The organism is Ruegeria marisrubri (genome assembly GCF_001507595.1).
Classification (GTDB): Bacteria; Pseudomonadota; Alphaproteobacteria; order Rhodobacterales; family Rhodobacteraceae; genus Ruegeria; species Ruegeria marisrubri.
The window spans coordinates 618,307-671,493 of record NZ_LQBQ01000012.1; the positions used below are offsets into that span (position 1 = coordinate 618,307).

A 53,187-nucleotide genomic window follows, 5' to 3' on the forward strand; every position below is an offset into this window, starting at 1 on the left:
CCCGGCAGAGGCAAAGCAACCCGCCACCCGAAAAGGGTGGCCGGGCAATGACTTCGCGGCGACAGTTCGCCTAACGTTTGGAACGTGCCATGAAGGCCAGCCGCTCGAACAGGTGCACGTCCTGCTCGTTTTTTAGCAGCGCGCCGTGCAGCTTGGGCAGGGCGTTGATGCCGTCGCGCTTGAGGTCCTCGGCGTCCAGATCCTCGGCCAGCAGCAGCTTGAGCCAGTCCAGCACCTCGGATGTCGAGGGCCTTTTCTTCAGCCCTTGCGTGTCGCGGATCTCGTAGAACTGGGTCAGGGCAGTGGTCAGCAGCGCCTCTTTGATGCCGGGGTGATGCACCTCGACGATGCGGCGCATGGTGGCCTCGTCCGGGAAGCGGATATAGTGGAAGAAGCACCGGCGCAGGAACGCGTCGGGCAGTTCCTTTTCGTTGTTCGAGGTGATGATTACGATAGGGCGGTGCCTGGCCCGGATCGTCTCGCCGGTTTCGTAAACGTGGAACTCCATCTTGTCGAGTTCCTGCAGCAGGTCGTTGGGGAACTCGATATCGGCCTTGTCGATCTCGTCGATCAGCAGCACGACCTTTTCGTCCGCCTCGAAGGCCTGCCACAGCTTGCCTTTCTTGATGTAGTTGCGCACGTCATGCACGCGCTCGTCGCCCAGCTGGCTGTCGCGCAGGCGGCTGACGGCATCATATTCATAAAGGCCCTGCTGCGCGCGGGTGGTGGACTTGATGTTCCACTCGATCATCTTCAGGCCCAACGCGGCGGCGACCTGTTTTGCCAGCTCGGTCTTGCCGGTTCCGGGCTCGCCCTTGACCAGAAGCGGCCGTTCCAGCGTCACGGCGGCATTCACCGCGATGGTCAGATCGTCGGTCGCCACATATTCGGCGGTCCCTTGGAAACGTGCGGTCATGGTGCCCTCATCTGGTTCGCGCGTGATCAGGTCGTTGTCTGCGACGTTCGGGTTACAGAGAGGCGGCGATTTTGGCAAGGGAGGCCGCAGCGTCGCAACGGCCTGACATCACGGGATTTTGCGGGTCTTGTCCCCCGTGATTCGCGTTTCAACCCGGCGGGAGCCGGTGGAAATGCCTCAAAAATGCCTGCCAAATTGCACAGAAAAACAAGGTTTTGGTGGCACAAGTATCATAATTTAACCAGCTTTTTCCGATCCACCATTGTGACCCGGGGGCACGGCGTTTGTGTAGTGACATTCCCCGTCTCGTCGGATAAATGCAGCGCAGAAGGGAGAGCCGAATGTCAGGTGAAAATACTGCGACCGACGTTATTGGCCGTGCTGAGGGAGCAAAAATGAAACAGGAAGTTTTTCTGCCGGAGGATTACCGTCCGGCCGAAGATGAACCTTTCATGAATGACAGGCAACTCGAGTATTTCCGTCGCAAACTGATCAAGTGGAAGCAGGAACTGCTGGCGGGAAGCCGGGATACCATTGAAGGGTTGCAGGACAGCACCCGCAACATCCCCGATGTCGCGGACCGCGCCAGCGAGGAAACGGACCGGGCGCTGGAACTGCGCACTCGTGACCGCCAACGCAAGCTTGTCGCCAAGATCGACGCGGCGCTGCGTCGAATCGACGAGGGTGAGTATGGCTATTGCGAGGTGACCGGGGATCCGATCTCGTTGAAGCGCCTGGATGCACGCCCGATCGCGACCATGACCCTGGAAGCGCAGGAACGCCACGAGCGTCGCGAGAAGGTGCACCGCGACGATTGATCGCGAAGCACGAGCAAGAGAAAAAACGCCGGGGCCCTTCCGCCCCGGCGTTTTTTCGTTATGCCGGTGGCATGGATATCAGCGGTCGGAAATTCTGTGTCGTCGGGGCCGGTATCGGGGGGCTCTCTGCCGCCCTCGCGCTGCGCCAGCGCGGGGCCGAGGTTCAGGTGCTGGAACAGGCCCCGGAAATCGCCGAGGTGGGCGCCGGGCTCCAGATCAGCCAGAATGGTATCACCGTGCTGCGGGCACTCGGTGTCGTGGGCGAAGTGCCCGAGGCCGGGTTGCAATCCTTTGGCACGGTCCTGCGCGATTACCGCTCGGGTCGTGTGGTCAGTGTGCTTCCGGGACCGCAGGCCGGGCCGACCTATTACTACCACCGCGCGGATCTCATAGAACTGCTCCGGTCTGCCGCCCTGCGAGCAGGCGTTGAAGTCACTCTCAACCAAAAGGTCTCGGCCGTGCGGCGCTCGGCGGAGGGAGCGGTTGTCGAATTGGCGGACGGGGAAGATTTGTTCGCCGATTGCGTCATCGCCGCCGACGGCGGGCGCAGCGGATTGCGCCCCGCGCTGAACGGCGACGAGGCGCCAAAGTTCACCCATCAGGTTGCCTGGCGTGCGACGATTCCCTGGGGGCGCCGCGAGGACCAGTCGCGCGCAGCTTTGACCATGGGGCCGGGTCGGCATGTCGTCACATACCCGCTGCGCGACCACGCTCTGATGAATATCGTGGCGGTCGAAGAGCGATCGGACTGGCGCGAAGAGGGCTGGCGTTTGAAAGGCGACCCGGACGATTTGCGCGCCCGGTTTGCGGATTTCGGCGGTCCCGTGGCCGAGATTCTGTCGGACGTGCGGGAAACCCATCTTTGGGCGCTGTTCTTGCGGCCCGTGGCGCAGAACTGGCAGAACGGGCGGGTTGCCCTGCTGGGTGACGCCGCGCATCCGACGCTTCCCTTCATGGCGCAAGGGGCGTGCCTCGCCTTGGAGGACGCGTGGTTGCTCGGGCGATCGTTCGAAGGCAAAGACAGCATCGCCCAGGCGTTGGCGGCCTATGAAAACGCCCGGCGCAACAGGGCCCGGCGCGTGGTCGCGGCAGCGGCGAGCAACGCGCGAAACTTTCATCTACATGGGCCGATGCGGCTGGCGGCGCAAATGGCCCTGTCAGTCATTGGGCCCCGGCTGGGCCGCCGCTACGAATGGATCTACAGCTACGACGCGACAGCCTGACAAGGATCAGAGATCAAGCTCGACCCAGACCGGCACGTGGTCCGAGGGCTTTTCCTGCCCACGGACCTCAGCGTCGATCTGGCAGTCCAATAGCAGGTCAGCGGCCTGCGGCGTCAGCAGGAAATGGTCGATGCGGATGCCATCGTTCTTGTTCCACGCACCGCCTTGGTAATCCCAGAAGGAATAGTGACCCGGGCCCTGCACGCAGGCACGAAAGGCCTCGGTAAAGCCCAGATTGACAATCTTGCGGAACGCCGCCCGGCTTTCTGGACGGAACAAGGCATCTTCGCGCCACGCCTCCGGGCGCTTGGCGTCCTCAGCCTGCGGGATCACGTTGTAGTCGCCTGCCATCAGGGCCACTTCTTCAGAAGCCAGCAGGTCCTTGGCGCGCCTGTGCAGACGTTCCATCCAGGCCAGCTTGTAGTCGAATTTCGGTCCCGGCACCGGGTTTCCGTTGGGCAGATACAGACCGCACAGCCGCAGCGCCTTCTTGCCGACCACGGTTGCTTCGATCCAGCGGGCCTGTTCATCACTCTCATCACCGGGAAGGCCGCGCGCCACATCCTCAAGTGGGAGTTTCGACAGGATCGCCACGCCATTGAAGCTTTTCTGCCCGTGCGTCTCGACGTTGTAGCCGCGCTCTTCGAACAGCTCGCGCGGAAACGTCTCATCCACCGATTTGATTTCCTGCAGCAACACCACGTCGGGCTGGGCATCGTCCAGCCAGCGGAGCAGAGCTTCGGTCCGCGCCTTGATGCCGTTGATATTGAAAGTGGCGATTTTCATGCGCGCTCCTCCGGTGGCCTGTGGCAACCTATCGCCCAGAACAGGTCCGACGGCAAGGTGGCAGCGGGGTCTGCGAGGCTCCGCCTCGCGCTCCGGGATATTTGTGGCCAGATGAAGAAACGGATCTTTAACGAATTCGGTTGAAAAGAGTTTTGCGGTACAGGCGGGGACGCCGATGACCGCGCCAGGTGAAGCCCTCCGGCCACGGTGCCGGAGGGCCGACCGGGCCTTCAGCTGGCCCGAAATATCCTGGGGGTGTGGGGGCAAAGCCCCCACTGTCGATCACATGGAAAACGAGGTGCCGCAGCCGCAAGAGGCAGTCGCGTTCGGATTGTCGATGACAAAGCGCGCGCCGATCAGTTCCTCGGTGAAATCGATCGTGGCGTTCTCCAGAAATGGCAGAGAGAGCGAATCTACCACTACCTTTTGGCCTTGGCCTTCCAGAATCAGATCGTCTTCCTTGGGTTCGTCCAGTGCGATTTCGTATTGGAAACCGGAACATCCCCCGCCTTCCACGGCAACACGAAGGGCTCGGCCCTGATCGGCGGCCCCGATTTCGGCCAGACGGGCAAAGGCGCGTTCGGTGACTTTGGGGGGCAGGTTCATGTGGACTCCGATGGTTTCATTCCTGAGCGTCCTACAATATAGAAAGGGCAGGGACAGGCGACAAGGACAAGACCTTTGAACAGAGCGGGTTTTGCCTCGGATCCGGGCCGCGCGAGGGGGCGGCTCGTGCCGGAGGAGGAAAGCAGCTTCCGGTCATGCTTTCAGCGTGATCGGGATCGGATCATTCACGCAAGCGCCTTTCGGCGTCTCAAGCACAAGACACAGGTGTTCGTCGAACACGAAGGTGACAATTACCGCACACGCCTGACCCATTCCATAGAGGTCGCCCAAGTGGCCCGCACGATCGCGGGGGCGCTGGGTCTGAACCCGGAATTGACCGAAGCCGTCGCCCTTGCGCATGACTTGGGGCACACGCCCTTCGGGCATACCGGTGAGGATGCGCTGCATGCGATGATGGAGCCCTACGGCGGCTTTGACCACAACGCGCAAGCCATCAGGATCGTGACCAGGCTCGAGCGCCACTATGCCGAGTTCGATGGCCTGAACCTCACTTGGGAAACACTTGAAGCAATTGCAAAACACAATGGTCCGGTCGTGGGCGACCTGCCCTGGGCGCTGGCCGAATGCAATGCCGCTTTTGATCTTGAACTGCACACCCACGCCAGCGCCGAAGCGCAGGTGGCGGCGCTGTCCGACGATATCGCCTACAACAACCACGATCTGCATGACGGGCTGCGGGCCGGGCTGTTCAGCGACGATGACATCGCGCAACTCCCGGTCGTTTCGGGCTGTTATGCCGAGGTGGACCGGGCCTATCCCGGACTCGACCCATATCGCCGCCGGCACGAGGCATTGCGGCGGTTCTTCGGTGTGCTGGTTTCCGATGTGATCGACACCTCGCGCGATCTGCTGGTGCGTTCGGGTGCCGAGACGGTCGAGGACATCCGGGCGCTGGGCTTTCCGGTCATACGGTTCTCGGATGATCTGTGGGCCAAGCTGAAGGAAATCCGCGCCTTTCTCTTTGCCCGGATGTATCGCGCGCCATCGGTGATGCGCGTGCGGGCCGAGGTGTCCAGGGTGGTCGAGGAGCTCTTCCCGATCTATCTGGATGACCCCAGGCAGATGCCGGCGCGGTGGCATGCCGATATCGAGGCGGCAGAGGATGAAACGGCTTTGGCGCGGCTCGTCTCGGATTACATCGCCGGCATGACCGACCGATTTGCCTTGCAGGACCATGCACGCCTGACCGGGAAAGACCTCAAGCGGATTTGATGCGCCACCGTCGGGTACTACGAACCCCAGGGCCGCGCATCGCTTGCACGGCCGCATTGACCTTGCCGCTTCGCGTGATAAACCGCCGGGCAAGCAAAAGGACACCGAGATGAACCTGTTTTCCGAGATCCGCGCCCTCGTTCTGGGTGCGCTGCAACAGATGCAATCCGAAGGTGCTCTGCCCGAGGGGCTGAGCTTTGACAACGTGGCCGTGGAACCGCCACGCGATCCGGCGCATGGCGACATGGCGACCAATGCGGCGATGGTGCTTGCCAAGCCTGCAAAGATGAAGCCCCGCGACATTGCCGACACTCTGGCGGCAAAGCTGGCGGCCGACGACCGGATCGCAAGCGCCGAAGTTGCGGGGCCGGGTTTTCTCAACATGCGGCTGGAACCTTCGGTCTGGCAGGGTGTTCTTTCCTCGGTGCTGAGCGAGGGCACCGATTATGGTCGCTCGACCATGGGGCAGGGGCAGCGGATCAACGTCGAATTTGTCTCGGCCAACCCGACCGGGCCGCTGCATGTCGGCCATACCCGCGGCGCGGTCTTTGGCGATGCGCTGGCCAGCCTGCTGGCCTATGCCGGCTATGACGTAACCCGCGAATACTACATCAACGATGGCGGCGCGCAGGTGGATGTGCTGGCGCGGTCCGCCTATGAACGCTATCGCGAGGCCAACGGCCTGAGCCCCGAGATCGCCGAGGGCCTTTATCCGGGCGACTACCTGATCCCGATCGGCGAGGCACTCAAGGAGAAATACGGCGACAGCCTGCTCGACAAGCCCGAGAGCGAATGGCTGGAGGACGTGCGCAACTTTGCCACCGACCGGATGATGGACCTGATCCGCGAGGATCTGGCGCAGTTGAACGTCCGGATGGATGTGTTCTTTTCGGAAAAGTCGCTTTACGGCACGGGCAAGATCGAGGCGGCGCTCGAGGCGCTCAATGAAAAGGGCCTGATCTACGAAGGCGTGCTCGAGCCGCCCAAGGGCAAGACCCCCGAGGATTGGGAGCCGCGCGAGCAGACCCTGTTCCGTTCGACCGCGCATGGCGACGACGTGGATCGTCCGGTCAAGAAATCCGACGGCAGCTGGACCTATTTCGCCCCCGACATCGCCTATCACTATGACAAGGTGACCCGCGGGTTCGACGCGTTGATCGACGTGTTCGGCGCCGACCACGGCGGCTATGTCAAGCGGATGAAGGCGGCCGTGTCGGCCCTGTCCGACGGCAAGGTGCCGCTCGACATCAAGCTGACCCAGTTGGTCAAGCTGTGGAAGAATGGCGAGCCGTTCAAGATGTCCAAGCGGGCGGGCAACTTCGTCACCCTGCGCGACGTGGTCGACCAGGTGGGCCCGGACGTGACCCGCTTCGTGATGCTGACCCGCAAGAACGACGCGACGCTGGACTTTGACTTTGACAAGGTTCTGGAGCAGAGCCGCGAGAACCCGGTGTTCTACGTGCAATACGCCCATGCCCGCGTGATGAGCGTTCTGCGCCGCGCCGCCGAGGCCGGTATCGCGGCCGACGAGGCGACGCTGGCCGCCGCGGATCTGGGCAAGATCAACCACGAGGCAGAGCTGGCAGTCGCCAGGAAACTGGCCGAGTGGCCGCGTCTGGTCGAGATCGCCGCACGCACCCACGAGCCGCATCGTGTCGCCTTCTATCTCTATGAACTGGCTGGAGATTTCCACGCTCTGTGGAACAAGGGCAACGACGACCCCTCGCTGCGGTTCCTGCAGGATGGCGATCCGGCCACAAGCCAGGCGAAAATGGCCTTGGCCCGAGCCGTCGCGGTTGTGATTTCGGCCGGCTTGGGTATTCTTGGCGTCACTCCGGCGCAGGAGATGCGGTAACCAAAGCCGCCCGAACCGCCGGACCGAGGCAGAGAAAAAGGCAAGCCTGGCGTTGTATTTCGACGCAAAGGGCAGTGAGGCGGATATGGCGAGTTTCGATTACTCGGGGCAAATGGGCCCCGAGCATGTGGCTTACACGAATCAATTTCAGCAAACCGGCGGCGTCACGGCCGAAGACGATCTGCCATATGAAGCGGCAGATCACGCTCACTGGACGGACAGGTTTGGCCGGCTGGTCAACGTCGCCGGGGCCTTGGGCTCTCTGGCGCTGGTGGTCGGCATCGGCGTCTGGGGCTACAAGCTGGTGATGCGCGATGTCAGCGGCGTTCCGGTGGTGCGGGCCGTCGAAGGGCCGATGCGGGTGCAGCCTGAAAATCCGGGGGGTACTCCGGCCGATAATCAGGGCCTTGCGGTGAACAGGGTCGCCGCTGAAGGAACTGCCGCGCCCCCGCCTGACCGGCTGATCCTGGCGCCACGCCCGGTTTCCCTGACCGAAGAAGACGCACCGATGGGCAAGCTGAAACCTGCGCCTGCGGTTCTGGTCGTCGAAGAGGAAATCTCGGACAAGGAAGCGGCCGAAATCCGGCAGAGCGCGGTGGATGCGCTGGTCGCGGAACTGGCCGCCGAAGACAAGGATGTGGAACCCGCCGAACTGGGCGAACAGCTGGCGTCGCTGGCAACGCCCGAGGAAGAGCCGGGCATAGATCCGGTTGACTGGGAGGAACAGCAGAAAGAGGCCGGTCTGGACACGCCCGGCGTTACCCGGTCGCTGCGCCCGGTTCGCCGGCCCGCGCGTGTGACCCCCGCCCGAACAGAGGCCGGAGCCAGCGCACAGGCCGCGATCGACGCGGCGGTGATGGCGGCGGTTGGCCTGGACGTCGATCCCGACAGCCTGCCGGTCGGAACCCGGCTGGCACAGCTTGGGGCCTTTGAAAGCCCCGAGGTGGCGCAGGCGGAGTGGGATCGCCTGTATGGACGTTTCGGCGAGTTTCTTGATGGCAAGAAACGCGTCATCCAGAAAACCCAAAGCGGTGGGCGCACGTTCTACCGGCTGCGGGCGCTAGGCTTTGCCGACCTCAGCGACTCGCGCCGGTTCTGCGCGGCCCTCGTGGCGCAGGGCGCGGACTGCATTCCGGTGACCGTGCGGTGAGGTTCGGCGCTGCGATCACCGACGCAGAAGGCCTGCGCCTGAGCGTCGAGGAAAAGGCGCTGTTCCGCGAGATGAACCCGTTCGGGTTCATCCTGTTCGCCCGCAACATCGAAAGTGGCGATCAGGTCCGTGCGCTGTGCGACGACTTTCGCGAGGCCGTCGGGCGCGACTGTCCGATCACCATCGACCAGGAGGGCGGCCGCGTGCAGCGCCTGAGGGCGCCGCTGGCGCGTGAATGGCTGCCGCCGCTGGACCATGCCGAGCAGGCAGGCGAGGGTGCCGAGCGGGCGATGTATCTTCGCTACCGGCTGATCGCGCACGAGTTGAAGCAGTTGGGCATCGACAGCAACTGCGCACCGATGGTGGATGTCGCGCAGCAGGAAACGCACCCGTTCCTTCTCAACCGCTGCTATGGCCGCGATGCGGATACCGTGGCGCGGATCGGCCGCGCCGTCGCGCAGGCGCATCTGGATGGGGGCGTTCTGCCCGTGCTCAAGCACATCCCCGGCCACGGGCGCGCCATGCAGGACAGTCACTATGACCTGCCGCATGTGGACGCCGACCCCGACGATCTGGACCGGGTCGATTTCGCCCCTTTCCGCGCCCTGAACGATCTGCCGATGGGCATGACCGCCCACCTCGTCTATGACCGGATCGACCCCGAACCCGCCACGGTTTCGAGACGCATGATGACGCTGATCCGCGAAAGCATCGGTTTCGACGGGCTGATCATGACCGACGATATCTCGATGAAGGCGCTCAGCGGGTCGCTGGGCGATCTCTCGCGTCAGGCGCTTGCGGCGGGCTGCGACGTGATCCTGCACTGCAACGGGTCATTCGCCGAACGCACCGAGGTCATGCAGGCCGCCGGAGAGATGAGCGAGGTTGCGCAGGAACGTGCCGAACGGGCGCTGGCCATGCGTCACGAGCCGCAGGAACTTGACATCGACGCTGCCGAGGCGGAACTATCTCGCCTCATGAGCGGGCGGGTGTATGACGGATAACCTATTTTCCGAAGAACCGATCTCGATCGCCGACCGCCTGGCGGCGGAGGCGCTGATCGTCGATGTTGACGGGTTCGAGGGCCCGCTCGACGTGTTGCTGACCCTGTCGCGCACGCAAAAGGTCGATCTGCGCAAGATTTCCATTCTGGCGCTGGCGCAGCAATACCTGGCCTTCGTCGAACGCGCCCGCGCCCTTCGCATCGAGCTGGCGGCCGACTACCTCGTCATGGCGGCCTGGCTGGCTTTCCTCAAGTCGCGCCTGCTGCTGCCCCCCGACCCCGAGGAAGAAGGACCAACGGGCGAGGAACTGGCCGCGCACCTGGCGTTCCAGCTCGAACGCCTTCAGGCGATGCGCGATGCCGCCGCGCGACTGATGGCGCGGGATCAGCTGGGGCGCGATTTCTTCAAGCGAGGGCAGGGCGAGGACATCACTCGCATCCGCACCGTGACCTACACGGCGACCCTACTGGACCTGATGCAGGGCTATGCCCGCATCCGCACCCGCGACGAATTCCGCCCCTTCGTGATGGACCGCGACGCCGTGTTCACGATGGAGCAGGCGCTGGAGCGTATGCGCCCGCTGATCGGCTTTGCCGGCACCTGGACCGACATGGAAAGCTATCTGCCCGAGGGCTGGGATGCCGACCCGGTGCGCCGGCGCTCGGCCACGGCGGCCACCTTCGCGGCCTCGCTGGAACTGGTGAAAGAAGGCCACATGGAGATCAAGCAGAGCGAAACCTTTGCCCCGATCCAACTGCGCAGAAGGACTGACAAACGTGACTGAGGCCAGCGAAGACGAAGATACCGGCACCCTGTTCGAAGCGCCGCCCATGGCCGAGCAGGAGCGCATGGTCGAGGCTGTCCTGTTCGCCAGCCCCGAGCCGGTGACCATCGCCGATCTCGAGGCACGGATGCCACATGGCAGTGACGCCGCGCAGGCGTTGGAACTGCTGCGCAAGCGTTACGAGGGGCGCGGCGTGCGCGTGGTGCGGGTAGGGGACGCCTGGGCGATCCGAACAGCCCCCGACCTTGGGTTCCTGATGCAGAAGGAAACCGTGGAAACCCGCAAGCTCAGCCGCGCGGCGATCGAAACACTGGCCATCGTCGCCTATCACCAGCCCTGCACACGGGCAGAGATCGAGGAGATCCGCGGCGTCTCCGTTTCGCGCGGCACCATCGACCAACTGCTCGAGATGGAATGGATTCGCCTTGGCCGCCGCCGCATGACTCCGGGCCGGCCGGTGACCTTCGTGGTGACGCCGCAATTCCTGGACCATTTCGGGCTGGAAAGCGCCCGCGACCTGCCCGGACTCAAGGAATTGCGCGCCGCGGGCCTGCTGGAAAACCGTCCACCGCCGGGTGCCATGCCGCTGGGCGAAGGCCGCGACGAGGACGAAGGTGATGAGGGCGAAGACGGGCAGCCCGAGCTGTTCGAAGAATAGCGACACGGCGCGGGCAAAGGGGATTAGAGCGAAATGAATGCCAACAGGATGATCGACATGATCGTGCGGATCGTGTTCCGCAAGCTGATCAACCGGGGAATCGACAAGGGGATCGACCTTGCCGCAGGCATGACGTCGAAAACCGATCGCGGCGGGGCGACTCCCGACCCGGAGGCTGCCAAGAGGCAAAAACAGACCATCCGGCAGGCACAACGGACGGCTCGTCAGTTACGGCGTTTCACGAAATTGTAAACCTTTTTAAAGCGTTATGATGGGCTTTTGAAGTGTTTTGACAGCTTCAGGCCCTGACCCTGATAGTTCGAGGCGATGCCGGCCCCGTAAAGCTGGGTCGGCATTTCCGACATCTTCTCATAGACCAGCCGCCCGACCACCTGGCCGTGTTCCAGAACGAACGGAGCCTCGTGGCAGCGCACCTCCAGCACCCCGCGCGAGCCCTCTCCCCCCGCGGCGGCATGGCCAAAGCCCGGATCGAAGAAACCGGCGTAATGCACGCGGAATTCGCCGACCATCGCCAGGTAGGGGGCCATCTCGGCGGCGTACATGGGCGGGATATGAACGGCCTCGCGGCTGACGAGGATATAGAACGCACCAGGGTCCAGGATGATGCGCCCGTCGCGGGTGCGCACCTCTTCCCAGTATTCCAGCGGGTCATAGGCGCCGATCCGGTCCAGGTCGATCACGCCCGTATGCGGCTTGGCGCGATAGCCGACCAGATCGGTGTTGGGCAGGCGCAGATCGACCGAGAATCCCAGACCGTCCTGAATCACCGCCGGGCCGTCCACCAGCGGCGTCTCGGCGTGCAGCGCCGCCAGATCGGCATCGGACAGCACGGCCTGACCCTGCCGGAACCGGATCTGGTTCAGCCGCATTCCGGGGCGCACCAGCACCGAGAACGAACGCGGACAGATCTCGGCATAGAGTGGCCCGGAGTATCCGGCAAGCACGCGGTCGAATTCGGTGCCGCCATCGGTGATCGTGCGGGTCAGCAGGTCCAGCCGTCCGGTCGAGCTTTTGGCGTTGGCGACCGCGCTCATGCCCTCGGGCAGCGAAAGCGATTCCATCAGCGGCACCAGATAGACACAGCCCTTTTCCAGCACCGCGCCATCGGTGATGTCGATTCGGTGCATCTCGAACTCGCCCAAGCGGTCGGACACCGAGTTTCCCTCGCCAGCCAGGAACGAGGCGCGCACCCTGTAAGCCACTGTTCCAAGACGTAAATCCAGGCTCGCCGGTTGCACCTGTGCCGGCAATACCGGAACGGCGGCCGAGATTTCGCCGCGCTTGATCATCGCTTCGATCTGCTGGTTTGGACACACGCCTGTCATGCCGATCCCCCTTCTTGCCAGAGGTTCTGGCATCTTGTCCTGGAACGTCGGTGTGATTTGGTCGGGCTAGCAGGACTTGAACCTGCGACCTTCCGTCCCCCAGACGGACGCGCTACCAGGCTGCGCCATAGCCCGACGATGGGTGTTACATAACGGTTTTCCCGGCAGGGGCAAGAGGAAATCATTGCCTTTTTTCTTATCCCGCCGATCGAGTTTCAACACTGTCCAGCCAGTTGCGCAGGTCGCGCGCAATCGGGGCCATTTGCCGCAAAAGGTCGGCGCTTATTTGCTCTGCCGCCCACAGCCGCGCCAGCAGGTCTGGCGATGTTTCGCCGCCGGGTGCCGCAGCGGGGGCGGGCGCAGCCGGCTTGGCGGCAGTCACGGGCGCTTTGGTCCGCTCGGGGGCCGCATTTTCCCTTTCAGCTACAGCCCCTTCAAGCTCCATGTCGATCTGGGCGGGCGCGGCTTCGGGCTGTCGCTTGTCCTGGAATCTGACGACGGTGCTTCCAGTTTCCAGATCCGGTGCGGCCGACACCTCAAGATCCTGCGAGAGAGATGCCACATGCGCAACGCCCTGTTCGCGCAGGATGCGCTGGACGCCCTTGATGGTCAGGCCATCGTCATGCAGCAGTTTCTTGATGCCGCCCAGCAGGCGCATGTCATTGGGGCGGTAGTAACGGCGCCCTCCGGCGCGTTTGACGGGTTTCACCTGCGCAAAGCGGCTTTCCCAGAACCGAAGGACATGCGCCTGAACCCCCAGCCATTCGGCAACCTCGGTGATCGTGCGAAAAGCCTCGGGAGACTTGGCCATACCCTCTCAACCCCGGATTACTTGCGGTTTCCGGCGGCGACGCGATCCTTCATCAGGTGCGACGGGCGGAACGTCAGAACACGGCGGGGCTGAATCGGCACCTCTTCGCCGGTCTTGGGGTTGCGGCCGACGCGTGCGGATTTGTTCCGGACGCTGAAGGTGCCAAAGGACGAGATCTTGACCTGTTCGCCCCGGACCAGCGCATCCGACATATGGTTCAGAACGCTTTCGACGAGCTGTGCGCTTTCGTTGCGTGATAGACCGACTTCGCGAAATACCGCTTCGCTCAGATCCATGCGAGTAAGTGTTTTGTCGCCCATTCTTTTCCCCCTATTGCTCACAAAGCATATGGGTAGGGGAAATTCCCTGTCAATATCAATGAATTGCAGGCGGCGGCGTAAGCCGGAACATGCCAGTTACCAGCGCAGGACGACTGCGCCCCAGGCCAATCCACCTCCGATTGCTTCGGTGACGATCAGGTCGCCTTGCTTGATCTGGCCGCGGGCCTTGCCGACGGAAAGGGCCAGGGGAATCGAGGCGGCAGAGGTGTTGCCGTGATCCTGGACGGTGACCACGACGTGATCCATGGACAGGCCCATTTTCTTGGCCGTGCCCTGAATGATGCGGATATTGGCCTGATGCGGCACGATCCAGTCGATATCTGCACTGGTCAGGCCGGCCTTTTCCAGCGCGGTCTCGGCCGTCTTGGCCAGCTTGTCGACCGCGTGGCGGAACACCTGGTTGCCCTGCATCCGCAGATAGCCGGTGTTCTGGGTCGAGACGCCGCCATCGACATAAAGCAGATCCTTGTAGCGCCCGTCCGAGTTCAGGTCGGTGGACAGGATGCCTCGATCCTGCGGCGTGCCTTTGCCTTCGCGGGCTTCCAGAATGACCGCCCCGGCGCCATCGCCGAACAGGACACAGGTGGAACGGTCGCTCCAGTCCATGATTCGCGAGAAGGTTTCGGCGCCGATGACCAGAACCCGCCTGGCCTGACCCGACAGGATCAGGGCATTGGCGTTGGCCAAGGCGTAGACGAAACCGGCACAGACGGCCTGCACGTCAAAAGCAAACCCGCCGGTCATTCCAAGGCGGGCCTGAACCATCGTTGCTGCGGAAGGAAATGTCAGATCGGCGGTCGAGGTCGCCAGGATGATGGCGTCGATGTCGTCGGCGGTCAGCCCGGCGTCCTTCAGTGCGGCCTCGGCGGCATAGGTGGCAAGATCCGACGTGGTTTCGCCCTCGGCCGCGAAATGCCGGCGCTCGATTCCCGAACGCGTGCGAATCCATTCGTCGGACGTATCCAACGTGGCTTCGAACTCGGAGTTCGGGACGACACGTTCAGGCAGATAATGCCCTACACCAACTACTACTGCGCGGCCTGCCATTTGGGTACTGCCTTCTTGTTATCGTTCAGCTTGCGAAGCAGCCTGAGCGTCATCTTGGTCAAGCTCCGCTGTGGATGCAACCCGCGCCGCCAGTTTTTCGGCAAAGCCGGATTTCGCCAGCGTGAAGGCCAGCCTTACGGCGGCGGACACGCCGGTGGCGTCCGCGCTGCCGTGGGATTTGACCACGGTTCCATTCAGCCCCAGGAAAACACCGCCGTTCACATGCCGCGGATCGACCCTGTTTTTCAAGCGCCGCAGCGAGGTTATCGCGAGAATCGAGGCAAGGCGCGAAAGCGGCGAATATTGGAAGGCTTCGCGCAGAAGGTCGCTGAACATGTTGGCGGTGCCTTCGCCGGTCTTGATGGCGACGTTCCCGGTGAAGCCATCGGTCACGATCACGTCAACCGAGGTTCCGGGAATGTCGCTGCCTTCGACGAAGCCCACGAATTCGAAATTGGCCTGATCCGCGAAGGCGGCGATCATGCCGTGGGCCTCTTTCAGCTCGGCCCGGCCCTTGTGTTCCTCGGTGCCCACGTTCAGCAGGCCGATGCGCGGGCGGGCCAGCCCCAGACCGTTGCGGGCGTAAGAGGCGCCCATCAGGGCGTATTGCAGCAGATCCTTGGCGTCGGCGCGCACGTCGGCGCCCACGTCCAGCATCACGTTGAAGCCCTGGGGGTTCAGCGACGGCCACAGGATCGCGATGGCCGGACGGTTCACGCCCGGCAGCTTGCGCAGGCGCATCATCGACAGGGCCATCAAGGCCCCGGTATTGCCGCAGGAAACTGCCCCGTGCGCTTCTCCCTGGCGCACGGACTCCAGCGCCGACCACATCGACGTGTTCTTGCCGTTGCGTACGACCTGGCTGGGCTTGTCCTCCATCGTGACGACATCGGGACAATCACGAAAAGCGACGCGTCCATCAAGGACGCGCCGCTTTGCGACCAGTTTTCGCAACTGTTCCTCGGGCCCGTGCAGGATGAACCCGATTTCCGGGTTCTTCTTGGCCGATTCGGCAATGCCCGCGACAACGACAGAAGGACCCTCGTCCCCGCCCATGGCGTCAACCGAGATGATGATCTGTCCGGGGCGTGCGCCGGTTTGATCGGGTTGAGCCGTCATGTCGTGGCCTGCTCTCGAAAGGGCTTAGGCCGCGTCTTCGTCCAGGTCGATTTCGTCGGCCTGCGCTACGACTTCGCGGTCGTCATAGTGGCCGCAGGAGGCGCACACGTGGTGCGGGCGCTTCAGTTCACCGCAGTTCGGGCACTCGTTCGGGTTTGCAGCAACCAGAGCGTCGTGCGCGCGGCGGTTGTTGCGGCGCGACTTGGAAACTTTGTTCTGTTGGACAGCCATTGTCTCAACCTTTGTCTGACTGGGGCCAGCGGACCAGACCGCCGACCGGGTTACATTCTTCGTTTTCTAGAGGCGTGACGCGCGTTTAGGGCACGGCCCTCGCATTGTCCAACCCAAAATCCGATGAGCGCGCGAAAATACTGCGATTCTCGTCATGATCAAGCGGTTTTTATGGGCGCCTGCTATGACAGGTCTTGTGCCTGCTGTCACTCATCTTTTTTCAGCTTGTCGCGCAATCCGGCCAGACCGGCAAAGGGTTTTGCGTCGTCATCGGTCATGGCCTGTTTGCCGGGTTCGGTATAAACGGCCTGACCCAGACCGGCCCCTTCCTTGCGCGGATATTGGGGCAGGGCCAGCGACAGGGCCTCGACCATCACCGCGCCCGGGTCGATCTCGGCGCCCAATGCTTCGGCTTCGTCATCGGTGACTTCGACCTCTTCGCTTTCGGGCTCGCGCCAGTCGGCCAGGAAAACGCGGCGCACATCGGTGTCGATCCGGGTGGTGACCGGTTCAAGCGTGATGACGCAGGGCTGCACCACGGTCGCCCCCAGTTTGCCGGTCAGCACCCAGTCGCTTTTGCCCTGCGCCCGAATCTCGCCACTGAAACTGACCTTGCGCAGCCCCAGAAGGCCGAGTTCCTGTTTCAGCGCCGCCAGCGCCTCGGAATCCGGGCGCAGCGCGAAGGGGGTTGGAGAGTTCTGCGGCAGGTCGGCAACCCGCAAGGCGGTTTGGTCTGTCATCGGGGGCTTTCGTGTGTTGAACCAGAGCGGCGGTTTCTGTAATCGGATAGAAGCCACACGGCGCCATGGCAAGAGGGTTGGAATGGTGATGTTTGATAAGCTGCTGAAACCGGTTGCCCGGGCTATGGCGTTCAGCATCTGTTTAGCAGCAGTTGCCGGTTGTTCGCCGATCTACCGAAATCACGGATATGTCCCGACGCCCGAGGAACTGGCGCAGCTGAAGGTCGGGGTCGATAACCGCGACAGCGTGATCGAAGCGGTTGGTGCGCCCAGTTCGACGGGCGTGCTCAAGGATTCGGGCTATTATTACGTGGCATCGCGCATACGGCACTACGGCGCCAAAGAGCCTCAGGTCGTGTCGCGCGAACTGGTCGCCATCAGCTTTGATCAGCGCGGCGTGGTGCGCAACATCGAGCGTTACGGGCTCGAGGATGGCATAGTCGTCCCGCTGGAGCGTCGCGTGACCAGCTCGAGCGTCGAGGACAAGACATTCATTCGCCAGTTGCTCGGCAATATCGGCACGTTCAACCCGTCCACGGTCGTCAACTGATTGGGCCCATGCGCCTGCGCGTCGATACCCGGTCGCCACATCTGCTATGCTAGGCCGGCACCGAGCGGGGAGCGGAACCGAATGGCAGAGTGCCGGGGCATGGCAGAGGCAATTTTTCTGGACAGGGGGCGCTACCGGGTCCGAACGGGTCGGACGGGCCGCGACCTGGAGGCGGCCCGGGAACTGCGCACGCTGGCCTTCGCCCTGAATGAGCCCGATCAGGACGAATTCGACGACATCTGCGCGCATGTTCTGGTCGAAGACAAGCGCGCGGGCGGTCGGCTGGTCTGCTGTTTTCGGATGCTTTTGCTGGAGAGTGGGTCTGAGGTCGGTCGCAGCTATTCGGCCCGGTGTTACGATCTTTCGGCGCTCAGGGCGTTTCCCGGGCCGATGGTCGAAATGGGCCGGTTTTGCACACGTCCCGATTGCACCGACCCGGATATCCTGCGCGCGGCCTGGGGCGCGATGGCAGCCTATGTGGATCGCAACGATGTCGAGATGCTGTTTGGGTGCTCGTCCTTTCCTGGCACCGAGGTCGGGCGCTATCAGGACGCCTTTGCCCTGCTCAAGCAGCGCCACCTGGCGCCGCAGCGCTGGCGGCCGCGGGTCAAGGCCCCCGAGATCTTCTGCTTTGACGGTCGCCTGCGTCAGTTCCCGGATGAAAAACGGGCGATGCTGCAGATGCCGCCGCTGCTGAAAACCTACCTGCTGATGGGGGGCTGGATCAGCGATCACGCCGTGGTGGACCGAGAAATGAACACATTGCATGTGTTCACCGGTCTCGAGGTCCGGGCGATTCCCGCGTCACGGAAACGTCTGCTGCGGGCGGTGGCCGGGTGAATTGAGTATTTTTGAAAAGGTGAAGCATTGGCGTTGACGCGCTGAGCGTCGCGTCTTAGCTGGCTGGCATGGCGAGAATTCCTCTTTTGCAGATGTCCGGCATTTCGTTGACCTTTGGCGGCGAGCCGGTGTTTTCCGATTTGGATCTGGTGGTGCAGCCCAGCGACCGTGTTGCGCTGGTGGGGCGCAATGGCTCGGGCAAATCCACCCTGATGAAGGTCATGGCCGGGCTGGTCGAGCCGGATGCGGGCGAGGTCGTGATCCCCCCCGGGAAATCGGTGGGATACATGGAGCAGGACCCGGTCATGACCGGCTTTGCGACGCTGGGCGACTATGCCGCCAGCGGGCTCGAACCGGGCGAGCTTTACAAGGTCGAACGCGCGGGTGAGGGGCTGAAATTCGACCCCGCGCGCCCGGTCGAGACCGCCTCGGGCGGCGAACGGCGGCGCGCGGCGCTGGCCAAGCTGATGGCCGAGGCCCCCGACCTGATGCTGTTGGATGAGCCGACCAACCATCTGGACATCGAGGCCATCGGCTGGCTTGAACGTGAACTGGGCGCGACGCGGGCGGCCTTTGTCCTGATTTCGCACGACCGGGCTTTCCTGCGGGCGCTGACCCGCGCAACACTGTGGATCGACCGCGGTGTGGTGCGCCGACAGGAGAAGGGGTTCGAGGCCTTCGAGGCCTGGCGCGACAAGATCTGGGAGGAGGAAGACCAGCAACGCCACAAGCTGGACCGGCTGATCAAGTCTGAAGCCCGCTGGGCGGTCGAGGGGATCAGCGCGCGGCGCAAGCGCAACCAGGGCCGGGTGCGGGCGCTGCAGGCCTTGCGGGCCGAACGTGCGGCGCAGATCAAGCGGCAGGGCTCGGCGGCCATGTCCTTGGAATCCGGGCCGAAATCCGGCCGCAAGGTGATCGAGGCGGTGGGGCTGTCCAAGAGTTTCGACGGCAAGCAGATCGTCCGGAACTTTGACCTGCTGGTGCAGCGCGGTGATCGCGTGGCCTTTGTCGGGCCGAACGGTGTTGGCAAGACGACGCTGTTGAAAATGCTGCTGGGCGAGGTCGCGCCGGATGCGGGCGAGGTGCGGCTGGGCACCAACCTCGAGGTCGCGGTCTTTGACCAGACGCGGGCGCAGTTGGACCCCGAGATGACCCTCTGGGACAGCCTGACCGGCGACCCCGAGATGCGTGTTTCGGGCAAGGCCGATCAGGTGATGGTGCGCGGCCAGCCCAAGCATGTGGTGGGCTATCTCAAGGAGTTTCTGTTCGACGAGCGGCAGGCAAGAGCGGCCGTCAAGTCCTTGTCAGGTGGGGAAAAAGCCAGGTTGCTGCTGGCGAAGCTGATGGCGAAACCGTCGAACCTGCTGGTGCTGGACGAGCCGACGAATGACCTGGATATCGAGACGCTGGACCTGCTGCAGGAGTTGCTGGACGAGTATGACGGCACGGTGCTGCTGGTCAGCCACGACCGCGACTTCCTTGACCGGGTGGCGACGACGACTATCGCGATGGAGGGCAATGGCCGCGCCACCGTCTATGCCGGGGGGTGGTCTGACTATATCGCGCAGCGTGGCGAGGTTTCGCAGGAAAAGATAGGCAAATCAAAGCCTTCCAAGCCGAAGGTAAAGCAGGAAGGCAAGCCGAAACAGGGGCTGTCCTTTTCGGAAAAGCACCGTTTGGAGAAGCTGCCGGCCGAGATCGAACGTCTGGAAGCCGAGATCGCCAAGCTGGAGGAACTGATGTCGGATCCCGAGCTGTTCACGCGCGAGCCGGTCAAGTTCCAGAAGGCGACCGAGGCGCTGGTCGAGCGGCAGCAGAAGCTGGCCGCCGCCGAGGAAGAATGGCTGATGCTGGAAGAGAAGGCCGAGGCGGGCTGAGCCCGGATCGTCCGATTTGTACCGGCCCCGATGTCGGGATGTTCCGTTTTGTACAAAACCCAAAAGCCCGGCCCGGACGCAGATCGACCGGGCCGGAAACCGTCAGTGAGGGTCAGCGCATCCGCAGGGCGCCGTCGATGCGGATGACCTCGCCGTTCAGATAGCCCATCTCGACGATGAACCCGGCCAGCCGGCCGTATTCGCGCGGGTCGCCCAGGCGGGCGGGGTTCGGAACGTCGGCGGCCAACTGCTGCTGCACCTCTTCGGGCAGGCCGGCCAGCATCGGCGTCATGAAGATACCGGGCGCAATGGTCATGACCCGGATACCGGTCGAGGCCAGGTCGCGCGCCATCGGCAGGGTCATGCCCACGACACCGCTCTTGGACGCCGAATAGGCCGCCTGACCCTTTTGGCCGTCGAAGGCCGCGATCGAGGCGGTGTTGATGATCACCCCGCGCGCGCCATCCGGCTCGGGCTCGTTCTTGGCCATCTCGACGGCGGCCAGACGCGACACGTTGAAGGTGCCCACGAGGTTGATGTCGATGGTGCGCTGGAAGGCGTCCAGCGGGTGGGGGCCGTCCTTGCCGACAGTCTTGATGCCATAGGCGATGCCGGCGCAGTTCACGCAGGCGGTGATCTTGCCCATCTTCTCCATCGCCAGCGCCATGGCCGCGGCGACCGAGTCCTCGTCGGTCACGTCGGTCTGGGCGAAGTGGCCACCGATCTCGGCGGCGACCCGCGCGCCGCGCTCGGCGTCGCGGTCGAGAATGGTGACCTGCGCGCCGTTCTCGGCGAAGTAACGGGCGGTGGCCTCTCCGAGGCCCGACGCGCCACCGGTGATGACCGCGGCTGTGGTGCTGAGTTGCATGTGAGGCTCCTCTCCCCATGATATGAACATGCGTTCAAATAATGGAAGGATGGGGCGCCTGTCCAGTGCGCCTTGCCGTTACGTCGTGTCGCCATCGGGAAAGAATCCGTCCAACTTGCACCTGCCGGGTGCCCGGAGAAGCGGTAATCGGTTTCGAAGAGGGGAAAGCCGGAGACCACGATGACGACGCGCGGACATTGCCTGTGCAAAAAGACGAGCTGGGAATACGAGGGCGAGGTCAACTGGGCCTGCTACTGCCATTGCGATGACTGCCGCCGAAACTGTGCGGCACCGGTGGTCGCGTGGCTGGGCGTGCCGAAGAAGAACTTCAGGTGGACGGGGCAGGCGCCAAAGACTCTGGAAAGCTCAAAGGGCGTGTTCCGGCATTTCTGCGAAAATTGCGGCTCGCCCATGGGGTTCGAGGCCGATCACTATCCCGGCGGGATGCACCTGTATGCCGGTTCCCTGGAAAATCCCGAAGAGTTCGAGCCGACGTTCCATGTGAACTATCAAAGCAAGCTGCCTTGGCTTCAGATGAATGACGATCTTCCGAAATACGAAGGCACGCTGCTTTTTGCGCCGGATGATCTGAGGGATTATGATGCGTAGGTAAGGGCCTTATGGGCCAGTGTGGCGCGGATTGTGTGCCCCCGTCGCGTTTCTGGATGGCGTGGCCGTGGCACAAAGTGTTTCGAAACTGTATTTCGAAATGCGGAGTGAGTATGATTTCGCCATGCCACAGCCCATGGTCCGCAAACTCGCTGCGATCGTATCGGTCGATGTCGTGGGGTATTCCCGCCTGATGGAGCAGGATGAAGCCGGGACGCTGGCCCGGTTGACGGGCTGCATGGACAGCCTTGTGGCGCGAAGGATCACCGCCAGAAAAGGGCGCGTGGTCAAGCTTATGGGCGACGGGCTTCTTGCGGAATTTCCCTCTGTTGTCGATGCCGTCGCCTGTGCGCTGGAAATTCAGGAGGCCATGGCAGAGCGCGAAGCCGATATCGAACCGGATCGTCGGATCGTTTTCCGGATCGGCGTCAATGTCGGCGACATCGTGTTCATGGGCGACGACATTTTCGGGGATGGCGTCAATCAGGCCGCACGCTTGCAGGAAATTGCCGATCCGGGCGGCGTTTGCGTGTCCGGAGCCGTTTACGAGCAGGTGAAAGGCAAGGTGGGGCAGGAGTTCGCTGACCTTGGTCATCGAAAGCTCAAGAACGTTGCTGAACCGGTGCGGGTCTATGGATCGGCGGTCAAACAGGCAGAGAAAAAGGAAACGCCAATCGGGTGGCCGTTTCTGACCGCGGCGCATAGCGAACCGGTCGCCGCGGGCGGGTGTCTGTGCGGGAATGTGAGATACAAGGTATGGTCGCGGCCGGTTACCGTCGGCTTCTGCCATTGCCGGCATTGCCAACTGGCGCTTGGTGCGCCGTTGAACGCTTGGGCCATTTTCGAAAAGCAGAATGTCACTTTCGAAGGGGAAAATCCTGGGCTGTATGCTTCTTCGGAGCTTTCGGTGAGGGCATTTTGCGCCAACTGCGGCACCAGTCTTTTTACCGACATAAAGGATCTGGGCTATTATTCGATCAGGGTCGCGACGCTCGACAACCCTGCGGATTTCCCGCCGGAACTGCACTATGGGGTGGAAAGCCAGATCCCTTGGGTCGACATCCATGACGACCTTCCAAGGATCAAAACGGAAGACGATGCGCAGATGTCATCGAGGTGGGTCGCCGTCGGCCAGCCGAAGTCCGGCCCGACGCCGCCCAAGGCCGCAGAACGTGCTGTTCAGCGCAAAGCAAGAGAGCGCGACTAGGCGCAGTGGGGGCGGTAGAGCGCTCAGTTCTTGCGCTTGGCGCTGACCTGCCGCATGGCGCCGCCGGTGCCGGTGATCCGCAGGAACTTGCCGCTGTCGAGCAATTCGAAATCGGCCTTGGACAGCTCGCCCTCCCAGCCGTTCTTGGTTCGGGTCAGCGCGCTGGTCTCGGGTGAGTCGCTGAGGCGGGTCCAGGTCAGTTCGGTGCAGTCGGCGTTGACGGTGAAGTCGCCATACACGCCGTGTTCCTTGAATTCGTATTCGCCGCCGGCCCAAGGGCAGTCTTGGGCAAGGGCGGGGGCGGCCATGAGGCCAAGGCAAAGGGCGGTCAGGGAAAGAGATTTTTTCATGTGATTACCTAGCCATAAGGAAGTTCAGGTGAATGAACCGAAGCTACCTCATCGCGGCCGGGCCGCATAGGAAAAACGTGAAACGGCCGCCCGGTGGGCGGCCGTATAGGTTTTCGTGATCTGCCGGGCGGCTATCCCAGCTGCACCAGCGCGTGGCGCTTCTTGCCGGCGCTCAGCTTGATCGGGGACGAGAGCGCGCCCGCGTCGATCATCAGGCCGGCATCGGTCAGCGGCTGGTCGTCCAGCCTGGCGCCGTGCTCGGCGATCAGGCGCTTGGCCTCCTTGCCCGACTTGGCAAGGCCCGAGCGGACGATGAGCTGCACGACAGAGATGCCGTCGCCCAGCTCGTCGGGGCTGAGCGTGAGGGTCGGCAGGTCGTCGCCCACGCCGCCCTTTTCGAACACCTCGCGCGCGGTGGCCTCGGCTGCGGCGGCGGCCTCGGGCCCGTGCAGCAGGGCAGTGACCTCGTTGGCCAGAACGATCTTGGCTTCGTTGATCTCGGACCCCGCCAGCGCGCCGAGGCGCTCGCATTCGTCCAGCGGCAGCTCGGTGTAGAGTTTCAGGAACCGGCCCACATCGGCGTCGGTGGTGTTGCGCCAGAACTGCCAGAACTCGTAGGGGCTGAGCATCTCGGCGTTCAGCCAGACCGCGCCGGTCTGCGACTTGCCCATCTTCTTGCCGTCGCTGGTGGTCAGCAGCGGCGAGGTCAGGCCATAGACCTCGTGGTCGATCACTCGGCGGGTCAGGTCGATGCCGTTGACGATGTTGCCCCACTGGTCACTGCCGCCCATCTGCAGGATGCAGCCGTAGCGGCGGTTCAGTTCGAGGAAGTCATAGGCCTGCAGGATCATGTAGTTGAATTCGAGGAACGACAGCGACTGTTCGCGGTCGAGCCGCGATTTCACCGATTCAAAGGACAGCATCCGGTTGACCGAGAAATGCCGCCCGATGTCGCGCAGGAAATCGAGGTAGTTCAGATCGTCCAGCCACTCGGCATTGTTCAGCATCAGCGCCGCGTTCTCGGCGCCGCTGTCATAGTCGAGATAGGCCGCGAACACCTTGCGGATGCCGGCGATGTTGTCGTCGATCTGCTCGGGCGTCAGCAGCGGGCGCTCGTCGGCGCGGAAGGACGGGTCGCCCACCTTGGTGGTGCCGCCGCCCATCAGGGTGATCGGCTTGTGCCCGGTCTTTTGCAGCCAGCGCAGCATCATGATCTGGATCAGCGATCCGACATGCAGCGACTTGGCGGTGGCGTCAAAGCCGATATAGCCCGGGCGGACACCCTGCATCAGCGCCTCGTCAAGGCCCTGATAATCGGTGCAGTCGGCCAGAAAGCCGCGCTCCATCATCACCGCGATGAAATCCGATTTGGGATGGTAGGTCATGTCTTGCCTCGGGTTTGAATTGCGGGGCAACTTATAGAGAGCATTCCGAAAAGTGAAAACCGGTTTTCGGGGTGAAATTCGCGGCGATTTGAGGCGGCAGGAAACGGAAGGATAAGGCCATGAACAAGGCCATTGGCGGGGCAGGGCCCGTGCGGGCGCTGGGGGCGATGTCGGGCACCTCTCTGGATGGCGTGGACGCGGCGGTGGTCGAGACGGACGGCGAGCGCCTGTTCGGTTTCGGCGAGACGGCCTATCGCGCCTATTCCGAGGACGAGCGCGCGGTCCTGCGGGCCGCGCTGGGCAAGTGGCATGGCGACGAGGTCGAGGCCGCGGCGGCGCTGGTGACCCTGGCCCATGTCGAGGCTTTGTCGAAGTTCGAGGATGTGGAACTGGTCGGTTTCCATGGCCAGACCCTTGCGCATGAGCCCAAGGGAAGGGGCACGTTGCAGGTGGGGGACGGGGCCGCTCTGGCCAAGGCGCTGGGAGTGCCGGTGGTGTGGGATTTCCGCTCGGACGACGTGGCGATGGGCGGCGAGGGCGCGCCGCTGGCGCCGTTCTTTCACTTTGCCTGCGCCAAGTGGATCGGGGCGACGGAGCCTGTCGCGTTCCTCAATCTCGGCGGTGTGGGGAACCTGACCTATGTGGACCCGTCTTTCGACCGGCCCGAGGATCCCGGTGCGCTGCTGGCCTTTGATACCGGGCCCGCGAACGCGCCCATCGACGACCTGATGCAGGCGCGGCTGGGGCAGAGGATGGACCGGGACGGGGCGGTGGCGCGGGCGGGAGTCGTCGAGACCGGCGCGCTGGAGCTGTTCCTGGCCGAGCCCTTCTTTGCGAAAATGCCGCCCAAGTCGCTGGACCGGAACGATTTTGCCGAGATGGTGGGGCTTGTGCGCGAGTTGGGCGATTCCGACGCCGTGGCCACCCTGACCGCCATGAGCGCCGCCGCGGTGGCAAAGGGGATGGAGCATTGCCCCAAGCCGCCCTCGCGGGTGCTGGTCACGGGGGGCGGGCGGCACAACCCGGTGCTGATGGAGATGCTGCGCGTCTCGCTCGACTGCCCGGTCGCGCCGGTCGAAAGCGTCGGCCTCGACGGGGACATGCTGGAGGCGCAGGCCTTTGCCTATCTGGCGGTGCGGGTGGCGCGGGGACTGCCGACCTCGTGCCCCGGCACGACCGGGGTGCGGGCGCTGGTGGGGGGCGGGATCGTCAGCCGGGCGCCCGTGGAACGTGCCGGCTGATGTCGGTTGGATCGGCTGCGGCCATGACGGGCAGAACGAAGCCATGGTTCAAAAAACTGCAATTCTATGCAAGGGTTAGGCCGGAACACATCATTTATACCGTGAATTGAGGTGCGTATCGATGGCGACCAAAGCCGAACTTGAAGCAGAACTGGAAGAGCTGCGAAAGCGCAACGCCGAGCTGGAAGAACGGTCCAGGGAAAGAACGGCCAAAGGGGCAGAGACCCAGGCCTCGGCGGCCCCCAAGACAGAGGACGACATTCGCAAGCTCCTGGAAGAGCACGGCATCGACCTGTCAAAGGCGAAGGACGTTGGCAAACAGGCGGTCGAAGAGTTCAGCAGGCTGCAAAAGGACTATCCGATTACCGCGCTGCTGATCGCATTTTCACTCGGCTATGTCGTCGGCCGGGTGCAAGGATAGGAAGACAGATGAACCCAATTAGCAGAAACCTGGTAACGATTTACCGAACCGAACGGCTGATCGCGCGCCGCCGTCTGGCCGTCGTCCAGCGGCAGACCGTTTTGATGGTGGTGGCGGGCATAGCCGCCATGGCTGGTCTCGTGCTGCTGAACCTCTCTTTGTTCCTGGCGCTTCAGGCCTGGATGTCGGCGGCATCGTCGGCGGCCGTTCTGTCGGCGGCCAATCTGGTGCTGGGGGGACTGTTGGTCCTGATCGCCCGGGGCAGCAACGTGGAAGAAGAGCTTGCCCCCGCGATCGAGGTTCGCGACATGGCGATTGCCGATATCGAAGCGGAGCTGGACGACATGGCGACCGAGGCACGGGAAGTCGTCAATGCCGTGAAATCCATCGGGTCCAATCCGCTGGGGTCTCTGGCGACGCTGCTTGTTCCAATTCTCAGCGCTCTCCTGAAGACCCGCAAGGACGACTGACCAAGGGTTTCATGCGCGCCTGATGTCAAAGCCGGGCGGGGCAAGGTCGAACCCCTCGAAGCGGAAGCCGGGAGAGACCGTGCAACTGACCAGAGTGTAATCTCCGGTGCTGCGGGCCGACTGCCAGTGGTTTTCGGGCACGATCAGTTGCGGGGCGCCTTGCGACAGGTCGGGGGTCAGCAGGTAATCGGTGGCCGGCCCCGCATCGGTCTCGCTGATCGACAGGATCAGGGGGGCGCCCGCGTGGTAGAGCCAGATCTCGGTGGCATCGACGCGGTGCCAGTGGCTGACCTCGCCTGCCTGCAACAGGAAATAGATGCAGGTGCCTGTGGGGCGGCCTTCGTTTTCGGCGACCCATGTCTGGCGATACCAGCCGCCCTCGGGGTGGGGTTCGAGGTTCAGGTAGGCGATGATGTCCTGCGGGCTCATGGGTGTCCTTCGTGGGTTTTCCGGGATTATGCACGGGGCGGCGCGGGGGGCTATGGTTTTCGCGCGCGAAGGGCATATGTTTCGTGCATGACCCTGAGTATTCCGTTCGACAACTCCTATGCCCGCCTGCCGGCGGCCTTCTATTCGAAACAGGCGCCCGAGCCCGTGCGCGCCCCGCGGCTGGTGGCCTTCAACGAGGATCTGGCGCGGGTTCTGCGGATCGCGCCGGGGGACGTGGAGGAGATGGCCCAGGCCTTTGCGGGCAATGCCGTGCCGCCGGGGGCCGAGCCTTTGGCGCAGCTGTATTCGGGGCACCAGTTCGGCCATTACAACCCGCAGCTGGGCGACGGGCGCGCGATCCTGCTGGGAGAGGTCGTGGGCTCGGACGGTATCCGGCGCGACATTCAGCTGAAAGGCTCGGGGCGCACGCCCTATTCGCGGGCCGGGGATGGGCGGGCCTGGCTGGGGCCGGTGCTGCGGGAATACGTGGTCTCCGAAGCCATGCACGCGCTGGGCATTCCGACGACCCGCGCCTTGGCGGCGGTCGAGACGGGCGAGGTGGTGATGCGAGAGGCGCCGCTGCCCGGCGCGGTGCTGACGCGGGTGGCGCAGAGCCATCTGCGCGTGGGCACCTTTCAGGTCTTTGCCGCGCGCGGCGATGTGGCCAGCCTGAAACGCCTGACCGAGTATGCGATCGACCGCCACTATCCGCAGGCCGAGGGGCCGATGGGGCTGTTGCGGGCGGTGCGTGACGCGCAGGCGCGGCTGATCCCGCAATGGATGAGCGTAGGCTTCATCCACGGGGTGATGAACACCGACAATTGCGCGATCTCGGGCGAGACCATCGACTATGGCCCCTGCGCCTTCATGGACGTCTATCACCCGAACACGGTCTTCAGCTCGATCGACCGCGGCGGGCGCTATGCCTATGCCAACCAGCCGGAAATCGCCGTCTGGAACTTGGCGCAGCTGGCCACGGCGCTGATCCAGCAGGTGGACGACAAGGAGGCCGCCGTGGAAGAGGCCACCGCCATCGTGCATGCCATGCCCGAGCTGATGCAGGAGCATTGGCTGCGGCTGTTCCGCGCCAAGATCGGCCTTGCGCGTGCCGAAGAGGGCGATCTGCAGCTGATTTCCGACCTGCTGACCCGGATGGCGCACAATCAGGCGGATTTCACCAATACCTTCCGGGCGCTGGGCGGCGGCAAGGCGCGGGACCAGTTCACCGACCCCGCCGCCTATGACACATGGGCCGAGGGCTGGCAGGCGAGATGCGCGCGCGAAGAAGACCCGATGGCGGTGATGCGGCAGGCCAACCCGGCCTTCATCCCGCGCAACCATCGTGTCGAACAGATGATCGAGGCGGCGGTGCAGGGCGACTATGGACCGTTTCAGCGGCTGAACGCAGCTCTGGCGCGCCCGTTCGACGATCAGCCCGAAAACGCCGATCTGGCCCGCCCGCCCGAGCAGCACGAGGTCGTCCATGCCACTTTCTGCGGCACTTGATGCGTGTCATGGCATGAAACCGCCCAGAATGCTTTCCTGAAACAGGCCGCGGGCTTGCGCCCGACGCCAGCAATGGCAAACTTGGAGCAGATTTTCCGAGCCCTGATACCATGAAGCAAAACTCCACCCTGCGATTGGCCAGCTACAACATTCAGAAATGCGTGGGCTTGGACCTGCGGCGTCAGCCTCAGCGCATTCTGCAGGTGTTGGAGCGGACCGGGGCGGATATCGTCGTGCTGCAGGAGGCCGACAAGCGCCTGCCGCCGCGGCCGGCGGCGCTGCCGCAGTTCATGCTCGAGGAACATGGCTGGCAGGTGGCTGACCTGGGCGGGGCGGGCAGCCTGGGATGGCATGGCAACGCCGTGATCTGGCGCGGCGATCACATCTCGGTCCGCGACACGGGTCATCACGATCTGCCGGGGCTGGAGCCGCGCGGCGCGGTGCGGGTGGAGTTCGAAACCTCGATCGGCCCTCTGCGCGTCGTCGGGATGCATCTTGGCCTGATGGCCAGGTGGCGGCACATGCAGGTGCTGCACATGCGGCAGGACAGCCATTCCCTCGACAAGATGCCGACCGTCTGGGCCGGTGACTTCAACGAATGGTCGCGCCAGCCGATCCTGGAACACCTGGCCCCCGACATGCGGTTCCTGCCGCCGCTGCCCAGCTTTCCCGCGGCGCAGCCGCTGGGCGCGCTGGACCGGATCGCGCTGGGCTATGGGCTGGAGGCGCAGGCGCACGGGGTTCACGCGGAACGGCCCGCGCATATCGCCTCGGACCACCTGCCGATCTGGGCGGATCTGCGGCCTGCATCCTGACGGTTTGCAATGCAAAACCCTGTGGCAGTCGCCGGGACGACGTATTATGACAGGACTCCAATGACAGATGGGGGTCAGAATGGCGGACACGATCATCGCGCGATGCGAGGCCAAGGGGCTGCGCATGACGGAACAGCGCCGGGTCATCGCCCGGGTGCTGCAGCAGAGCGATGATCACCCGGATGTCGAGGAACTCTATGCCCGCGCCTCGGCGCTGGACCCCGGCATTTCGATCGCCACCGTCTATCGCACGGTGAAGCTGTTCGAAGAGGCGGGGATTCTGGAGCGTCTGGAATTCGGTGACGGGCGCGCCCGATACGAGGATGCCGAGCGCGAACACCACGACCACCTGATCGACCTGAACTCGGGCGAGGTGATCGAGTTCATCGACCCCGAGATCGAGGCGCTGCAGGAAAAGATCGCGGCCAAGCTGGGCTACGAGCTGCGCGGCCACAAGCTGGAACTCTACGGCGTTCCGATCCGCAAGCGCTAGTCCTTGATCGTCCGGTCCATGCAGAAGGCCTGGGCCTGCGCCGCGCTCATCTGGTTGCCGACAATGTCCACCGAGATCGACTGGCTTTGAACGGGGCCTCCGGCCGGGGGCGTGAAGGCGAACTGGACGGCGCGGCGATCCGGCCGTGCCTGGCTGTCGCCGCGTCCGCGCACGACATAGATGCGTTGGGTCGCCGGTTTGCGAAGCTCTGCGATGGCGTGCCGGGCGGCGCCGCACCAATAGTCCCCGGCGGCGGGGCCTTGGGTGGCGATCACCTCGAACCGGTCACCTTCCAGCGGGTGGATCTCGAACAATTCCGAATAGGCCGCCGACAGGGTCGTCGGAGACAGCAGCAGGGCGGTGATGGCAATGTGTTTCATGAACTCCTCCTTTGACGGAGGGGATACGTCCGGGTGCGGGAGTCGGATCGGTCACCTTGTCGTGAGGCCTGTTCGCCGGGCGATGCGGCGCCGGTATCACGAAACGCGATGGGGCGACCCACGTCAATTCATGGACGCGATGTGCAAATTTTCTTGCCGCGCCATGGTTCATGCGGTTTTGGTAGCCCTGTTGCCCGGCCCGCGGCCGGTTTTCGACGATTGGAAACGCGCATGAACAACGTAAACGGCATCCTGCTGGTGGTCGCCGCGATGGCCGCCTTCACGCTTGAGGACATGTTCATCAAGCAGCTTTCGGCCACCGTGCCGACGGGCCAGATCATGATGGTGCTGGGGGTGTTCTGCTCGGCTGCCTTCCTGGTCATGGCCGTGGTCACCCGCAAGCGGATCTTCATCGCCGAAGCATGGAAGCCCTTGCCGCTGCTCCGGGCCGGGGCCGAGGCGGCCAGTGCGCTGACTTTCATCACCGCCCTGTCGCTGGTTGAGCTGTCCACCGTCGCCGCGGTGTTCCAGGCCATGCCGCTGGCCGTGACCATGGGGGCGGCGCTGTTTCTCGGCGAGCAGGTGGGCTGGCGCCGCTGGAGCGCGATCTTCGTCGGGTTCCTGGGCGTGCTGATGATCATCCGGCCAGGGCTGGAGGGGTTCCGCCCGGAATCGCTGTTCGTGGTGGCGACCGTGATCTCGGTGGCGGCGCGTGACCTGATCACCCGGCGCATCGACGCCCGCGTGTCGTCGGCGGTTGTCTCCTCGCAGGCCTATTTCGCGCTGATCTTGGCCGGTGCGGCCATGCTGGCGCTGACGCCCGACCGGGTTGCGCCGCTGCAGGAGGGGCAGCTTGTGCCCTATGCCGGGGCGGTGCTGTTCGGGGTGCTGGGCTATTACGGCATCGTCACCGCGATGCGGATCGGCGAGGCCTCGGCGGTGACGCCGTTCCGCTACACAAGGCTGCTGTTCTCGATTCTGGCCGGGATGCTGGTTTTCGGCGAACGGCCCGACGCGCTGACCCTGATGGGGGCGTCTCTGATCATCGGGTCGGGGCTGTATACCTTTCTGCGCGAGCGGCGTCTGGTGCGCGAGATGGTCGCGGCAGCGGCCTGATCCGACGCGGCGCTGCGGTTGGCTGCCTCAGGCGCGGGTTTGGTGGCGCGTTGTTGGCGCAAACAGTGAATTGTTAGCCCTAAACCCGCGAAAATTGGCGCGTTAGCGATAACGGTGCCGGTTTACATTTGGCCCGGTGCTGCTATGACGCGGGCAATTCAACGCATCGTCAGGGACCCAGTTCATGAGCACCATCATCGACATTCACGCGCGCGAAATTCTGGACAGCCGCGGCAACCCCACGGTCGAGGTCGACGTGATCCTCGAAGACGGCACCATGGGCCGCGCCGCCGTGCCCTCGGGCGCATCGACCGGCGCCTACGAGGCCGTGGAAAAGCGTGACGGCGACACGTCGCGTTACCTGGGCAAGGGCGTGCTCGAGGCCGTGGCCGCCGTGAACGGCGAGATCGCCGAGGAACTGGTGGGCTTTGACGCGACCGAGCAGGTGGCGATCGACACCACGATGATCGAGCTGGACGGCACCCCCAACAAGGGCCGCCTGGGCGCCAACGCGATTCTGGGCGTTTCGCTGGCCGTGGCCAAGGCAGCGGCGGATTTCACCACCCAGCCGCTCTATCGCTATGTGGGCGGCACCTCGGCCCGCGTGCTGCCGGTGCCGATGATGAATATCATCAATGGCGGCGAGCACGCCGACAACCCGATCGACATCCAGGAATTCATGATCATGCCGGTCTCGGCGTCCAACATCCGTGACGCGGTGCGCATGGGGGCCGAGGTGTTCCACACGCTGAAAAAGGAACTGTCGGCGGCGGGTCTGGCCACCGGCGTCGGTGACGAGGGCGGGTTCGCGCCCAACATCGCCTCGACCCGCGAGGCGCTGGATTTCGTGCTGAAGTCGATCGAAAAGGCCGGCTACAAGCCGGGCGACGACATCTACCTGGCGCTGGATTGCGCCGCGACCGAGTATTACAAGGACGGCAAATACGTCCTGTCGGGCGAGGGCAAGACCCTGAGCAGCGACGAGAACGTGGCCTATCTGGCGGCGCTGGTGAAGGACTATCCGATCATCTCGATCGAGGACGGCATGTCCGAGGATGACTGGGACGGCTGGAAGGCGCTGACCGACGAACTGGGCGGCAAGGTGCAGCTGGTGGGTGACGACCTGTTCGTGACCAACCCCGCGCGTCTGGCCGAAGGCATCGAGAAGGGTTGCGCCAACTCGATGCTGGTCAAGGTGAACCAGATCGGTTCGCTGACCGAGACCCTGCGCGCCGTGGATATGGCCCACCGCGCCCGCTATACCAACGTGATGAGCCACCGCTCGGGCGAGACCGAGGACGCCACCATCGCCGATCTGGCCGTGGCGACCAATTGCGGTCAGATCAAGACCGGCTCGCTGGCGCGGTCGGACCGGCTGGCGAAATACAACCAGCTGATCCGCATCGAGGAATCTCTGGGCGAAGTGGCCGAATATGCAGGCCGTTCGATCCTGCGCTGAGATCGCGCCTGTCAGGCGAACAGATGATTGGCCCGCGCTACGCGCGGGCCTTTTCCTTGGCGGTCTGTTCGTGCGTCAGCAGGGACGGGTGACGTAGGTTCCGTCGCCGCGGGCATAGGCGCATTGGCCCGTGCGGGCATTCTGCGCCACCATCGTGCCGGCTGCCGCGCCGGCAAGTGCCGCGATCAGTTTCCAATCGTCATCCGCCTTGAGGGCGTCGGCAAGGATCAGCCCGGATGCCGCGCCAGCTGTCACACCGACGACGGTCGCCTGATTTTCCGTCAGGTCTTCGCAGCCGGCCAGAACCAAAGCGATAATGGGAAAAGTTAAACCAATTGCCTTCAAGGACATGCCTGATCTCCTTGTGTTTGTGTGCTGAATTCGATCGCACGTCGGGTGTGATTCCCTGAAACCGAGTATAGGAGCACAGGCTAGTCGTTTCCATTTTCGGTTGGTTATGGGGGGCGGTCAGGTTCACGGGAGAAATCTGTGCTTGCGAACATCTCACCACGAACACCTGGAAATGCTGCGGCGCTGGCGTTCGAAATGCGCCATCCCTGTTGAGAGGTGCCTGAAGGGCTTTGCCGTTCTTCGAGATGGACCTGCCGCAGGTGTAGGGTTGGGCTACAGGGCCTTGCTCATCAGCATGTAGCGGTCGCGGGGTTTGAAACCGGCACGCAGATACAGCCGCTGCGCGGTTTCGTTGGCGCGATCCACCTCGAGGTGCAGAGCCTTGAGGCCGCCTGCGGCCAGCGCCTTGGGCAGGGCCTGCAAAAGTTCGGTGGCGATTCCGCGCCCGCGCACGGCCGGGCGGATGTAGATTTCATCGACGAAGCCGTCCATGCCGCCGAACTCGACCGACCAGCCGAAGGTGATGATGACATAGCCCAGAGGCGCGCGGCTGGGGCCGATCAGGTAGACGCAGCCATGCGGGATGCCTTCGAGCAGCGGCGCAAGGGCGGCGCGGCGCTGGTCGGGGTCCTGTTCGATCCCGGCCTCGGCGTGAAAGCCGGCGACCAGACCCATCAGGCGGTCGAGATCCTCGGGGCGGGCAAGGCGCAGGGCGGCGCTCATAGCCGGGCCAGCCGCTCGGTGAGCAGGGCAAAGAACCCGTCGGCGTCCACGTCGCCGATGAACAGAGCGTTGGGCTCGCGGTCGGTCACGCCCCACCAGTCGGCGACGGTCATGCCGAGGGTGAGTTCGGACCGGGTTTCGATTTCCACGTTCACATGGCGGCCCGAGAACAGCTCGGGCCGGATCAGGTAGGCGGTCACGCAGGGATCGTGCAGGGGGGCGCCGAGGCTGCCGTATTTTTCCTTGTCGAAGCGTTCGAAGAAATCGGTCATCTCGGCCACCGCGACGCCGACCCTGGTGCCGAGCGCGCGGAAGGCGTCGTTGCGCTGTTTGGTGACCAGTGCCTTGTGGGTGACGTCGAGCGGCATGACCACGATGTCCGCGCCGGATTTGAACACGATGTCAGCGGCTTCGGGATCGACGTAGATGTTGAATTCGGCGGCCGGAGTGATGTTTCCCACCTCGAAATAGGCGCCGCCCATCAGGACGATCTGCTGCACGCGGTCCACGATGTCGGGGGCCTTTTGAAAGGCGGTGGCGATGTTGGTGAGCGGCCCCAGCGGGCAGAGGGTGACGGTGCCCGGCGGGTGGCGGCGCAGGGTGTGGATGAGGAAGTCGACCGCGTGGCCCTGGGCCAGTTCCATCTTGGGGTCGGGCAGGTCGGGGCCGTCGAGGCCGGTCTTGCCATGCACGTGCTCGGCGGTGACCAGCTTGCGTTTCAAAGGCGCGTCGCAGCCCGCATAGACCGGCACGTCGGTGCGGCCGGCCAGTTCACAGACGATGCGGGCGTTTCGCGCGGTCAGGGGCAGGGGCACGTTGCCCGCGACGGCGGTGATGCCCAGCACCTCGATCTCTTCGGGGCTGGCCAGCGCCAGCAGGATGGCGACGGCGTCGTCCTGTCCGGGGTCGGTGTCGATGATGATCTTGCGGGCGGTCATGGGGCCTCCGGGGGGATGGTGAGGGCGGACACTGGCAAGCGCGGCCCGGCTTGTCCAGCCGTTTCAGGCGTCGCTTGCGGCCTTGAGCGGCGGGAGTTTGCCGTTCGCGCGGTGCTCCTCGGCCTTCACCTCGTCCCACAGGGCGTCCATCTCCTCGAGCGTGCTTTGCTCGGGCGTCTTGCCACGTTCGGCGAGGCGTTCCTCGATCTTGTTGAAGCGCCGGGTGAACTTGGCGTTGGTGCGGCGCAGGGCGGCCTCGGGCTCGACGCCCAGATGGCGGCCGAGATTGACGATCACGAAGAGCAGGTCGCCGAATTCGTCTTCGAGCGCGTCCGCGTCCATGCTTTCGCGCGCCTCGGCCAGTTCGGCGGCCTCTTCGGCGATCTTGTCCAGCACATGGCCCGCATGGGGCCAGTCGAACCCCACGCGGGCGGCGCGTTTCTGCAGCTTGTAGGCGCGCAGCAGGGCGGGCAGGTTGGCGGCCACGCCATCCAGCGCGCCTTTCTGTTCCTTGCCGGCGCGCTCGGCGGCCTTGATCGCCTCCCAGTCGCGGGTCTGCTGTTCGGCGGACTTGTCGCGGGATTCGTCGCCAAAGACATGCGGGTGGCGGGCCACCATCTTGTCGGCCATGGTGCGCACCACGTCCTGAAAGGTGAAATGCCCGGCCTCTTCGGCCATCTGCGCGTGAAAGACCGACTGGAACAGCAGGTCGCCCAGCTCGCCCTTGAGCTCGTCCCAGGCCTGTCGTTCGATGGCGTCGGCGACCTCGTAGGCCTCTTCGATCGTGTAGGGGGCGATGGTGGCGAAGTCCTGTTCGATATCCCACGGGCAGCCGGTGTCCGGGTCGCGCAGGCGGCGCATGATCTCCAGCAGCCGCTCGATTCCGGCGTCGGTATCGTGGATCAGTGGATTTTCAGCCATTGCGAAGCCCCTTGTTCCGGTGTCAGATGCATCCATCCCGCAGCTTGGATCAGGAGTCCACCCCCGATGCCCGTCGTGAACCGAATTGCCGACTATGCCGCCGACATGGCCGAATGGCGCCGGCACCTGCATACGATCCCGGAACTGGAATTCGATTGCCACTAAACCTCGGCCTTCGTGACCGAGCGGCTGCGCGAGTTCGGCGTGGACGAGATCCACAACGGGATCGCGAAAACCGGGGTCGTGGCCATCATCAACGGGCGCGGAGAGGGGCCGACCATCGGCCTGCGTGCCGATATGGACGCGCTGCCGATCGCCGAGGAAACGGGGGCGGAATACGCTTCGAAGAACCCCGGCAAGATGCATGCCTGCGGCCATGACGGGCACACGACGATGCTGCTGGGGGCGGCGCGGTACCTGGCCGAGACGCGGAACTTCAAGGGCCGGGTCGCATTGCTGTTCCAGCCCGCCGAGGAAGAGGGCGGCGGCGCCAACGTGATGGTCGAGGAGGGCGTCATGGACCGGTTCGACATCGCCGAGGTCTATGCGCTGCACAACGCGCCGGGCAACGACGAGGGGGCGTTCTTTACCACGCCCGGGCCGCTCATGGCGGCGGTGGATACGTTCGAGATCCACATTCAGGGCTGCGGCGGGCATGGGGCCATGCCGCACGAGACCCGCGACCCGGTGATGGCGGCCTGCGGCATCGCGCAGGCGATCCAGACCATCGTGAGCCGAAACAACTATGCGCTGGACGATCTGGTGGTTTCGGTGACGCAGATCCACACCGGCACCGTCAACAACGTCATCCCGGACACGGCCTATATCAACGGCACCGTGCGCACATTCGATCCGAAGGTGCAGAAGATGGTGATGGGGCGGATGCAGCAGATCGTCGAGGGGCAGGCCGTTTCCTATGGCGTCGAGGCGCGGCTGGACTACCAGGTCGGGTATCCTGCGACGGTGAACCACCCCGACAAGGCCGCCTTTGCCGCCGAGGTCGCGCGCGAAGTGGCCGGCGACGGGCGGGTGATCGCCGATGCGGGCCGCGAGATGGGGGCCGAGGATTTTTCCTACATGCTGCAGGCGCGGCCGGGGGCCTATCTGTTTCTGGGTCAGGGCGACGGCGCGGGGCTGCATCATCCGAAATATGACTTCAACGACGAGATCGCGCCGGTCGGCGCCTCGTTTTTCGCGCGGATCGTCGAAAAGGCGCTGCCGGTGGAGTGACGGCGCGGTCGTCGCTCTTGTGACGTGGCGGCAGGGGCGGTGGCGCGCTCTTGCCCGGTGCCGAGGCGGGGTTAGGGTTTCAGGGAAATCTGCATGGGGTGGAAGATGGGTATTCTCTGGCTTCTGGTCGTTCTGGTGCTGCTTGGCATGGCCTATGTCAGGCTGGCCCCGTCGCAGGTGGCGCGCTGGCATGTGGCGCCCGTGGGGGATGCCAACAAGGATTTCAAACGCGGCGCCCTGCGGGTGGTCGAAACCGGCCCCGACGGGCTGGCGCGGTTCGACGCCATCGCCCGCGCCGCGCCGCGGACGCAGGTTCTGGCCGGGTCGGTCGCAGAGGGCATGGCGACCTATGTCACCCGGACACGGATGATGGGTTTTCCCGACTACACCACGGCGGCGCAGGATGGTGACACGCTGCGCATCGTGGCGCGGTCGCGCTTTGGCCGGTCAGATCTTGGGGTCAACCGAAAGCGGCTGGAGGGGTGGCTGAACCGATTGCAGGCGGGAGGATAGGCAGCCCTCGGACACTTCGCGCCACATCGGCACGTTCAGCGACATCTGGCATTGCGCCATGAACATGCGCCCGTCCACCTGCAGGCAGATGGTTTCGCCCAGTTCGACACGGGCCCCGTTGCTGTCGGTGCAGTAGCAGTCGCGCACCTTGCCGTCGGGGCCGACCACATCGGCCGAAACCGGGGCGGCGCCGAGGGCGAGGATCAGGAAAAGCCGTCTCATGCGCCGAACTTAGCATGGCCTTGGCCCTTGACCAATGCCCTCGGATAATAGACACCGCCGCAATGATCCCGGAAGAACGCCTAGAACAGATCACGCAGAGATTTCAGTATCTCGAGGCCGCCATGGCCGATGGCGCCGCGGGCGAGGACATCGCCACGCTGGCCAAGGAATATTCCGACCTCAAGCCGGTGGTCGATCAGATCAATACGTGGCGGCAGCTGGTCGCCGATCTGGCCGAGGCCGAAGAGATGCTGTCCGACCCGGACATGAAGGAACTGGCCGAAGAGGAGATCCCGCAGCTCAAGGCGCGCATCCCCGAGGCCGAGCACGCGCTGCAACTGGCGCTGCTGCCCAGGGACGAGGCCGACGCGCGCCCGGCGATCCTGGAAATCCGGCCCGGCACCGGCGGCGACGAGGCGGCGCTGTTCGCGGGCGACCTGCTGCGCATGTATCAGCGTTACGCCGAGGCGCGCGGCTGGCAGTTCGAGATCATCGAGGAACAACAGACCGAGCTGGGCGGCATCAAGGAAGTGGTGGCCCATATCAAGGGCGACAACGTCTTTGCCCGGCTGAAATACGAATCCGGCGTGCATCGGGTTCAGCGGGTGCCCGAGACCGAGAGCGGCGGGCGGATTCACACCTCGGCGGCGACGGTTGCCGTTCTGCCCGAGGCCGAGGATGTCGATATCCAGATCGACCCGAATGACCTTCGCATCGACACGATGCGCAGTTCGGGCGCGGGCGGGCAGCATGTGAACACCACCGACTCGGCGGTGCGGATCACCCACCTGCCCACCGGGATCGTGGTGACGAGTTCCGAGAAATCCCAGCACCGCAACCGCGAGATCGCGATGCAGGTGCTCAAGACCCGCCTCTATGACATGGAGCGCCAGCGCATCGACAGCGAACGCTCGGCCGACCGGGCCAGCCAGGTGGGGTCGGGCGACCGGTCCGAGCGCATCCGCACCTACAATTTCCCGCAGGGGCGGATGACGGATCACCGGATCAATCTGACGCTCTACAAGCTGGACCAGGTGATGCAGGGTGATCTGGACGAGGTGATCGACGCGCTGACGGCGGATGACCAGGCGCGGCGGCTGGCGGAGATGGTGCAATGAGCGGCACTCAGACAGCAGCGCAGGCGATGGTCGCGGCAACCGCGCGGCTGCGGGCGGCCGGTGTGGCCGACCCGGCCCGCGATGCCCGGCTGCTGCTGGCCCATGCCGCCCGGATCGAGGCCAGCCGGGTGACGCTGATCGCGCCGGACGAGTTGCCGGCGGAAATCGCCGAACGCTACGAACAGCTGGTGTCGCTGCGCGCCATTCGCGTGCCGGTGTCGCATCTGCTGGGCGAGCGCGAGTTCTACGGCCGCCGCTTTCGGGTCAGCCGCGACGTGCTGGACCCGCGCCCCGAGACGGAAACCCTGATCGAGGCGGCGCTGTCGGAACCTTTCGACCGGGTGCTGGACCTCGGGGTCGGATCGGGCTGCATCCTGGTCACGCTGCTGGCCGAACGGCCGAGCGCGACCGGACTTGGCGTCGATCTGAGCGAGGCCGCCTGCCTGCAGGCCAGCGCGAACGCGGTCACGCATCGGGTTCAGGACCGGGCCGACATCATCCGCTCGGACTGGTTTGAAGCCGTGGAGGGGCAGTTCGACCTGATCGTATCCAACCCGCCCTACATCGCGCTGGATGAAATGGAGGATCTGTCGGCGGAGGTGCGCGAACACGAGCCGCGCCTTGCCCTGACGGATGAAGGAGACGGGTTGGGCGCCTATCGCCGGATCGCGGCAGGTGTGCCGGATTTCCTGATGCCGCGGGGGCGGGTCATCGTCGAGATCGGTCCGACGCAGGCGCGTCAGGTGGCCCAACTGTTCGACGCGGCGGGCTTGTCGGATATCCGGGTGGTGCAGGATCTGGACGGGCGCGACCGTGTCGTCATGGCCCGAATGCCCGGATGATTGCGCAAACTGCGGCAGAAAAGCGCCGTTGGATGTAAAAAAGCTGCGAAATTACAGTGAGCCCTCTTGTCTGCACGGTCAGGACGTGCTTATTCAGAGTAGTCGATGAGGTTGACGCCGTGATAGCGCACCTCCGACGCCAAGCCCAAAAAGTCGTCCGCGCGTCATAAAAACAGCCCCAAACGGCGTGAAGTGCGGGTTGATCGGCAGTGAAATACAAGGCTGAAGACAAACAAGATGAGATCTTCCAAATCCCGCTCGCGGGCCAAGAGCAACCGCAACCGTCCTACAGGCGGCAACGTCGTCAACCGGGTGTTCGACAGTTCGGGCCCCGAAGGCAAGGTGCGTGGCACTCCGCAGCAGATCATTGACAAGTACAACCAGCTGGCCCGCGACGCGCAGCTGAGCAACGATCGCGTGGCAGCCGAGAATTTCCAGCAGCATGCCGAGCATTATCTGCGGTTGCTGAGCGAAGCGCAGCGCGAAATCGAGGCGCGCCGCGAGGAACAGGAGCGCCAGAACCGCGAGCGTCAGGCCGAGCGCGACCGCGAACGCGCCGAGCGGCAGGAACGGCAGGAGCGAGAAGCAGCGGCACGCCAGGCGGACCCGGCCGAGGCGCCGCAGCCCGACATTCTGGATTTCGGTGCGGATGCAGGTGGCCTGGTGGAAACGCCGGAAAGCAAGGGTGCGCAACCCGAGGGCGCGCAAAGCCCGGAGGCAAAGCCCAAGCAGCCCCGTCGCCCGCGCACCCGCAAGCCCAAGCAGGCACCTGCCGCAGAGGGTGGCAAGGATGCCGGTGGCGATGCGCCGGAAGCGGCGGAATAACGGAAAAATTCCATGCTTTGATAAACCCCGGTTTCGTGCCGGGGTTTTTGTTTGAAAGCCAGCAATTCGCAGGTCGGAGTCGACGTTCGTTCGGCGTCAGGCCTTTTTCAGTTCGCGCGCCAGTGCGCAGAAGGCTTCGAGCGAGACCTGTTCGGCCCGGTCCGTGGGCTTGATGCCGGCCGCGATGAGGCGGTCCTCGATATCCGGGGCCATCCCCTTGAGCGAGGCGCGCAGCATCTTGCGGCGCTGGTTGAAGGCGGCCGCGACCACCTTTGACAGCGTTGCCGCATCGGCGGGATAGCGCGGTTCGGGCAGGGCGGTCAGATGCACGACCGCGCTGGAAACCTTGGGCGACGGGGTGAAGGCGCCCGGCGGCAGGGACATGGCGATGCGCGCCTCGGCCCGCCATTGCGCCAGGATCGCCAGCCGGCCATAGGCCTTGCTGCCGGGCCGGGCCACGATGCGCTCGGCCACCTCGCGCTGGAACATCAGGGTCAGGCTTTGCCAGAAGGGCGGCCATTCGGGCGGGGTGAGCCAGCGCACCAGCAGTTCGGTCCCGACATTGTAGGGCAGGTTGGCCGCGATGCGGATCGGCGGTGTCAGATGTTCGAGCGGATCGATTTCGAGTGCGTCGCCATTGATGATGTCGAGCCGGCCGGGATAGGCGGCGGCGATTTCCTGGAGCGCGGCGATGCAGCGGGTGTCCTTTTCGATGGCCACCACCTTGCGCGCGCCCTCGGCCAGCAGGCCGCGCGTCAGGCCGCCCGGGCCGGGGCCGATTTCCAGCACGTCGCATTGCGTCAGGTCTCCGGCCTGCCGGGCGATCTTGGCGGTCAGGTTGAGATCGAGCAGGAAGTTCTGGCCCAGCGACTTGCGGGCCGAGAGCTGGTGCCTGGCGATGACCTCGCGCAGCGGGGGGAGGGTGTCGATTGCGCTCATGATCCGGTTACCGTGGCGCGGGATGCGGGCGGTGCGCCAGAGATTTTTTGCCTCCGGCGGGGATATTTGAGGCCAGATGAAGGATCAAGTGCTTTGTGCCATGCGTTGCGCGAGTTTCAGGGCCTCGATCAGGCTGGAGGGGTTGGCGATGCCTTTTCCCGCGATGTCGAAGGCGGTGCCGTGGTCGGGCGAGGTGCGGATGAAGGGCAGGCCCAGCGTCACGTTCACGCCCCGGTCGAAATCCAGCGTCTTGATCGGGATCAGCGCCTGGTCGTGATACATGGCGATGGCGGCATCGTAGCGGGCGCGGGCCGCGGCGTGGAACATGGTGTCGGCGGGGTGTGGTCCGGTCAGGGTGTAGCTGTCGGTCTGCATCGCCTCCAGCAGCGGCGCGATCCAGTCGGATTCCTCGGTTCCCATGGCACCGCCTTCGCCGGCATGGGGATTGAGGCCGGCCACCGCGATGCGGGGGTGGGCGATCCCGAACTGGTCGCGCAGGCCCGCCGCGGTGATCTGGATGGTGTCGCGTAGCAGGCTGGGGGTGAGGGCGGTTGGCACCTCGGACAGGGCGATGTGGATGGTGGCGGGGACCACGCGCAGCTGGTCGCTGGCCAGCATCATCACCACGCGCTCGCGCCCTGCCAGGGCCGCGAGGAACTCGGTATGGCCGGGATAGGCAAAGCCCGCGCCGTCGATCAGCGCCTTTTTGTGGATCGGCGCGGTGCAGAGTGCCGAGGCGGCACCGGTCTGCACCAGTTCCACCGCCCGTTCGATGGCCTGGATGACGAAGGGCGCGTTTTCGGGGGCGGGCTGGCCCGGTTGCGCCTTGGTCGCGAAGGAAATCGGCAGGACCGGGAGGGTGCGGTCGCAGGCGACGGTGGCCTGCGAAGGCGTGTCGATCAGGGCGACCGGGGTGTCCGGTGGCAGGTGGGCAGGGTCGCCGATCCAGAAGAACGGGCAGTCGCCGCGCAGATGGTCCCACGCCTTGGCCGCTATTTCCGGGCCGATACCAGCCGGTTCACCGCAGCTCAGGGCAATGGGGGCGCTCATTGCTCGATGATGACCGCGTCTGCGCGCAGCTGTTCCAGCAGGCTTTCGGCAAAGGCTTGAAGCCGCTGATTCGTCAGGGCATTGGCGACATCCTGCCGCGAGGTGTCCTCGCCTAGGTCCCGGGTGCGTCCGCAGAGCATGAGGAACATCAGGGTCTGGCCGTTGTTGCGGGTCAGGGCGGTCGAGATCTCGCCCGGATCGAGCTTGGACAGTTCCAGCGCGATATCGCGCGGGATCTCGCCCGGCTTGGCGGAGACGCGGTCGAGAACCTGCGGAGGCTGGCCCTTGGCCACGCCGTAGAGGTCGTCGCAGGTGTCCACGCGGGCGGCCAGTTCGGCGGCGGATTTCAGGGTTTCCGGGCTGCGCCCACCGGCCATGTAATAGGCGGCATAGTCGATCTGGCTGTATCTCGGGGCGCCGGCGGCAACCTCTCGCACCCCGCGCATCTGGAAGATCGCGATGGCGTTGGGCAGGGTGAGCGGCGCGGACACCTCGCCCTTGTTGAGGGACAGGATCACCGGTTGCAGCGCGGGCGGCAGATTGTTGAGCGGAAGCCAGTCCAGCCGGCCGCCGTTCGTCCGCGTGTCGGCCGCCGAGTATTGCTCGGCCGCTTCGGAGAACGCGTCGAAACCTTCGATCAGCGAGAGTTCCTCGGCCAGCGCCTCGGCCTGTTCCAGCGTCTGCGGGGTGACGGGGATGATGATCTCGGACAGCAGCACCTGCAGGCCACTGCCGCCCGCCTGGCCCATGGCGCGGTCGATTTCTTCATCCGTGGGGCGCGCGCGAGAGATGAAGCGCGCGCTGATGTAGTCGCGCCAGCCGATCTGGACGCGGATGAAATCCCGGACGGTTTCCGGTGCGATGCCGGCATCGCCAAGGATCTGCAGGAATTCATCGGTCGAGAACCGGCCGCGTGCGGCGAAGTCATCTATGCCCTGCTGGACGTCTTCCGGAGCGATCTCGAAACCGGCATCCCGCAGGGCCTGCATGCGCAGACTGTCGTCGATGAGCGACTGGCGCACCTCCTCGTCGGTACTGCCCGGAATTCGGAGCAGTTGCAGGAACTGCATGCGCTGGTCCAGCTCGTACCAGGTCACGATGTCCTGGTTGACCCTGATGGCCGGTGAAAACGGGCTTTGGGCCGGTGCCGGGACGGCGGTGAAGGCCGCGATCGCTGCCAGAACAACCGGCGCCGCAGCTTTTGCCCATCGGGAAAGGCGGGATGTCGAAAAAACGGGTCTCAGCTGCATGTTCGCCTGTATTTCTTAGCTGCGCCTTCAATGGCATATCCGGTCAGGGCAACGGTAAAGCCGAAATCGGTCGAGGGCTCAATACTTGATGTCGTTGTATAGCGTCGTCTGACCGACATGTTAACCGTCACGCATTCGTTCCGGTACGTCAGGCCGACGCCCGCGTTGATCGCGCTGGAGGCTTCCAGGTCGTATCGGGCGCTGGCCGTGGTGGTCCAGTTCCGGTTGATGGCGTAGCGCCCGCCGAACCAGATCTCGGAAAACGCGTCGGTGCGGTCCACGGTCGGGTCTTCTGCGAGCCACACATACGAACCGGCTATGCTTCCGCGGTCGGTCCGCCACGACCCCCGCAATTCCGCCTTGGAGAAGTCCAGATCGCCGTTGAGGATGCCGCGTGCAGTCAGGGCGATGCCGTCATTGGTCTTGATCTGGCCGGCAAGCAGCAGATCCGAAGAGGTGCCCTGCAACCCCGACGTCAGGTTGAAATCCGGGTCGGCGGTATCGCGAAAGACCTGACCGATGGTTGCAAAGGCCTGCAAACCGTTCGGCGCGAAACGCGACCAGTTCAGGCCCACGACCGCCGTCGTGCCGTCCTCGCGGCGGTCCTCGGCGGGAAAACGCGACAACGACAGAAGGTTGCCCTGATCGAATTCCTGATAGTTGCTTTCGTCGTTGAGCACGTCGGTGTCGGAGACATGCGTCCATCCGATCTGGGCGATGGGCTCGATATACTGGGTGGCGCCGGAGCCTTCGCGCCGGAGCATCGGATAGCGCAGGGTAAAGGCGGCGCGCGGTGTCGCGCGCGTGACCCGGTCGGGGAAGGTGCTGTCGTCGGAAGTGTCGAAGGTATCCGCCGAAGCGCCCATCTGCCATTCCGCCCGCAGCCCGGTGGCGAAGGTCCAGCTGCGCAGCCATTCGGCATCGAAAGTGGCGCGCGCCACGTCCCGGCCCACGATGTCCTCGTCGCTCGTGCGTTCATGCGCATGGCTGACGAAGCCTAGGCGAACTTCGCCGCCCAACAAGTTGGGAAAAAACCGCTTTTCGTAATTCAGGTCAAAGACGCGAGAGGGGATCTCTTCGTCGTTTTCGCTGTCCCGCAGAGACCGGTAATGGATGAAGCTGGTCTTGAAGGCGGCATCCCGCTTGATCCGCGTCAGGGCGATCTCGCTGCGCAGACGGTCGAGATCCGGCAGGCCGTAATCCACCAGGTAGGCGTCGTCCGAGGTCGTCTTGAGATCGAATGTGAAACGGAAATCGTTCTTCAGGTTGAACCAGCCGCTGGCGAACAGATAGCCGCGATCTTCTCCGGGTTGCAGATCATCCCGGGTCTGCGCGCCTTCGATGGTGATGCGGCCGTTGCGGAAGGCCTGCCGATAGCGATAGCCCAGCGTCCTTGTCTTTGGCGAAAAGTAGGGGGTGAGGGTCAGGTCCTTGTGATCGCCCAGCTTGAAGAAATACGGCACCTGGAGGCCGGTCCCGAGTTGCGAGGTGGTGCGGAGGGACGGCACGAGGAACCCCGTGGCGCGGTCCAGCGTCGGGTCGGGCAGGCGGATGACCGGGAAGTAGAACACCGGCACATCCAGAATGCGGAACTGCGCGTTCTCGAAATAGATCTGACGTTCCAACTGGTCATGCGTGACCTTCTGCGCCCGGATCTGCCACAGGGGTGGCTTGCCGTTTTCGCAGACATGGCAAGAGGTTGCGGTGGCTTTGTAAAGCCGGGTGTAGCGCCCGCTCACGCGGCGCATCTGGGTGCCGGCGATCTGCACCTGCTGGTCGAACACCATCCGCGCCCCGGTCAGAAGCCCGTTGTGCAGGCTGTCGTCCAACTCGGCCGCATCGGCGAGGATGGTAGAGGCACCGCCCTGATCCAGCCGGATCGGGCCTTCGATCGACAACCGTCCACTGGTGCGGTCATAGGTGATCTTGCGGGCCTCAAGGCGCGCGTCTCCCTGAAACACAACGACATTGCCTTCGGCGACGAGCGTCTTGTCCCCCGTGAGAAACACCCGGTCCGCCACCAGCAGGGCGGGCTGGTCCTGCTGTTCCGCCTCGGCGGCATCGGGCCGCGGCGACTGGGCCTGTGCCGAATGGGGCAAGGCCAGGACCGCCATGCAGGATATGATTGCTGTCAGGGTACGCCGCATCATCCGTCCTCTGCGTGCAGCAACAGGCCAATGGAAAGCAGGATGGCCGCCACTGGAGGCGCCCAGGCCGCCAGGTAGACGGGCAACTGCCCGTTTTCACCGAGGATCTGCGCGAAGTTCCTGATGAAATAGATGCCGAAACCCAGCAGCACCGCGGACAGGACCGCGATGCCGGTGCCGCCGAACCGGACGTGGCGCATGGTGAACACCGCGCCGATCAGCACCATCGACACCAGAAAGAGGGGGCGTGCCAGTTGCACGTTCAGCCAGACTTCGTAGTGCTTGGTGGAAAACCCGGCCTGTTGCAGGTCGAGGATCAACTGCGGCAGGTCATAGACCGAGACCGTGTTCTGCCGCCCCAGCGTGTCGAGAATCCGCTTCTGCGTAAGCGTCGTGGGGATTTCCAGCGTTGCGTGGACCGAGGCATTGGCCTCGGGGTTGAGACCGGTGTCCAGCGGCCATGACTTGGCGTTTTTCAGAATCCAGACCCCGTCGCCCAGACGGGCGCTGTCCGCGGCGATGCGTTGAACCGGGGTTCCGGCGCTGTCGTAGGTCAGAATCGTCACGTCCAGCAGGGCGAATCCCGGCCCCCGGCCGGTTCCGGCCGCGTGGATGACGGACTGCCCCGAATTGTTGCCCTGGCGCAGCCAGAGGCCCTCTTTGGTGATCGACAGGGCAGAGTTGCCGTTGTTGCGGTAGCTGTCGGCAAGCCGGTCGTATTGTTCCGACGTCGCGGCAACGATCGGGTTGAGCATGGCGACGGCCAGCACGCCGATCACCAGAGCGACCATAACCGGCGCGGCGAGAGAGCGGATGCCCGATCGGCCGATCGCCCGCGTCACCACCAGCTCGGAACTGCGGGCGAGGCCGATGAAAAGTGCGATGGTGGACAGGATCATCAGCAGCGGCAGGATTTCACTGACCGCCGCGGGCGCGTTCAGAAGCGTCAGGTGCATCAGCCGCCCGAAACTCAGGTCGTAATCCTCGAAGCGGCGCACCTGTTCGATCAGGTCGATGAGCAGGATCAGCGTCAGGAACACGCCGCCGATGACGAGAAAGCTTTGCAGGAACCTGCGGGCGAAATAGCGGTCGAGGATCACGGGAACGCCTCCGCGCCTGCACCGCCGTCGAGAATCGGGTGCAGGGCATTGAAACAGCACGTCATGCGCAAACGCATATGCCTGCCGTGTCGTTTCACTGCGGTCCCCTCGAAACTCGTTCGTCGTTTTCCGGGGACATTAATCGAATTGGGCGCCGGGGAAAACTGCTATCTGGTAATGCCGGCCCCGGCAGGATACCTCTTGTCCGACAAGTTTTGAGGAGCGAGCAATGAGCAGTCTGATCCCGATCCGTTTCCAGCCCACCGACCTCGATCAAATCGCCACCGCCGAGGGCCGCGTGGCGATCATCATTCCGCCCGAGGGAAAGATGGACCCGGCGGCGCGTCGGGCGAACCGCCTGACCAAGGGCGCGGTGGGGCGGCTGATCGAGAGCAAGCGGTTCGAAAAGGCCAAGCCGGGGCAGGTTCTGACGCTGGCATACCCGGTCGGCATGGCCGCCGAGGCGCTGGACGTGGTGGTGCTGCCGCGCCGGGCGGATTCCGCAACGGCCCGCAAGGCCGGTGCGGCGCTGGCCAAGGCGGCCGGAGGAAAGAACCTGCTGGTGATGGCGGGCAACCAGAACCGGATCGAGGATCTGGCCATGGGGATCGAACTCAGATCCTACAGCTTTGACGCGCACAAGAGCGAGGATCCTGAGAACCCCAAGGAAAAGGGTGAGGTCGTGATCTGCCACACCAAGGCAGATGCCGCGGCCGAGGCCTTTGCCCCGATGGCTGCCGCCGCCGAGGGTGTGTTCATGACTCGCGACCTGGTGAACGAGCCGGCCAACGTGCTGACCACCACCGAGTTCGCCAACCGCCTGAAGGAAATGGAGGCGCTGGGACTCGAGGTCGAAGTGCTGGACGAAGACCAGCTGGCCGAGCTGGGCATGCGCACGCTGCTGAGCGTGGGGCAGGGCTCGGACAGCCCCTCGAAGGTCGTGGTGATGCAGTGGAAGGGCGGCGACGCGGAAGATGCGCCGCTGGCGCTGGTCGGCAAGGGCGTGGTGTTCGACACGGGCGGCATCTCGCTGAAACCGGCGGCGGGCATGGAGGACATGACCATGGACATGGGCGGCGCCGGTGTGGTCGCCGGGACCATGCGCGCGCTGGCTCTGCGCAAGGCCAAGGCCAATGTCGTGGGTCTGGTCGGGCTGGTCGAGAACATGCCTTCGGGGCGTGCCTCGCGCCCGGGCGACGTGGTCAAGTCGATGAAGGGCGACACGGTCGAGATCATCAACACCGATGCCGAGGGCCGTTTGGTGCTGTGCGACGTGATGTGGTACGCGCAGGAGCGGTTCAAGCCGGTGGGCCTGATCGATCTGGCGACCCTGACCGGGGCCATCATCATCGGTCTGGGGCACGAGAATGCCGGCGTGTTCTCGAACAACGACACGTTCTGCGACGCCTTCCTGAAGGCCGCCCGGGCCGAGGACGAGGGCGCCTGGCGGATGCCGCTGGGCAAGGCCTATGACGAGATGTTGAAATCGCGCATCGCCGACATGAAGAACGTGGGCGGACGGCCTGCGGGCTCGATCACCGCGGCGCAGTTCCTGCAACGCTTCGTCAAGGACGAGACGCCTTGGATCCATCTGGACATCGCGGGCGTGGCCTCGGTGTCGAAAGAGACCGATCTGGCGCCCAAGGGGGCGACCGGCTGGGGCGTGCGGGCGCTGAACCGTCTGGTGCAGGACAATTTCGAGCAGTGACCATGGGCGCTGCCTATTTCTACCACCTGACGCGCCGACCGCTGGAGGAGACCTTGCCGGTTCTTCTGGAAAAGGCGCGGCAGGCCGGGTGGCGGATCGCGGTGCGCGGCACCGATCCGGGGCGGCTGGACTGGCTGGACGAAAAACTGTGGCTGGGGCCTGAGGACAGGTTCCTGCCGCATGGTCGCGCGGGTGGGCCGCATGACGCGCTGCAACCGATCCTGCTGACGACCGAGGCGGAGGCCGCAAACTCGCCCGCCTGCGTCATGGCCATCGACGGGGCCGAGGTCGATCCGGCCGAGGTGGACGGGCTGGAGCGGGTCTGCATCCTGTTCGACGGCACCGACCCGGCGGCGGTGCAGCGGGCGCGGGAACAGTGGCGGGCGCTGACATCGGCGGGATGTTCCGCGCAATACTGGTCCGAGGAAAGCGGCCGTTGGGAGAAGAAGGCCGAGGCCTGACGCCTCAGCGCGAAAGGATCAGGGTTCCGTCGGCAAAGCTGACGCTTGAGAACCTTTGCAGGTAGTCCATCCCGAGCAGCGACTGCTCCATGTCGCCGTCATTCACCCAGGCCGTGAGGCCGCTGTCGGTGAATTCGCCAAGCTGTACGGTGCCCAGCTTGACCGGCGCGGTTCTGACCACGCCATTGGCCGTCTGGGCGCGGCCGAAATAGTTGAGGCTGTCGGTGTCGATGCCCAGCCGCTCGGCGTCGCGGTCGGAGAGAACAACCTGGCTGGCACCGGTATCGACCATGAAGGTGACGGGCGTGCCATCGACCAACAGTTGCAGGTAGTAATGCCCGTCGGCGCTGCGCGGCACCTGGACCGAGTCCTGCGTGACCACCATGCGCGCGGTCGGGCTGACGGTGCTGCGGATGTCCTCCCACAGGCCGACGACGGCGATGACCCCGACGAAGATGAAGACCCAGACCAGCGCCTGTTGCAGGGTCTTGTTCAGGTTCTGTCGGTTGTGCGTGATGAACCACATCAATATGGCGGCGCCGAGCAGGACCAGATAGGTCATCCGGGCGATGTCGTCTGCGTTCATCCGTTTTCCCCAAGCCTTTGTTCCGGATTGAATATGGGCGCTCAGGCGGCGAATCCAAAGGCCTTGAGGCCATCGAGGATGAATTGCACCGAAAGCGCGGCCAGCAGCATGCCCAGCAGGCGGGTCAGCACGTTCAGCCCGGTCTTGCCCAGCCCGCGCGCGATCAGGCCGCCCGACAGGAAGAACAGCAGAACCACGGCCATAACGGCCAGCATGACGGCGGTCGCGGCGAAAATTCCCTGAAAGCCGGGGTGCTGCCCGGCCAGAAGGATGATCGTGGCGATCGAGCCCGGTCCGGCCACCAGCGGAATGGCAAGGGGAAAGACCGACGGGTCTGGGTGCTCTTCCTCTTCGGCGCGGTCCTCGCGCCGCTTGGTGCGCCGTTCGAACAGCATGTCCAGCGCGGTCAGGAACAGCAGCGCCCCTCCGGCGACCCGGAAGGCGGGCATCGAGATGCCGATGAAGCCCAGCACCGCCTCTCCGAAGGCGGCAAAGGCGATCAGAATGCCCGTGGCCGTCAGGCAGGTCCGATAGGCCACTCTGCGGCGGGTGGCCGGATCCATGTCTTGTGTCAGCGCCACGAAGATCGGAGCCGTTCCAAAGGGGTCGATGACCACGAACAGGGTCGTGAACGCCGTGATGAAAAAGGCCATGTCGATCATTCGGCGGCGTCCCTCTGCAACTGTTGCAACACCTTCAGCGCCCGGTCGGCCTCGGCAGAGGGCACATAGACGTGGTCATGGTGATAGCCTGCGACCATGTTGGCCGGGATGCCCGCCTGTGCCAAGGCGGCGGACACCGCGGCGGTCAGCCCCACGCCTTCGAGCGAGGAATGGACCTGCAGCGTGATGCAGCGCATGGGCAGGGCGCCCTTGGGCGCCGCCTCCAGCGGCACGATCAGCGACAGCCCCTCGGCCTCGACGCAGCTGGCGCGGGTGCCTTCGGGCCAGGGCTTGTCACCGGGCCAGATCACGAAGGCGAACGCGCCGGGGGCGAGGCTGGGCTCCATGCCGGCGATCATCGCCTTGGAGTCGCGCACGGGGGTGCTCATGCCTGTGCCTCGGCCGCCTCGAGCCGTTCGGCGGCGGCCATCCACAGCGCCTCGGCCCGCTGCATGGCCTCGACCACTTCGGCGAATTTGCGGTTCCATGTCTCGAGGTCCGAGATCCGGTCGTCCTCGTACAGCGCGGGGTCGGCCAGCTTGGCCGACAGCTTCTCGTGCATGTCGGTCAGTTTCTCGACCCGTTCCTCGCATTTTCGGACCTCGGCGCGCAGGGCGAGCAGCGCCTCGCGCGAGGGGCGCTTGGGGCGGGCGGCTTGCGGTCTGGCCTTTGGCTCGGGCTTGTCGCGGGCCAGCAGCAGGGTGCGATAGGCTTCGAGGTCGCCCTCATAGGGTTTGACCGTGCCGTCCGAGACCAGCCACAGCCGGTCGGCCACGAGGCTGAGCAGGTGCATGTCGTGGCTGACCAGGATCACCGCGCCGGAATAGGCTGTCAGCGCCTCGACCAGCGCCTCGCGGCTTTCGATGTCGAGGTGGTTGGTGGGCTCGTCGAGGATCAGCATGTGCGGCGCGTCGATCGTGGCGATCAGCAGCGACAGCCGCGCCTTCTGCCCGCCCGACAGCCGGCCGACCTCGGTTTCGGCCTGATCCGCGCCTAGGCCGAACCCGGCCAGCCGGGCGCGCCACTTGGCCGGGGCCTCGTCGGGGCGCAGGCGGCGCAGGTGGTCCAGCGGCGTTTCGTCGATGCTCAGCTCGTCCACCTGGTGCTGGGCGAAATAGCCGATGCGCAGCTTGGAACTGCGGGTCAGCTTGCCCGCCATCAGCGGCAGGCGGCCGGCCAGCAGCTTGGACAGCGTGGACTTGCCTTGCCCGTTCTTGCCCAGCAGCGCGATCCGGTCGTCCTGGTCGATGCGCAGGTTCAACCGGCGCAGCACCGGCGTGTCACCATAACCGGTGACGCCGCCTTCGAGATGGATGATCGGCGGGGCCATTTCCTCGGGTTCGGGGAAGGTGAAGGCGCGCAGGGCGGCCTCTTGCGGGGTCGAGATGGGTTGCATCCGGGCCAGCGCCTTGAGACGGGATTGCGCCTGCTTGGCCTTGTCCGCCTTGTAGCGGAACCGGTCCACGTAGGATTGCAGATGCGCGCGGCGGGCCTCTTGTTTCTTGGCCATCGCCTCGGCCTGCGCCAGTTTCTCGGCGCGCTGGCGGGCGAACTGGTCGTAGGGGCCCTGGTAGAGCGTCAGCTTGCGGTCTTCGAGATGCAGGATCGAGCCCACGGCGCGGTTCAGCAGGTCGCGGTCGTGGCTGATGATGATGACGGTGTGGGGGTATCGGGCAAGGTAGCTTTCCAGCCACAGCGCGCCTTCGAGGTCGAGATAGTTGGTCGGTTCGTCCAGAAGCAGCAGGTCGGGCCGGGAAAACAGAACGGCCGCCAGCGCCACGCGCATCCGCCAGCCGCCGGAAAAGGCCGAGCAGGGCATCTGTTGCTCGTCGTCGTCAAAGCCGAGGCCCTTGAGGATCGACGCGGCGCGTGCCTCGGCCGACCAGGCGTCGATATCGGCCAGTCGGGTCTGGATCTCGGCGATGCGGGTCGGATCGCTTGCGGTTTCGGCCTCGGCCATCAGGGCCGTGCGCTCGGTATCGGCAGCCAGAACCGTGTTCAGCAGCGACACGTCCGAGGCCGGGGCCTCTTGCGCGACGCCGCCGATGCGGGCGTGGCGGGGCAGGGTGATGTCGCCCGATTCCAGCGCAAGTTCGCCGCGGATCAGGCGGAACAGCGTGGTCTTGCCGGTGCCGTTGCGCCCCACGAGGCCGACCTTGTGGCCATCGGGGATGATCGCCGAAGCGCCTTCGAAGAGGGGGCGGCCCTCGACCGCGTATGTGATGTTCTCGATCCGTAGCATGAGTGCGGTGTGGCGCAGGGCTGGCAGAGTGTCAATCGGGCGTGCAACAAGAGGCTTTCCAACCGCTGCGGTCCATGTTAGGCGGCGCGCGGTATATTCCGGCGCGGATCGCCCCGCGCCGTCAGCTCAAGGAGACGCCCGCATGGCACTGGAACGCACTTTCTCGATCATCAAGCCCGATGCAACCCGCCGCAACCTGACCGGCAAGATCAACGCCAAGCTGGAAGAAGCCGGCCTGCGTATCATCGCGCAGAAGCGGATCAAGATGACCAAGGAACAGGCCGGCAAGTTCTACGAAGTCCACAAGGACCGTCCGTTCTATGACGAGCTGTGCGAATTCATGTCGTCGGCTCCGGTCGTCGTGCAGGTTCTGGAAGGCGAAAACGCCATCGCCAAGAACCGCGAAGTCATGGGCGCCACCAACCCGGCAGACGCCGCCCCCGGCACCATCCGCGCCGAGTTCGCCGAGTCGGTCGGTGAAAACTCGGTCCACGGGTCGGACGCCCCGGAAACCGCGGCTGTCGAGATCGCCTATTTCTTCTCGGGCATCGAGCTGGTCGGCTAACCACCAGTCACCTGATTTCGAAAAGGGTCGTGCCCGATGCCGGGTGCGGCCCTTTTTCGTGCCGCCTCAGCCCTCGGGCGTGAGGTCGGCGGCCGAGACGCGCACGCCGA

Annotated in this window: 59 protein-coding genes, 1 tRNA gene and 1 pseudogene (1 of these 61 only partly in view); 30 read left to right on the forward strand and 31 right to left on the reverse strand. The window is 64.5% G+C overall.

Features of this window, described 5'->3' with window-relative positions:
- Window positions 1-70 precede the first annotated feature (70 nt).
- Complete coding sequence (locus AVO45_RS10015; RefSeq protein ID WP_068346466.1) at window positions 71-916, reverse strand: AAA family ATPase; 846 nt, start codon at window positions 914-916, stop codon at window positions 71-73.
- A gap of 395 nt (window positions 917-1,311) precedes the next feature.
- Between AVO45_RS10015 and dksA the strand changes: the two genes are divergently transcribed.
- The gene (gene dksA, locus AVO45_RS10020; RefSeq protein ID WP_068346468.1) at window positions 1,312-1,734 is read left to right on the forward strand and encodes an RNA polymerase-binding protein DksA; all 423 of its coding nucleotides are present in this window, start codon (window positions 1,312-1,314) and stop codon (window positions 1,732-1,734) included.
- Window positions 1,735-1,805: 71 nt separating this feature from the next.
- Window positions 1,806-2,957: an FAD-dependent monooxygenase gene (locus tag AVO45_RS10025; protein ID WP_068346742.1), complete on the forward strand. Its 1,152-nt coding sequence runs from the start codon at window positions 1,806-1,808 to the stop codon at window positions 2,955-2,957.
- 6 nt (window positions 2,958-2,963) lie between these two features.
- On the opposite strand, the gene xth is transcribed toward AVO45_RS10025, so the two are convergent.
- Both xth and AVO45_RS10035 read right to left on the reverse strand, forming a co-directional pair.
- Window positions 2,964-3,743 (reverse strand): exodeoxyribonuclease III, encoded by a 780-nt coding sequence (xth, locus tag AVO45_RS10030; RefSeq protein WP_068346470.1) that lies wholly within the window; start codon window positions 3,741-3,743, stop codon window positions 2,964-2,966.
- 282 nt (window positions 3,744-4,025) lie between these two features.
- Complete coding sequence (locus AVO45_RS10035) at window positions 4,026-4,349, reverse strand: HesB/IscA family protein (RefSeq protein ID WP_068346472.1); 324 nt, start codon at window positions 4,347-4,349, stop codon at window positions 4,026-4,028.
- A gap of 75 nt (window positions 4,350-4,424) precedes the next feature.
- Between AVO45_RS10035 and AVO45_RS10040 the strand changes: the two genes are divergently transcribed.
- From AVO45_RS10040 to AVO45_RS10070, 7 genes are all read left to right on the forward strand, one after another.
- A complete protein-coding gene (locus AVO45_RS10040) occupies window positions 4,425-5,582 on the forward strand; it encodes a deoxyguanosinetriphosphate triphosphohydrolase (protein WP_068346473.1) in 1,158 nt (385 codons plus the stop codon).
- Window positions 5,583-5,691: 109 nt separating this feature from the next.
- A complete protein-coding gene (gene argS / locus AVO45_RS10045) occupies window positions 5,692-7,437 on the forward strand; it encodes an arginine--tRNA ligase (protein ID WP_068346475.1) in 1,746 nt (581 codons plus the stop codon).
- An 85-nt stretch (window positions 7,438-7,522) separates the two neighbouring features.
- Window positions 7,523-8,587, forward strand: a complete 1,065-nt coding sequence (locus AVO45_RS10050; RefSeq protein ID WP_068346746.1) for an SPOR domain-containing protein — start codon at window positions 7,523-7,525, stop codon at window positions 8,585-8,587.
- Window positions 8,584-9,591: a beta-N-acetylhexosaminidase gene (gene nagZ / locus AVO45_RS10055; protein WP_068346478.1), complete on the forward strand. Its 1,008-nt coding sequence runs from the start codon at window positions 8,584-8,586 to the stop codon at window positions 9,589-9,591. The genes AVO45_RS10050 and nagZ overlap by 4 nt, the downstream gene beginning before the upstream one ends.
- Entirely contained in the window at window positions 9,581-10,375 is a 795-nt protein-coding gene (locus AVO45_RS10060) for a segregation and condensation protein A (RefSeq protein ID WP_068346480.1), read from the forward strand. The genes nagZ and AVO45_RS10060 overlap by 11 nt, the downstream gene beginning before the upstream one ends.
- 46 nt (window positions 10,376-10,421) lie before the next feature.
- Window positions 10,422-11,033: an SMC-Scp complex subunit ScpB gene (gene scpB, locus AVO45_RS10065; RefSeq protein ID WP_420819933.1), complete on the forward strand. Its 612-nt coding sequence runs from the start codon at window positions 10,422-10,424 to the stop codon at window positions 11,031-11,033.
- Between the two features lie 48 nt (window positions 11,034-11,081).
- A complete protein-coding gene (locus tag AVO45_RS10070) occupies window positions 11,082-11,285 on the forward strand; it encodes a hypothetical protein (RefSeq protein WP_240482109.1) in 204 nt (67 codons plus the stop codon).
- 14 nt (window positions 11,286-11,299) lie between these two features.
- Here AVO45_RS10070 and AVO45_RS10075 read toward each other — a convergent pair whose 3' ends face one another.
- From AVO45_RS10075 to AVO45_RS10110, 8 genes are all read right to left on the reverse strand, one after another.
- Entirely contained in the window at window positions 11,300-12,379 is a 1,080-nt protein-coding gene (locus tag AVO45_RS10075) for a 2'-deoxycytidine 5'-triphosphate deaminase (protein ID WP_068346484.1), read from the reverse strand.
- Between the two features lie 58 nt (window positions 12,380-12,437).
- Window positions 12,438-12,514: transfer RNA gene (locus tag AVO45_RS10080), tRNA-Pro, on the reverse strand.
- A gap of 61 nt (window positions 12,515-12,575) precedes the next feature.
- Entirely contained in the window at window positions 12,576-13,190 is a 615-nt protein-coding gene (locus tag AVO45_RS10085; RefSeq protein ID WP_068346486.1) for a MerR family transcriptional regulator, read from the reverse strand.
- Between the two features lie 17 nt (window positions 13,191-13,207).
- Window positions 13,208-13,510, reverse strand: coding sequence for an integration host factor subunit alpha (gene ihfA / locus AVO45_RS10090; RefSeq protein WP_068346488.1), 303 nt, complete (start codon window positions 13,508-13,510; stop codon window positions 13,208-13,210).
- Between the two features lie 96 nt (window positions 13,511-13,606).
- A complete protein-coding gene (locus AVO45_RS10095) occupies window positions 13,607-14,578 on the reverse strand; it encodes a beta-ketoacyl-ACP synthase III (RefSeq protein WP_068346490.1) in 972 nt (323 codons plus the stop codon).
- An 18-nt stretch (window positions 14,579-14,596) separates the two neighbouring features.
- Window positions 14,597-15,697, reverse strand: a complete 1,101-nt coding sequence (gene plsX / locus AVO45_RS10100) for a phosphate acyltransferase PlsX (protein ID WP_068346492.1) — start codon at window positions 15,695-15,697, stop codon at window positions 14,597-14,599.
- A gap of 24 nt (window positions 15,698-15,721) precedes the next feature.
- Entirely contained in the window at window positions 15,722-15,928 is a 207-nt protein-coding gene (gene rpmF, locus AVO45_RS10105) for a 50S ribosomal protein L32 (RefSeq protein ID WP_008756996.1), read from the reverse strand.
- 206 nt (window positions 15,929-16,134) lie between these two features.
- Window positions 16,135-16,668: a YceD family protein gene (locus AVO45_RS10110; RefSeq protein WP_068346494.1), complete on the reverse strand. Its 534-nt coding sequence runs from the start codon at window positions 16,666-16,668 to the stop codon at window positions 16,135-16,137.
- Between the two features lie 82 nt (window positions 16,669-16,750).
- Here AVO45_RS10110 and AVO45_RS10115 point away from each other — a divergent pair, with 82 nt between their 5' ends.
- The 3 genes from AVO45_RS10115 (at window position 16,751) to AVO45_RS10125 (ending at window position 19,935) form a co-directional block, all read left to right on the forward strand.
- A complete protein-coding gene (locus AVO45_RS10115) occupies window positions 16,751-17,218 on the forward strand; it encodes an outer membrane protein assembly factor BamE (RefSeq protein ID WP_068346497.1) in 468 nt (155 codons plus the stop codon).
- Window positions 17,219-17,317: 99 nt separating this feature from the next.
- Window positions 17,318-18,058 carry a GNAT family N-acetyltransferase gene (locus tag AVO45_RS10120; RefSeq protein WP_082688739.1) on the forward strand — a complete coding sequence of 247 codons (741 nt, stop codon included), beginning with the start codon at window positions 17,318-17,320 and terminating at the stop codon, window positions 18,056-18,058.
- Between the two features lie 68 nt (window positions 18,059-18,126).
- The gene (locus tag AVO45_RS10125; RefSeq protein WP_068346500.1) at window positions 18,127-19,935 is read left to right on the forward strand and encodes an ABC-F family ATP-binding cassette domain-containing protein; all 1,809 of its coding nucleotides are present in this window, start codon (window positions 18,127-18,129) and stop codon (window positions 19,933-19,935) included.
- Between the two features lie 112 nt (window positions 19,936-20,047).
- Here AVO45_RS10125 and AVO45_RS10130 read toward each other — a convergent pair whose 3' ends face one another.
- A complete protein-coding gene (locus AVO45_RS10130; protein WP_068346502.1) occupies window positions 20,048-20,803 on the reverse strand; it encodes a 3-hydroxyacyl-CoA dehydrogenase in 756 nt (251 codons plus the stop codon).
- Window positions 20,804-20,983: 180 nt separating this feature from the next.
- Here AVO45_RS10130 and AVO45_RS10135 point away from each other — a divergent pair, with 180 nt between their 5' ends.
- Together AVO45_RS10135 and AVO45_RS10140 are read left to right on the forward strand one after the other, a co-directional pair.
- Window positions 20,984-21,412 carry a GFA family protein gene (locus tag AVO45_RS10135; RefSeq protein ID WP_082688740.1) on the forward strand — a complete coding sequence of 143 codons (429 nt, stop codon included), beginning with the start codon at window positions 20,984-20,986 and terminating at the stop codon, window positions 21,410-21,412.
- Window positions 21,413-21,548: 136 nt separating this feature from the next.
- On the forward strand, window positions 21,549-22,619 hold the full coding sequence (locus AVO45_RS10140; RefSeq protein ID WP_169796002.1) for a GFA family protein: 1,071 nt from the start codon (window positions 21,549-21,551) through the stop codon (window positions 22,617-22,619).
- 23 nt (window positions 22,620-22,642) lie between these two features.
- On the opposite strand, the gene AVO45_RS10145 is transcribed toward AVO45_RS10140, so the two are convergent.
- On the reverse strand, window positions 22,643-22,969 hold the full coding sequence (locus AVO45_RS10145) for a hypothetical protein (protein WP_068346506.1): 327 nt from the start codon (window positions 22,967-22,969) through the stop codon (window positions 22,643-22,645).
- Window positions 22,970-23,100: 131 nt separating this feature from the next.
- On the reverse strand, window positions 23,101-24,354 hold the full coding sequence (gene tyrS, locus AVO45_RS10150) for a tyrosine--tRNA ligase (RefSeq protein WP_068346508.1): 1,254 nt from the start codon (window positions 24,352-24,354) through the stop codon (window positions 23,101-23,103).
- A gap of 119 nt (window positions 24,355-24,473) precedes the next feature.
- On the opposite strand from tyrS, the gene AVO45_RS10155 reads away from it, so the two are divergent.
- The 3 genes from AVO45_RS10155 (at window position 24,474) to AVO45_RS10165 (ending at window position 26,486) form a co-directional block, all read left to right on the forward strand.
- Window positions 24,474-25,595 (forward strand): anhydro-N-acetylmuramic acid kinase, encoded by a 1,122-nt coding sequence (locus tag AVO45_RS10155; protein ID WP_068346510.1) that lies wholly within the window; start codon window positions 24,474-24,476, stop codon window positions 25,593-25,595.
- A gap of 121 nt (window positions 25,596-25,716) precedes the next feature.
- Window positions 25,717-26,016 (forward strand): hypothetical protein, encoded by a 300-nt coding sequence (locus AVO45_RS10160; protein WP_068346511.1) that lies wholly within the window; start codon window positions 25,717-25,719, stop codon window positions 26,014-26,016.
- 8 nt (window positions 26,017-26,024) lie between these two features.
- Entirely contained in the window at window positions 26,025-26,486 is a 462-nt protein-coding gene (locus tag AVO45_RS10165) for a hypothetical protein (protein ID WP_068346513.1), read from the forward strand.
- Between the two features lie 9 nt (window positions 26,487-26,495).
- Here the strand turns inward: AVO45_RS10165 and AVO45_RS10170 are convergent, their stop codons facing one another.
- Window positions 26,496-26,915: a cupin domain-containing protein gene (locus tag AVO45_RS10170; RefSeq protein WP_068346515.1), complete on the reverse strand. Its 420-nt coding sequence runs from the start codon at window positions 26,913-26,915 to the stop codon at window positions 26,496-26,498.
- Window positions 26,916-27,002: 87 nt separating this feature from the next.
- Between AVO45_RS10170 and AVO45_RS10175 the strand changes: the two genes are divergently transcribed.
- The 3 genes from AVO45_RS10175 (at window position 27,003) to AVO45_RS10185 (ending at window position 29,729) form a co-directional block, all read left to right on the forward strand.
- Entirely contained in the window at window positions 27,003-28,421 is a 1,419-nt protein-coding gene (locus AVO45_RS10175) for a protein adenylyltransferase SelO (RefSeq protein ID WP_068346517.1), read from the forward strand.
- 110 nt (window positions 28,422-28,531) lie between these two features.
- Window positions 28,532-29,236, forward strand: a complete 705-nt coding sequence (locus AVO45_RS10180) for an endonuclease/exonuclease/phosphatase family protein (RefSeq protein ID WP_068346519.1) — start codon at window positions 28,532-28,534, stop codon at window positions 29,234-29,236.
- Window positions 29,237-29,315: 79 nt separating this feature from the next.
- Window positions 29,316-29,729, forward strand: coding sequence for a Fur family transcriptional regulator (locus tag AVO45_RS10185; RefSeq protein WP_068346750.1), 414 nt, complete (start codon window positions 29,316-29,318; stop codon window positions 29,727-29,729).
- Here AVO45_RS10185 and AVO45_RS10190 read toward each other — a convergent pair.
- Window positions 29,726-30,109, reverse strand: coding sequence for a hypothetical protein (locus AVO45_RS10190; RefSeq protein ID WP_068346521.1), 384 nt, complete (start codon window positions 30,107-30,109; stop codon window positions 29,726-29,728). The two genes, AVO45_RS10185 and AVO45_RS10190, sit on opposite strands and share 4 nt — an antisense overlap.
- A 231-nt stretch (window positions 30,110-30,340) precedes the next feature.
- Here AVO45_RS10190 and AVO45_RS10195 point away from each other — a divergent pair, with 231 nt between their 5' ends.
- Window positions 30,341-31,225, forward strand: a complete 885-nt coding sequence (locus AVO45_RS10195) for a DMT family transporter (RefSeq protein WP_068346523.1) — start codon at window positions 30,341-30,343, stop codon at window positions 31,223-31,225.
- 184 nt (window positions 31,226-31,409) lie between these two features.
- Window positions 31,410-32,684 carry a phosphopyruvate hydratase gene (eno, locus tag AVO45_RS10200; RefSeq protein WP_068346525.1) on the forward strand — a complete coding sequence of 425 codons (1,275 nt, stop codon included), beginning with the start codon at window positions 31,410-31,412 and terminating at the stop codon, window positions 32,682-32,684.
- Window positions 32,685-32,759: 75 nt separating this feature from the next.
- Here the strand turns inward: eno and AVO45_RS10205 are convergent, their stop codons facing one another.
- The 4 genes from AVO45_RS10205 to mazG all read right to left on the reverse strand — a co-directional run bounded on the left by AVO45_RS10205 (window position 32,760) and on the right by mazG (window position 35,617).
- Window positions 32,760-33,035, reverse strand: a complete 276-nt coding sequence (locus AVO45_RS10205) for a glycine zipper 2TM domain-containing protein (protein WP_068346527.1) — start codon at window positions 33,033-33,035, stop codon at window positions 32,760-32,762.
- A 273-nt stretch (window positions 33,036-33,308) separates the two neighbouring features.
- Window positions 33,309-33,758 carry a GNAT family N-acetyltransferase gene (locus tag AVO45_RS10210; RefSeq protein WP_068346529.1) on the reverse strand — a complete coding sequence of 150 codons (450 nt, stop codon included), beginning with the start codon at window positions 33,756-33,758 and terminating at the stop codon, window positions 33,309-33,311.
- Window positions 33,755-34,696 (reverse strand): nucleoside hydrolase, encoded by a 942-nt coding sequence (locus AVO45_RS10215; RefSeq protein ID WP_068346531.1) that lies wholly within the window; start codon window positions 34,694-34,696, stop codon window positions 33,755-33,757. Before AVO45_RS10215 ends, AVO45_RS10210 begins: the two co-directional genes overlap by 4 nt.
- A gap of 63 nt (window positions 34,697-34,759) precedes the next feature.
- On the reverse strand, window positions 34,760-35,617 hold the full coding sequence (mazG, locus tag AVO45_RS10220; RefSeq protein WP_068346532.1) for a nucleoside triphosphate pyrophosphohydrolase: 858 nt from the start codon (window positions 35,615-35,617) through the stop codon (window positions 34,760-34,762).
- A 66-nt stretch (window positions 35,618-35,683) separates the two neighbouring features.
- Between mazG and AVO45_RS10225 the strand changes: the two are divergent.
- Window positions 35,684-36,847: pseudogene (locus AVO45_RS10225) on the forward strand (M20 aminoacylase family protein).
- A gap of 93 nt (window positions 36,848-36,940) precedes the next feature.
- The gene (locus AVO45_RS10230; RefSeq protein WP_068346534.1) at window positions 36,941-37,360 is read left to right on the forward strand and encodes a DUF1499 domain-containing protein; all 420 of its coding nucleotides are present in this window, start codon (window positions 36,941-36,943) and stop codon (window positions 37,358-37,360) included.
- On the opposite strand, the gene AVO45_RS19395 is transcribed toward AVO45_RS10230, so the two are convergent.
- Window positions 37,295-37,582 carry a hypothetical protein gene (locus AVO45_RS19395; RefSeq protein WP_082688741.1) on the reverse strand — a complete coding sequence of 96 codons (288 nt, stop codon included), beginning with the start codon at window positions 37,580-37,582 and terminating at the stop codon, window positions 37,295-37,297. The genes AVO45_RS10230 and AVO45_RS19395 overlap by 66 nt on opposite strands.
- A gap of 62 nt (window positions 37,583-37,644) precedes the next feature.
- Here AVO45_RS19395 and prfA point away from each other — a divergent pair, with 62 nt between their 5' ends.
- The 3 genes from prfA to AVO45_RS10245 all read left to right on the forward strand — a co-directional run bounded on the left by prfA (window position 37,645) and on the right by AVO45_RS10245 (window position 40,367).
- Window positions 37,645-38,700, forward strand: a complete 1,056-nt coding sequence (prfA, locus tag AVO45_RS10235; RefSeq protein WP_068346536.1) for a peptide chain release factor 1 — start codon at window positions 37,645-37,647, stop codon at window positions 38,698-38,700.
- Window positions 38,697-39,542, forward strand: a complete 846-nt coding sequence (prmC, locus tag AVO45_RS10240) for a peptide chain release factor N(5)-glutamine methyltransferase (protein WP_068346538.1) — start codon at window positions 38,697-38,699, stop codon at window positions 39,540-39,542. Before prfA ends, prmC begins: the two co-directional genes overlap by 4 nt.
- A 237-nt stretch (window positions 39,543-39,779) precedes the next feature.
- Window positions 39,780-40,367, forward strand: a complete 588-nt coding sequence (locus AVO45_RS10245; RefSeq protein ID WP_068346540.1) for a DUF4167 domain-containing protein — start codon at window positions 39,780-39,782, stop codon at window positions 40,365-40,367.
- A gap of 96 nt (window positions 40,368-40,463) precedes the next feature.
- Here AVO45_RS10245 and rsmA read toward each other — a convergent pair whose 3' ends face one another.
- The 5 genes from rsmA to lptG all read right to left on the reverse strand — a co-directional run bounded on the left by rsmA (window position 40,464) and on the right by lptG (window position 46,853).
- The gene (gene rsmA / locus AVO45_RS10250) at window positions 40,464-41,306 is read right to left on the reverse strand and encodes a 16S rRNA (adenine(1518)-N(6)/adenine(1519)-N(6))-dimethyltransferase RsmA (protein ID WP_068346542.1); all 843 of its coding nucleotides are present in this window, start codon (window positions 41,304-41,306) and stop codon (window positions 40,464-40,466) included.
- An 84-nt stretch (window positions 41,307-41,390) separates the two neighbouring features.
- Window positions 41,391-42,356: a 4-hydroxythreonine-4-phosphate dehydrogenase PdxA gene (gene pdxA, locus AVO45_RS10255; protein WP_068346543.1), complete on the reverse strand. Its 966-nt coding sequence runs from the start codon at window positions 42,354-42,356 to the stop codon at window positions 41,391-41,393.
- Window positions 42,353-43,606, reverse strand: coding sequence for a peptidylprolyl isomerase (locus AVO45_RS10260; protein ID WP_068346546.1), 1,254 nt, complete (start codon window positions 43,604-43,606; stop codon window positions 42,353-42,355). The genes pdxA and AVO45_RS10260 overlap by 4 nt, the downstream gene beginning before the upstream one ends.
- Window positions 43,597-45,753 carry an LPS-assembly protein LptD gene (locus tag AVO45_RS10265; protein ID WP_068346753.1) on the reverse strand — a complete coding sequence of 719 codons (2,157 nt, stop codon included), beginning with the start codon at window positions 45,751-45,753 and terminating at the stop codon, window positions 43,597-43,599. Before AVO45_RS10265 ends, AVO45_RS10260 begins: the two co-directional genes overlap by 10 nt.
- The gene (lptG, locus tag AVO45_RS10270) at window positions 45,753-46,853 is read right to left on the reverse strand and encodes an LPS export ABC transporter permease LptG (RefSeq protein ID WP_068346548.1); all 1,101 of its coding nucleotides are present in this window, start codon (window positions 46,851-46,853) and stop codon (window positions 45,753-45,755) included. The genes AVO45_RS10265 and lptG overlap by 1 nt, the downstream gene beginning before the upstream one ends.
- A gap of 229 nt (window positions 46,854-47,082) precedes the next feature.
- Between lptG and AVO45_RS10275 the strand changes: the two genes are divergently transcribed.
- Window positions 47,083-48,561, forward strand: a complete 1,479-nt coding sequence (locus AVO45_RS10275) for a leucyl aminopeptidase (protein WP_068346550.1) — start codon at window positions 47,083-47,085, stop codon at window positions 48,559-48,561.
- A gap of 2 nt (window positions 48,562-48,563) precedes the next feature.
- Entirely contained in the window at window positions 48,564-49,022 is a 459-nt protein-coding gene (locus AVO45_RS10280; RefSeq protein ID WP_068346553.1) for a DNA polymerase III subunit chi, read from the forward strand.
- Between the two features lie 4 nt (window positions 49,023-49,026).
- Here the strand turns inward: AVO45_RS10280 and AVO45_RS10285 are convergent, their stop codons facing one another.
- The 4 genes from AVO45_RS10285 to AVO45_RS10300 are packed head-to-tail and all read right to left on the reverse strand — an operon-like array spanning window position 49,027 to window position 52,512.
- Entirely contained in the window at window positions 49,027-49,608 is a 582-nt protein-coding gene (locus AVO45_RS10285; RefSeq protein ID WP_068346555.1) for a retropepsin-like aspartic protease family protein, read from the reverse strand.
- 41 nt (window positions 49,609-49,649) lie between these two features.
- A complete protein-coding gene (locus AVO45_RS10290; protein ID WP_068346557.1) occupies window positions 49,650-50,270 on the reverse strand; it encodes a MarC family protein in 621 nt (206 codons plus the stop codon).
- Window positions 50,267-50,659: an ACT domain-containing protein gene (locus tag AVO45_RS10295; protein ID WP_068346559.1), complete on the reverse strand. Its 393-nt coding sequence runs from the start codon at window positions 50,657-50,659 to the stop codon at window positions 50,267-50,269. Before AVO45_RS10295 ends, AVO45_RS10290 begins: the two co-directional genes overlap by 4 nt.
- Window positions 50,656-52,512, reverse strand: a complete 1,857-nt coding sequence (locus AVO45_RS10300; RefSeq protein ID WP_068346560.1) for an ABC-F family ATP-binding cassette domain-containing protein — start codon at window positions 52,510-52,512, stop codon at window positions 50,656-50,658. The genes AVO45_RS10295 and AVO45_RS10300 overlap by 4 nt, the downstream gene beginning before the upstream one ends.
- A gap of 142 nt (window positions 52,513-52,654) precedes the next feature.
- On the opposite strand from AVO45_RS10300, the gene ndk reads away from it, so the two are divergent.
- Entirely contained in the window at window positions 52,655-53,077 is a 423-nt protein-coding gene (gene ndk / locus AVO45_RS10305; RefSeq protein ID WP_068346563.1) for a nucleoside-diphosphate kinase, read from the forward strand.
- A gap of 66 nt (window positions 53,078-53,143) precedes the next feature.
- On the opposite strand, the gene AVO45_RS10310 is transcribed toward ndk, so the two are convergent.
- Window positions 53,144-53,187: the final stretch of a TfoX/Sxy family protein gene (locus tag AVO45_RS10310; RefSeq protein ID WP_068346565.1), read on the reverse strand. It continues 307 nt past the right edge of the window; only the last 44 of its 351 coding nucleotides appear in the window; its start codon lies beyond the right edge, outside the window; the stop codon is at window positions 53,144-53,146.

What these genes read in the sequence shown, in the direction of transcription:
- AVO45_RS10015 (WP_068346466.1), bottom strand. Translation starts at nt 916, where the DNA reads ATGACCGCACGTTTCCAAGGGACCGCCGAATATGTGGCGACCGACGAT.
- dksA (WP_068346468.1), top strand. Translation starts at nt 1,312, where the DNA reads ATGAAACAGGAAGTTTTTCTGCCGGAGGATTACCGTCCGGCCGAAGAT.
- AVO45_RS10025 (WP_068346742.1), top strand. Translation starts at nt 1,806, where the DNA reads ATGGATATCAGCGGTCGGAAATTCTGTGTCGTCGGGGCCGGTATCGGG.
- xth (WP_068346470.1), bottom strand. Translation starts at nt 3,743, where the DNA reads ATGAAAATCGCCACTTTCAATATCAACGGCATCAAGGCGCGGACCGAA.
- AVO45_RS10035 (WP_068346472.1), bottom strand. Translation starts at nt 4,349, where the DNA reads ATGAACCTGCCCCCCAAAGTCACCGAACGCGCCTTTGCCCGTCTGGCC.
- argS (WP_068346475.1), top strand. Translation starts at nt 5,692, where the DNA reads ATGAACCTGTTTTCCGAGATCCGCGCCCTCGTTCTGGGTGCGCTGCAA.
- AVO45_RS10050 (WP_068346746.1), top strand. Translation starts at nt 7,523, where the DNA reads ATGGCGAGTTTCGATTACTCGGGGCAAATGGGCCCCGAGCATGTGGCT.
- AVO45_RS10060 (WP_068346480.1), top strand. Translation starts at nt 9,581, where the DNA reads ATGACGGATAACCTATTTTCCGAAGAACCGATCTCGATCGCCGACCGC.
- scpB (WP_420819933.1), top strand. Translation starts at nt 10,422, where the DNA reads ATGGCCGAGCAGGAGCGCATGGTCGAGGCTGTCCTGTTCGCCAGCCCC.
- AVO45_RS10070 (WP_240482109.1), top strand. Translation starts at nt 11,082, where the DNA reads ATGATCGACATGATCGTGCGGATCGTGTTCCGCAAGCTGATCAACCGG.
- AVO45_RS10075 (WP_068346484.1), bottom strand. Translation starts at nt 12,379, where the DNA reads ATGACAGGCGTGTGTCCAAACCAGCAGATCGAAGCGATGATCAAGCGC.
- AVO45_RS10085 (WP_068346486.1), bottom strand. Translation starts at nt 13,190, where the DNA reads ATGGCCAAGTCTCCCGAGGCTTTTCGCACGATCACCGAGGTTGCCGAA.
- ihfA (WP_068346488.1), bottom strand. Translation starts at nt 13,510, where the DNA reads ATGGGCGACAAAACACTTACTCGCATGGATCTGAGCGAAGCGGTATTT.
- AVO45_RS10095 (WP_068346490.1), bottom strand. Translation starts at nt 14,578, where the DNA reads ATGGCAGGCCGCGCAGTAGTAGTTGGTGTAGGGCATTATCTGCCTGAA.
- plsX (WP_068346492.1), bottom strand. Translation starts at nt 15,697, where the DNA reads ATGACGGCTCAACCCGATCAAACCGGCGCACGCCCCGGACAGATCATC.
- rpmF (WP_008756996.1), bottom strand. Translation starts at nt 15,928, where the DNA reads ATGGCTGTCCAACAGAACAAAGTTTCCAAGTCGCGCCGCAACAACCGC.
- AVO45_RS10110 (WP_068346494.1), bottom strand. Translation starts at nt 16,668, where the DNA reads ATGACAGACCAAACCGCCTTGCGGGTTGCCGACCTGCCGCAGAACTCT.
- AVO45_RS10115 (WP_068346497.1), top strand. Translation starts at nt 16,751, where the DNA reads ATGGTGATGTTTGATAAGCTGCTGAAACCGGTTGCCCGGGCTATGGCG.
- AVO45_RS10120 (WP_082688739.1), top strand. Translation starts at nt 17,318, where the DNA reads ATGGCAGAGGCAATTTTTCTGGACAGGGGGCGCTACCGGGTCCGAACG.
- AVO45_RS10125 (WP_068346500.1), top strand. Translation starts at nt 18,127, where the DNA reads ATGGCGAGAATTCCTCTTTTGCAGATGTCCGGCATTTCGTTGACCTTT.
- AVO45_RS10130 (WP_068346502.1), bottom strand. Translation starts at nt 20,803, where the DNA reads ATGCAACTCAGCACCACAGCCGCGGTCATCACCGGTGGCGCGTCGGGC.
- AVO45_RS10135 (WP_082688740.1), top strand. Translation starts at nt 20,984, where the DNA reads ATGACGACGCGCGGACATTGCCTGTGCAAAAAGACGAGCTGGGAATAC.
- AVO45_RS10140 (WP_169796002.1), top strand. Translation starts at nt 21,549, where the DNA reads ATGGTCCGCAAACTCGCTGCGATCGTATCGGTCGATGTCGTGGGGTAT.
- AVO45_RS10145 (WP_068346506.1), bottom strand. Translation starts at nt 22,969, where the DNA reads ATGAAAAAATCTCTTTCCCTGACCGCCCTTTGCCTTGGCCTCATGGCC.
- tyrS (WP_068346508.1), bottom strand. Translation starts at nt 24,354, where the DNA reads ATGACCTACCATCCCAAATCGGATTTCATCGCGGTGATGATGGAGCGC.
- AVO45_RS10155 (WP_068346510.1), top strand. Translation starts at nt 24,474, where the DNA reads ATGAACAAGGCCATTGGCGGGGCAGGGCCCGTGCGGGCGCTGGGGGCG.
- AVO45_RS10160 (WP_068346511.1), top strand. Translation starts at nt 25,717, where the DNA reads ATGGCGACCAAAGCCGAACTTGAAGCAGAACTGGAAGAGCTGCGAAAG.
- AVO45_RS10165 (WP_068346513.1), top strand. Translation starts at nt 26,025, where the DNA reads ATGAACCCAATTAGCAGAAACCTGGTAACGATTTACCGAACCGAACGG.
- AVO45_RS10170 (WP_068346515.1), bottom strand. Translation starts at nt 26,915, where the DNA reads ATGAGCCCGCAGGACATCATCGCCTACCTGAACCTCGAACCCCACCCC.
- AVO45_RS10175 (WP_068346517.1), top strand. Translation starts at nt 27,003, where the DNA reads ATGACCCTGAGTATTCCGTTCGACAACTCCTATGCCCGCCTGCCGGCG.
- AVO45_RS10180 (WP_068346519.1), top strand. Translation starts at nt 28,532, where the DNA reads ATGAAGCAAAACTCCACCCTGCGATTGGCCAGCTACAACATTCAGAAA.
- AVO45_RS10185 (WP_068346750.1), top strand. Translation starts at nt 29,316, where the DNA reads ATGGCGGACACGATCATCGCGCGATGCGAGGCCAAGGGGCTGCGCATG.
- AVO45_RS10190 (WP_068346521.1), bottom strand. Translation starts at nt 30,109, where the DNA reads ATGAAACACATTGCCATCACCGCCCTGCTGCTGTCTCCGACGACCCTG.
- AVO45_RS10195 (WP_068346523.1), top strand. Translation starts at nt 30,341, where the DNA reads ATGAACAACGTAAACGGCATCCTGCTGGTGGTCGCCGCGATGGCCGCC.
- eno (WP_068346525.1), top strand. Translation starts at nt 31,410, where the DNA reads ATGAGCACCATCATCGACATTCACGCGCGCGAAATTCTGGACAGCCGC.
- AVO45_RS10205 (WP_068346527.1), bottom strand. Translation starts at nt 33,035, where the DNA reads ATGTCCTTGAAGGCAATTGGTTTAACTTTTCCCATTATCGCTTTGGTT.
- AVO45_RS10210 (WP_068346529.1), bottom strand. Translation starts at nt 33,758, where the DNA reads ATGAGCGCCGCCCTGCGCCTTGCCCGCCCCGAGGATCTCGACCGCCTG.
- AVO45_RS10215 (WP_068346531.1), bottom strand. Translation starts at nt 34,696, where the DNA reads ATGACCGCCCGCAAGATCATCATCGACACCGACCCCGGACAGGACGAC.
- mazG (WP_068346532.1), bottom strand. Translation starts at nt 35,617, where the DNA reads ATGGCTGAAAATCCACTGATCCACGATACCGACGCCGGAATCGAGCGG.
- AVO45_RS10230 (WP_068346534.1), top strand. Translation starts at nt 36,941, where the DNA reads ATGGGGTGGAAGATGGGTATTCTCTGGCTTCTGGTCGTTCTGGTGCTG.
- AVO45_RS19395 (WP_082688741.1), bottom strand. Translation starts at nt 37,582, where the DNA reads ATGAGACGGCTTTTCCTGATCCTCGCCCTCGGCGCCGCCCCGGTTTCG.
- prfA (WP_068346536.1), top strand. Translation starts at nt 37,645, where the DNA reads ATGATCCCGGAAGAACGCCTAGAACAGATCACGCAGAGATTTCAGTAT.
- prmC (WP_068346538.1), top strand. Translation starts at nt 38,697, where the DNA reads ATGAGCGGCACTCAGACAGCAGCGCAGGCGATGGTCGCGGCAACCGCG.
- AVO45_RS10245 (WP_068346540.1), top strand. Translation starts at nt 39,780, where the DNA reads ATGAGATCTTCCAAATCCCGCTCGCGGGCCAAGAGCAACCGCAACCGT.
- rsmA (WP_068346542.1), bottom strand. Translation starts at nt 41,306, where the DNA reads ATGAGCGCAATCGACACCCTCCCCCCGCTGCGCGAGGTCATCGCCAGG.
- pdxA (WP_068346543.1), bottom strand. Translation starts at nt 42,356, where the DNA reads ATGAGCGCCCCCATTGCCCTGAGCTGCGGTGAACCGGCTGGTATCGGC.
- AVO45_RS10260 (WP_068346546.1), bottom strand. Translation starts at nt 43,606, where the DNA reads ATGCAGCTGAGACCCGTTTTTTCGACATCCCGCCTTTCCCGATGGGCA.
- AVO45_RS10265 (WP_068346753.1), bottom strand. Translation starts at nt 45,753, where the DNA reads ATGCGGCGTACCCTGACAGCAATCATATCCTGCATGGCGGTCCTGGCC.
- AVO45_RS10275 (WP_068346550.1), top strand. Translation starts at nt 47,083, where the DNA reads ATGAGCAGTCTGATCCCGATCCGTTTCCAGCCCACCGACCTCGATCAA.
- AVO45_RS10280 (WP_068346553.1), top strand. Translation starts at nt 48,564, where the DNA reads ATGGGCGCTGCCTATTTCTACCACCTGACGCGCCGACCGCTGGAGGAG.
- AVO45_RS10285 (WP_068346555.1), bottom strand. Translation starts at nt 49,608, where the DNA reads ATGAACGCAGACGACATCGCCCGGATGACCTATCTGGTCCTGCTCGGC.
- AVO45_RS10290 (WP_068346557.1), bottom strand. Translation starts at nt 50,270, where the DNA reads ATGATCGACATGGCCTTTTTCATCACGGCGTTCACGACCCTGTTCGTG.
- AVO45_RS10295 (WP_068346559.1), bottom strand. Translation starts at nt 50,659, where the DNA reads ATGAGCACCCCCGTGCGCGACTCCAAGGCGATGATCGCCGGCATGGAG.
- AVO45_RS10300 (WP_068346560.1), bottom strand. Translation starts at nt 52,512, where the DNA reads ATGCTACGGATCGAGAACATCACATACGCGGTCGAGGGCCGCCCCCTC.
- ndk (WP_068346563.1), top strand. Translation starts at nt 52,655, where the DNA reads ATGGCACTGGAACGCACTTTCTCGATCATCAAGCCCGATGCAACCCGC.